Genomic DNA, 57,671 nt, shown 5'->3' on the forward strand with positions numbered 1-57,671 from the left:
GCCCCTCGCCCTCGACCTCGGCGGCCGCACCGCTGTCGTCACCGGCGCCGCCAGCGGCATCGGCCGCGCCTGCGCGCTGCGGCTCGCCGCCGCCGGGGCCGAGGTGCGCGCCGTCGACCGGGACGCGGCCGGCCTGGCCGAGCTGGCCCAGCAGGCGAAGCTGGGCGGAGACCTCGCGGGCACCGTCGTTCCGCACGTCGTGGACCTCACCGATCTCGACGCCGCCGAACGCGCCGCCGCCGGGGCCGACGTGCTGGTCAACAACGCCGGACTGCAACTGGTGCGCCCCATCGAGGAGTTTCCCCCCGAGGTCTTCCACACCGTCCTGACCGTGATGCTGGAGGCGCCGTTCCGTCTCATCCGCGGAGCCCTCCCGCACATGTACGCGCAGGGCTGGGGCCGGATCGTCAATGTGTCCTCCGTCCATGGTCTGCGCGCCTCCGCCTTCAAGTCCGCCTATGTGGCCGCCAAACACGGCCTGGAAGGCCTTTCCAAAACGGCCGCCCTGGAAGGCGCGCCCCATGGTGTGACCTCCAACTGTGTGAACCCGGCCTATGTGCGCACGCCCCTGGTCGAGAAGCAGATCGCCGACCAGGCGCAGGCGCACGGGATCCCCGAGGCGCGTGTGCTGTCCGAGGTCCTGCTGAAGGACAGCGCGCTCCAGCGGCTCATCGAACCGGAGGAGGTCGCCGAGGCCGTGGCCTACCTGTGCACTCCGCAGGCGTCCTTCGTCACCGGCACCTCGCTGGTGCTCGACGGCGGATGGACGGCCCACTGAGCGGCCCGGCGGTCTCGGGCCCGGGAGTTTTCCACAGGCCTGCCGGGCCGGGCCGTCGATGCGGAATCCTGTGACCATGTCTCGCGATCACGTTCAGTCGGCACCCTCTGGCAGCGCGGAGGCCGAGTACCTCGAGCTGCTGGCCCACCACGCCTCCGTGGAGGCCTACGAGCAGCCGGTGCTGCTCGCCCGCGCCGAGGGCCGGCCCGCCGACCGGATCGCCGCGCTGGAGCAGGCGAGGCTGCTCGCCCTGCGTGTCCGCGCGGAGCTGGAAGGCCGCAGGCGACGCGAGGCGGAGCTGTCCGCCCTGTTCGAGACCGCCCACGATCTCGCGGGGCTGAGGGACCTGGACGCCGTCCTCCAGGCCATCGTGCAGCGCGCCCGCTCCCTGCTCGGCACGGACGTCGCCTACCTGACCCTGAACGATCCGGCGCGCGGCGACACCTACATGCGGGTGACGGAGGGCTCCGTGTCCGCCCGCTTCCAGCAACTGCGCCTCGGCATGGGGGAGGGGCTCGGCGGGCTCGTCGCCCAGACGACGCGGCCGTACGTCACCGACGACTACTTCAAGGACGCCCGCTTCCAGCACACCCTCAGCATCGACGACGGCGTCCGCGACGAGGGCCTGGTCGCCATCCTCGGTGTGCCCCTGATGCTCGGCCCGCACGTCATCGGCGTGCTCTTCGCCGCCGACCGCAGGGCCCGCGTCTTCGAACGCGAGCAGATCGCCCTGCTCGGCTCCTTCGCCGCGCTCGCCGCCGCGGCCATCGACACCGCCAACCTGCTCACCGAGACCCGTGCGGCCCTGGCCGGACTCGAGCGCGCCAACGAGATCATCCGGGACCGCAGTGCCGTCATCGAACGCGCCTCGGACGTCCACGACCGGCTCGCCGAACTCGTCCTGCGCGGCGGCGGGGTCCACGACGTGGCGGCGGCCGTCTCCGAAGTCCTCGACGGCACAGTCGAGTTCGCGGAGGCCGACGCCGTACCGACCGAGGCCCTTGAGGCGTCCCGCGCCGACGGGCACGCCGTACCGCACGGCAGCGACTGGATCGCCGCGGTCACCGCGGGCGGCGAACTCCTCGGCGCCCTCGTCCTGCGCGGACACCCGGCCCTGGACCCCGTCGACCAGCGCACGCTGGAACGCGCCGCCATGGTCACCTCGTTGCTCCTGCTCGCCCGCCGCTCCGCCGCCGAGGCCGAACAGCGGGTACGGGGCGAGCTGCTGGACGACCTCCTGGACACCCGTGACCGGGACCCGCGGCTGCTGCGCGAACGCGCCGCCCGGCTCCACGCCGATCTGGACGCCACGCATGCCGTCCTCGCCGCCCGCCTGGACGGCCCGGCGGCCGACGCGGACGAGGAGGCAGCGGCCCGCCGCCGTCTGTGGTCCGCCGCGTCCCACCTCGCCGCCACCCGGCACGGCCTGGCCGCCGCCCGCGACGGGGGTACCGTCCTGCTGCTGCCGCTCGGCACCGGCGACACCGCCACGGACGTGGCCCGCCGCACCGCCCGCCAGCTGGGCACGGCCGTCCATCAACCGGTCACGGTCGGCGCCTCCGCCCCCGTCACCGATCTCGCCGCGCACCCGGAGAAGGTGGCCGCGGCCTACGCCGAGGGCCGCCGCTGCCTGGACGCGCTGCACCTGTTGGGCCGGGCCGGAGACGGCGCCGCGGCCGAGGACTTCGGTTTTCTCGGCCTGCTCCTCGCGGGCGAACGGGACGTCACCGGCTTCGTCGACCGCACCATCGGCCCGGTCGCCTCCTATGACGAACGGCGCGGCACGGAGCTGCTGCGCACCATGGACGCGTACTTCGCCTGCGGGATGAGCCCGGCCCGTACCAAGGACGCGCTTCATGTGCACGTGAACACGGTCGCCCAACGGCTGGAGCGCGTGGGCCGGCTGCTCGGTGAGGACTGGCAGACCCCCGCCCGCACCCTGGAGATCCAACTCGCCCTGCGGCTCCACCGGTTGGCGGTACCGGGCAGACGGTGACACCTCCCGGCGGGTGATCCCCTGTCAGGCGCCGGCCGCCGTACGGGCGGTGGTCCCTTGCAGACCCCGACCCCCGTACGGACGTGCCGTACGGGGACCTGGCGGGTGCGCGCCGCAGAGGCCGCGTCGCTCAGACCGTCCGTGCCTCGGCGGCCGGGCTCGCGTCGGAGGGTTCGCCCTCCTCGCCCTCGACCCGGGCGAGGTCCCGGTGCCGCGTCTCCCGCGCCAGGCCCACCGCGATCAGGGTCAGCACCGCGGCGGCGATCACGTACAGGGCGATCGGGGTGGAACTGCCGTAGTCGGCGAGCAGCGCGGTCGCGATGAGCGGGGCGGGCGCACCGGCCGCCACGGAGGCGAACTGCGCACCGATGGAAGCGCCCGAATAGCGCATCCGCGTCGCGAACATCTCGGCGAAGAACGCTGCCTGGGGCGCGTACATGGCGCCGTGCAGCACGAGCCCGACGGTCACGGCCAGCACCAGGGAGCCGAACGACCCGGTGTCCACGAGCGAGAAGAACGGGAACATCCACAGGCCGACCCCGGCCGCGCCGAACAGGTAGACCGGCCGCCGCCCGACCCGGTCGGACAGCGCGCCCCAGGCCGGGATGACCGCGAAGTGCACGGCGGAGCCGATGAGGACCGCGTTGAGCGCGGTCTGCTTGGAGACGCCCGCCGAGGTGGTGGCGTAGACGAGGATGAAGGCGGTGATGACGTAGTAGCTGATGTTCTCCGCCATACGGGCGCCCATCGCCACGAGCACGTCCCGCCAGTGGTGCCGGAGCACGGAGACGAGCGGCAGCTTCTCCCGCTCACCGGTCCGGCGGGACTCGGCGCGCTCCAGGGCCTCCTTGAACACCGGCGATTCGTCGACGGAGAGCCGAATCCACAGACCGACGAGCACGAGCACCCCGGAGAGCAGGAACGGAACCCGCCAGCCCCAGGTGCCGAAGGCGTCGTCGGACAGTACGGCGGTGAGCAGCGAGAGCACCCCGGTCGCGAGCAGTTGCCCCGCCGGTGCCCCGGTCTGCGGCCACGAGGCCCAGAAGCCGCGCCGTCGCGCGTCCCCGTGCTCCGACACCAGCAGGACGGCACCGCCCCACTCGCCACCGAGGGCGAACCCCTGGACCAGCCGCAGCGTGGTGAGCAGCACGGGCGCGGCGGTGCCGACCGTCGCGTGCGTGGGCAGCAGTCCGATGGCGAAGGTGGCCCCGCCCATCAGCACCAGGCTGAGCACCAGCAGCTTCTTCCGCCCCAGCCGGTCACCGTAGTGCCCGAACACCAGCGCCCCCAACGGGCGGGCCGCGAACCCGACGGCGTACGTGAGGAAGGACAGCAGCGTCCCGACGAGCGGGTCCGAGTCCGGAAAGAACACCTTGTTGAACACGAGAGCGGCGGCGGAGCCGTAGAGGAAGAAGTCGTACCACTCGATGGTGGTGCCGATGAGGCTGGCGGCGACGATTCTGGGGAGGCTGGCGGGGGGTGGGGGAGCGGTGGTTCCGGAGGCCATGTGCGCCACTTCCTCGTGTGCGGTGGGGACGGGTACGTGTCGGCACACGGTAGGAAGCCGCACGTCAGGGGCACATGTGGTGGGGCACCATAGTTCGGGGGTTGGCTATGCGTGCGGCTACCATGCCAGCTCACAGAAGGGTGGTTCAGGGGCTCGAAGGTGGTCGCAAGGGTCTGCTGCAGGTTCGGGTGACAGGTTCGATCACGCGCCCTGGCGGGCCCGTGTGGTCATGACGGTCTCGAATTCGACGGGGGTCAGCCGGCCGAGTGCGGCTTGCCTGCGGCGCCGGTGGTGGGTTTTCTCGATCCAGGACACGATCGCGATCCGCAGTTCGTCACGGATGGCCCAGGTCCGGCGGTCGAGGACGTTCTTCTGCAGCAGGTTGAAGAAGGACTCCATGGCCGCGTTGTCGCCGGCTGCCCCGACTCTCCCTATCGATCCGGTCATCCGGTGGTGGTCGAGGGCTCAGACGAAGTTCCGGGACCGGAACCGTGATCCGCGATCGCTGTGCAGGATGCATCCGTCGACGTGTTCTCGCCGGGCCACGGCGTTGTCCAGGGCGGCTAAGGCGAGGCGGGACTTCATCCGCGCATCGATGGAGTAGCCCACGATCCTGTTGCTGAAGACATCCTTGATCGCGCAGAGGTACAGCTTGCCTTGTCCGGTGGCGTGTTCGGTGATGTCGGCGAGCCACAGCCGGTTCGGGCCGGGCGCGGTGAAGTTGCGGCTCACGAGATCGTCGAGCACCGGCGGGTTGGCCTTCTTGCCCCGGCCACGCCTCTTCCCGAAGACACTCCACCAGCGGTTGTCCCGGCAGATCCGCCACGCGGTGCGCTCGGCCATGTCAAGCCCCAAGCCAGCAATTCATGCACCTTTATGCAACCGACGCGCAACGTGAAGCCGTGCATGCTGGTTGAATCACCAAGGAGACCCAGGATTGCCCGTGTCGATTTCTTCACCGTCTGCTCACATGAGGCGGGATCGAGCGTCACCTCGCACGCTCGATCCCGATGCAGCTGAGCTCATCCCCCGTCGTCCGGATCGACGGCGAAGACCAGGCGGCTCACCGACCTCTCGCCGAAGTCCACCGTGACCCGGTAGAACCCTGGCGCGGGAAAGACGAGCCGGGCCAGCAGCCCCTCACCGTCGGGCAGCGGCCGGCCCAGGGCCGCGACCTCGGCGCCGGCCGAGGAAGGGCCGGTCACCCCGTCGCAGCGCACTCGGGCGTCCCGCGCCTGGGCGCCGCGGACGAGGATCTCGTAGGGCCGCCCTGCCTCCGCCACCTCGGGCAGGGACAGGGAGGTGCCCTCCGCCGACGGCAGCCCGATGCCACCGTCGTCGGGTGAGTACCGTGCCAGGCGTCCTTCCCGGGAGTCCTGCGCGTCCTCCCCCCTCGTCAGGCGCGGCGGCTCCGGACCCGGTTGGGCGGACAACAACACGCCCGCTACGAACGACATGACCGACTCCTCGATCACGAGTGAGCCGCCCCGGACCGGGACGAAGAGATCGTCGTGCCTCGGCGCGTTGGCCGACACGGTGGGGACCGTGCCGTCTCCGCCGGCGTCCCAGCGCAGCAGTGACCCGCGCTCGTTCCGCAGTGGTGATCCGTCGGTGGTCAGACGTGGCGTGGTGTGCCGCAGGCGGACGGCGCCGTCGGTGAGGTCGACGCTCTGCACGGTGCGTTCTCCCACGCCCACGACAGCGCCGACGCGCTGCGGCAGTGATGCCCCTTGGATGCTCGGCCGCCTGCTCATGGCTTCCCGGGCGAGGGCGGTGTCGCCGCCCAGCCGCGCCACGTCGTCGAGTTGCAGGCGCCGTACGCGGCCACGCTCCTCGATGCACCGGTAGTCGGGAAGCAGGTCGTAGAACCCGGGCCAGGTGCGCAGGAGTTCCCGCATGCGGCGGGTGGGCCGGGGCCATGGTCGGGACGTGGCCTGCGAATCCAGCATGCCCACCGTCTGGGGAATGCCCCGGAAGGGTGTGCCGAGGCAGACGATGGCCCTGGTGTTCTCAGCGAGCCAGGTGTCCTGGCCCAGCGCCCCGCAGGCGACCAGCCCGCCCATGGAATGCGCGATCACCACCAGCCGTGGCGGCGCCCCGCCGTTCCTGTCCTCACGCTGCCGGGACACCGCGGGGTGGGCGCGCCAGCGCTCCAGATGCCATGCGGCTGCCTGGGCCAGGAGACGGGCGTTGTGGGTCACCGCCAGTCGCCAGTCGTAGGGGAACTCCAGCACGGCGTCGGGGTGTGCGACGTAGGAGCGGACGCACCGGCGCAGGGGTTCGTACGATTCGAGTCCGCCCAGCATGGGAGCCCAGGAAGGGGTGCGCAGGAGGGAGACGGGGTGAATCCGCCGCTGGTCTCCCCGAAGCTCGTCCTCCGTCAGTTGCAGGTCACGGACGTCGCCCCGCAGCCAGGCGCGCGCGAGGTCCTCGGCGGTCTCGTGACCCCACAGTCGGTCGCCGCTGTGGGTGTCGACCAGAGCGCTGCCCATGAATCCGGGTACGAGGACGACCGCGTCCTGGGGCGCCAGGTCTTCGCCGACCCATGTGCCGCGGCGGCCGGAGCCGGTCCGCGTGAACTCGGGTTGGTCGACCTCGTACTGGTAGGTGTTGACCAACGCGTGGCTCCAGGAGAGCTGGTGCTCGGATCCGCTGTCGATGTACGACCCGACCATGGTGCCCCGGGCGATGTGGTTGTTGTGGACGATCAGATCGGCGGCGTCGGACCCGCCTGCCACGGCGGCCTCTGCGGAGTTCCGTGTCTCCCGCGCGGCGCGTGTCGTTCTCTCCAGATCGCGCACCTCCTCCGCGCTGAGCGACCTGCGCAGGACCTGCCCGGTGGCACCCGTCACATCGACGCCGAGCTGACGCGCCGACTCCGACACCAGATCGGGCACCTGGTCGCCCACCTCGGCGGCCAGTTCGCGCACCAGCGCCGGGTGCCGGGAGCGTTCGCGTGTGCCGAGGCGTGCGACACGCTCCAGGACCTCGGCGCGCAGCCGTCCCGCCTCGGCCGTGTCGATGCTGTCGTCCCGTCGGTGCAGGCGCAGTGCGGCCACGGCGACGGTGAGTAGCGACGCCTCTCCGAGTGCGGCGGCTTCGGCGGCGGCGCGCGCCTGACCGAGCAGGGAGCGTGCGGCGCCGAAGCGTCCGAGGTCCTCCTCGATGCGGGCCCCGCGCACCGCGATGTCGACGAAACCGCGGGGGTCACCGGCCCGTGAGGCGAGTTCGAGGACCGGCTCGACGAGGGCCCGCGCCTCGCTCATCCGGCCCAGCGCGGCGAGCGCCCGGATTCTCAGGGCGCCCAGCCGCTCGTCCTCGCTGACCTGCTCCGCGCGTTCGTCGAGCAGGTCCAGCGCGGCGTCGGCCCGGCCCTCGGTCAACTGCCTGGTGCAGACACGCAGCGCCTGGCGTGCCCATGTTTCGTCGTCGGCCTGACGCAACAGTTCAGGGCGGACGGTGAGGCCCAGCCGTTCGGAGAGGTACACCTGGCTGCGGGCGGGCAGTTCCTCCAGGGCGGAGTCGAGCAGCGGACCGGCCTCCCACAGCCAGCGGCGGTCGAGCGTCTTGGCTCCTTGCCCCAGGCACATCCGGTGGTACAGCTCCTCCGCCCGGTGCTCGGCGGCGTTGGCGGGATCGGTCGCGGCCAGCCTCCGGTAGTAGTCGACGGCTCTGCGGTGGATCCGGTCGACCACCTCGCCCGCGTCGCTGCGGAGCATCGGCAGCATGACGCGGCGTACGTCGGCCCGGTGGACGACGGCTTCCTGCCCCGGCACGTCCGCCACCAGCGCAGCCTCGTCGCGGAGCCGGTGGAACAGGACTCGAGCCCGCCGTCCGCTGACGTGTCCCAGGCCGCATGGCGCGGCGAGCACCTTGTGGATGACGTCGGGTGTCACCCGGCGGACGGTGAGTCCCGGACTGGCGATGCGGCGCAGGTCCTGGTCCTCCAGGTGGTCGAGGATGCGCCGGTAGAGCACGCCCTGGACCTCCTCCGGCTGGAGGCGCAGCTGGACCTGGCGGCGCAGCGCCGGGTCGCTCAGGGCCTGCTCCCCCTCCCTGCGGAAGAGTTCGGCGGCCAGCTTCAGACTGAGCGGGTCCGATCCCGCGGTCCGGGTGATGGCGTCCAGGGCGGTCTCGTACTCGGCGCCGGAGCCGGGCAGCAGTCGGCGCAGGAAGGACCGGGCGGTGGCCGGATCGAACCCTTCCAGCGGCAGTTCCGCGAACCGCCGGTCCGCCACCGGTGCCCGCCCGGCGGCGACGATCCGCAGCCACGGGCACACGTCCTGCAGGACTTCGAGGAAGTCCAGGAGACGGGCGAGGGCGAGCGGGCCCTTGCGCTGAGCCTGCTCGAAGGTGTCGAGGAACAGCAGGACGGGCCGGTTCGTGTTCCCCAACGCCGCCGCCACCAGATGGGAGAACAGCATGGCGAGACTGGTTTCATCGTGGGCGCGTCCCGTCCTCGATCCTCGGCTGCCCTGCTGCTCGCTTTCGGCCCGGTTGTCCGCGTCGAGGGTGGTGCGGACGGCCCGCTCCAGTTCGCTTGTGGCTGGTACGTCGAGTTCGGGTACGAGCACCCGCAGCTGGCACAGGGCCTCGCCGAGTAGGGTGAGTGGCTGCTCCGGCGGCAGGTCCGTGCGGTCGAAGGACAGGTGGACGAAGGGGAGTCCCTGTGCGGCCGGGGTCCTGCCGATGCGGTCGAGGGCGTACCGGGCCACCAGGGTGGATTTCCCGACGCCTCCGGGACCGTGGATCAGCAGCCAGTCGCGTCGGCCGGTGCCGGGCGGGCCGTCCGCGGGCGCCGGCCCGGCGCCCGGTGCCTCGGTGCCGACGTACCTGGCCAGCACGGCCAGTTCCCGCTCGCGCCCGCAGAAGCTCGCGTCGGCGAGTGCCTCCAGCGGCTGCAGCAACCGGGCCCGTTCGATGTGCAGCTCGACGTCGTCCGGCCGGGGCAGGTCCAGGGCGCGCTCGGCAAGGGCCCTGCGGGCTCCGGTCGCGTCGTCGAACCACCGGACGAGGGTGAGGATGGCGTGCAGTTCGTCTCGGGTCCGATCCCCGAGGGGAGGCGCGGTGCCGGTCAGTACCTGCTCCGCGCAGTCGCGGGCGGTGTCGTGCCCGGCCGGGATTCCCGAACGCAGCGCCGACAGCAGCTCGTCCGGGGTGCGCAACCGCTCCAGCGTGGCGGTGCGCACGGACGGTACGAGGCGCCAGCGCCGGCCCTGGCGGGTGTTCACCCGGTCGCAGTCGTGGGTGAGGAACTCCCGCAGGGCAGCGGCCTCGGAGTCGCCGTCGCCGACCCGGCCCTCCAGTTCGGCCGCGTCGAAGGCGCCGAGCAGGGCGGTTCTGGCCCGCAGCTCCCACCGCTGGGGGGAGATGTCGCGGGCCTCCGGCTGGGTCGCCGCGAGCCCGGTGTCGCGCAGCAGGTTCAGGACGTCGTGCGAGGTCAGCTCGCGCGACGGAGAGGATTCAGGCACCGGCTCCCCCGTGCGTCTGATAGAGCTGCCGGCCGCGCAGGGCTGCAACGGCGGAGACCTTCTCCAGGGGCAGGGGCGCGTCGCGGTCGACGTCGCCGCCGACCGCTTCGCGCAGCACGTCCGTGACGAGCACGTCGGCGGCATCCGGGGTCATGCGCGCTCCGGCGCTCACGGCGATGGCGCAGAAGAACTCGTGCAGGTCCGGCACATGGATCGGGCCGAGGCGGGTGCGCCACACATAGGGATCGACCGACGGCCGCAGCTGTCCGGCGTAGGCGATGAGGACGATGCTCAGCCGGCCCCCGGTCTCGCCCCCCGCCACGGCCTCGGCGAGGCTCTCCACCAGGCGCAGGGCCTGCGGGGTCAGCGCCGTCCTGACCAGGCCGTCGAAGACCAGCCAGAGGTCCTGCCGCGCGGCCCGCACCCACTGCTTGGCGCGGTTCACCACCCGTCTGACCCGGGCGTCCTCCGAGGCGAAGGGGTCGTCCTGACCCAGCTCCCAGCCCAGTTGGTCCTCGAGTTCGGCCACGATGTCGCTGACCTCGACGGGTTGCGCGTAGGCCGTCAGGTCGATCTTGTACGGGGTGACCCCGTGCCGGCGGAGGACGTGGCAGAGCAGGTACCAGGTCCAGGTCTTGCCGGACCGCCGGTCGCCGTCGACGATCAGCACGCGGCCCTCCCGCACGTCGAGCATCTCCCGCAGCTTGCCGCGCAGTTCGCGTCGGTTGATGAAGGCTCGCGGCAGTCCGGCGCCGAGCAGGAGGGCGGCGCACGGGTCGGAGGTGCCGACGGGGTCCTCCTGGGTGAGGAGGAGCTTGAAGATGTCGTAGGCGGCGCTGTTCTCGTCATCCGAGACGACCTGGGTCAGCTTTCTCAGCCGGCTTTCGGAGGCGGCGTGTTCGAGCACGCGCGGCCATACGTCGGCCAGGGGGCCCTTCCAGTCGATGCCCACCGGGCTCAGACCGGCGGTCTTCACCAGGCGCCGGACGTCGTCCTCGTGCTCGTAGGCCTTGAGTAGCGCGTCCAGCAGCTCGCGGGCCTGGGGGTCGTCGAGGGTGAAGACCGTGCGGTCGAGCAGATGTACCACGGTCTCACCTCAGCCCCACGTTCGCCATGCCCGCAACGACCCGCTCGATCCTGATGCCCTCGTTGCGGTACTCCACCTGCTCACTCAACCGGCCCGACCAGGTGTAACGGCGGTGTAGTGCGACGAGTCGCCATCGCTCGTCGAAAACGGGCGAGCCCGACGAACCCTTGTCGGTGTCGGTCCAGTACTGCACGACCTGGTCGTCGACGTGGCGGACGACATTGTGCCGTGCGGCGAGCTTCTTCACGCCGCCGTTGGGGTGCTGGATGATGCATACCCGGTCCCCCACCTCCACGGTCGCCCGTTCGTCGAGAGGCACGATGACCGCCTCCTCGGGCATGGGCTCGGCCACTGCGATCACGGCCCAGTCGTCCGTGGCGTCACCGGTGACGGTGGCCGGATCGCAGGCCACCGTCACGTGGTGCAGATCGCGCCCGTCCAGATCCTGTTCGTATCCGAACCACGCCTCGACGCGGGCCATGGGTCTGCCGTCGGGCGTGTGCAGTACGTGATGGTTGGTCAGCAGCAGGTCGTGACTCACCCGGAAGGCGGTGCCGTGGTAGCGGTTCCCCTGCGGGTCCGTGACCCGCAACTGGCAGACTCCTGTGGCCTGTTCCGTACCTCTTCGGAGGAAGGCCACGTCCTGGAAGGTGGCGGTGCCGAAGATCTGCCGTTCCCGGGTGTCCGGGGCGGTGAAGTGCTTCCACGCGCCCGGCGGGGGCTGGGGTTGCGGAGCCTCGACGACCGGGTGTTCCGCGACGAGTTCGCGGACGCGCTGCGCCACGGCGGCATCCGGTCCTTCGTCGATCTGGGCGAGCAGCGATCTCAGCTTGTTCTGGTTGCGTGCGGCGGTGATGAGGTCGAACCAGACCGCGCTGCTCGTCTGCTGCCATTTCACGTATTGGGTCGCGATCCCCGCCTGCCGGGCCATGGCCTTCGCCTCGGCCGGTTCGTCGTAGGAGGAGGAGAGCAGGTCGCGTAGTTCGCGAGCACCGGGCGCGCTCCAGTCGAAGGGAAGGCTGTCCAGGAAATGCGTCATCGGTTTCACCTTGTCGGGCCATGCCGTGCGGCAGGGTCACCTCTGCGGTTGGAAGGACCAGTAGGACCCGTCCGCGTGCGGCACGGACACCAGCCCGAAGCGCTCGGACGGCGGACGGACCTGCCCCAGCAGCCCGTACACGTCGGCGAGGACGGACCGGTGGTCGCCCATGTACGAGTGGCCCATCAACCCGGTGTCGAGGGCGGTGGCATCGACGGTGTCCAGTCCGGCGGCCACCACGATCCCGGGCCCGGCCTGACCGGCCCGCGGGGCGGCAGCCAGCGCCCGGGAGGCGGCGAGCGCCCGGTCGGTGGACGAGGCGTACAGGGTACAGCCGCCCGCCTGGCGGACGATCCGGGGCAGCCGCTGCCGGAACACCTCGGCGTCGACGTCGGGAGCGGCGAAGATCACCTGGCCGAGCCGTCCTGAGCCCTGCGGGAGGCTCCTGGTGTCGAGATCGGCGAGTGCCTCGATGAGCACCCTGTTGCCCATGCTGTGCGCGATGATGTGCAGTTCGTCGACGCCCGTCGCGGTCAGCACATGGCGCAGGAACCGCTGGAAGTGCGGAACTGATCTGCTGACGGAGTTCTCGTCCGCGACATAGCCGCCCACGCTGCCCTTCGACGGCCAGCTGTACAGCAGGGGTACGCCGGTGAAGTTGAGGTCGTAGGCGATCTGGGCCGCGCGGATCGCGGCCTCGGGGAAGGTCACGTTGTAACCGTGGACGAACAGCAGTGCGTGCCGGGGCTCGCACTCGGCGAACCGCCTACCAGCCAGCTGCGCGAAGTCCTGCGCGGTCGAGGTCGTCACGGAGCCGAGTGTCGCCACCTTGGCGGGGTCGGACCGGAAGCACAGCCGCCATGGGCGGGGTTTCTCCGCTGCGCCCATGCGGTGGTCGTCGGGAATCGCGACGCGCAGTTCTCCGAAGGTCAAAGGGCCGCTGTCGGTGCCGAAGCGGACCTCGTCCGGCACGGTCGCCTCGGGCGCCCGGTCCGTGGCGTACAGGACGGGAACGAGAAGGGAACGCTGCCAGGGGATCCAGTGCGGCGGCGCGGGCGCCGGGCCGAACCGTTCCCGGCCTTCGGCCAGGTCTTTGAACTCCGTGGCCAGCAGGGCACCGAGCGGCTCACGGGCTTCGAAGGCCGCGGACACCTCGCGTGCCGCCGCGTCGATCGCCTCGTTCGCCTCCGGGGTGTCCCGTGCGGTGTCCAGCGCACGCAGCGCCACGAGAACACGCGCTTCCAGGCGCTCGAGTTCCGCCTCGCCCATTAATTCGGCTGCTTTGGGCCATACCTGTGCGACCGCGGGCACGAGCGGTCCCCAGTCCTCCACTTGTCCCCCCACAGGACTTCGACGTGCTGCGTGGGACACCATGGCCCCCGCCAGCGCATCATAGGGCGTGCGAGGGCACGCCGGAGTCCGGTGCGCAAGGGCCGGGGGCGCTGCCGGCGCACGACCCGCGCGGGCCACGGCAGGGGGTGTATGCCCGTGGCCGCCGACGGGGCGCGTGTGCGCCCCCTTGTGCGCCTGTCGTGCCCACGTGCTCCAACCGCGCACCACGCGCACCCGCCACCGCGGACAAAGTGGGGCACCATGGCAGAGCGTGACTGCCTCGGGGGGATGGCCATGGGAAACGCGACGACGGGCGGACCACTGCGTCCGGAGATCGGCGGCTGGGTGATCGAGCGCGAGCTCGGCCGGGGCGGCATGGGCGTCGTCCACGCCGTGGTGCACAGCGGGGACGGGCGCCGCCGGGCGCTGAAGCTCATTCGGCCGGACATGACCGCGGGTCTGCCGGAGCCGGCCGACGAGTGGATCGTGCAGTTCGAGCGCGAGATCGCCGTGCACCAGGGGGTGCGGCATCCGCATGTGGTGCGGGTGGAGGAGGTGGGCAACGAGGCCGGAGTTCCCTACCTGGTCATGGAGTTGTGCGAGGACGGCTCGCTGTGGGACCGCGTCAGGGCGGCCGGCCCGCTGCCCGTCGCGGAGGCCGTACCGCTCTTCCTCGACGTGCTGGGGGCGGTGCATCACATCCACACCGCGCGGGGAACGGTGCATCGGGACATCAAGCCGCACAACATCCTGCTGAGCCGGGGACCGGACGGCGCCTTCGTCGCCAAGCTGTCCGACTTCGGGCTGGCCAAGGCGTTCGAGACGGCCGGGCTCAGCGGACTGACCCGCTCAGGGGTGTGCGCGGGCACCATCCAGTTCATGCCGATGGAGCAGGTGGTCCGGTACAAGTACGCCAAGCCTCCGGTTGACGTGTGGGCGTGTGCGGCCTCTCTGTACTTTGTGCTCAGCGGGCGTACCCCACGGGACTCGGACGGCCCCACCCCGCGGAGCAGGGCCGTCCCGGTGCGTGAGCGCGATGCCCGGATCCCGGAACGGCTCGCCCAGGTCCTGGACCAGGCGCTCGACGAGCGCTGCGACGACGCTCCGCGCACGGCCGAGGGGCTCGGCGAGGCGCTGCGGGCAGCCGTGTGAGGCCGCCCCGAGGGCGGCGCGAACGACCGGAGGGGGAGGGGTGACGGAGAATCAGGAGTGGGCGCCGGGGGTGATGCTGCTCGGCGAGTTCACGATGGAGAAGGACCTGGGGGCAGGCAGTTACGGACGGGTCGCTCTGGTCCGGGCCGAGCGGTCGGACGAGCGGTACGCCGTGAAGCGACTGCACTCGGAGGACCCCGCGCACCAGGGGCGGCTGCTGGTCGAGGCCCAGCGCTGGATCGCGCTGCCGGCCCACCCGCACGTCTTGGAATGCCGGTTCACCCGAAGCATCGGCGACCGTGCCGCGATCTTCAGCGAATACGCAGCGGGCGGCTCCCTCCATGACAGGATCCAATCCGGCGCGCTCTACAAGGGAGGCCCGGCACAAGCGCTGCGTCGTGTGCTCACCGTAGGAGTTCAGACCGCCTGGGGACTCGACGCGGCCCATGCGGCCGGGCTGCTGCATCTCGATGTCAAGCCGGCCAACATCCTCTTCGACGATCAAGAGGCCGCCAAAATCGCGGACTTCGGGCTGGCCGCCGTACCCCGGCCCCATACCGAGGAGAGTATCCGTCTGGAGGCCTACCTGGACGGCCTGGTCGGTGACCTGCCGGAGGGCAGCGACGAACGCCGGATCGCTGAGCATGCGCGTGACATCACCCTCGCCAAGTACGCGGCCTCCCGCGACGAACCCGTCATCGCCACCGAGGGGTCCTTCACCGCCGCATACGTCTCTCCGGAGCAGGAGCAGGGCCGGGCCCTCTCCGTCGGCGCGGACCTGTGGAGCTGGGCACTGACCCTGCTGGAGATGCTGGTGCGGGAACGGACCTGGATCTCTGGGCCCTGGGCGGCCGAGGTTCTGGAATTCGCAGAGCTGGGGAAGCTCAGCGAGCAGGCCCTGCCCATTCCGCCGCGCATCATCGAACTGCTGCGGTCCTGCTTCCGGTACGACCCGTCAGCCCGCCCCCGGTCATTGGCCCAGGCGGCCGATGTCCTGCTCGCCGTCGCGATCGAGGAGACCGGAAGCGCCCTGGAGTGCGAGCCGCCGCCGCGCGGCCAGGCGCCGGACCCAGCGTGGTACGGGCGGGAGCTGGTGAGCGGGGGCAACTGGCCGGACCCCCGGCTCAGGCTGCACTGGGCGTACCAGGTCGCGGGACTGGACCTCAGGGATGCCGTCGCGTTCTGGCCGAGCCGCGGGGGCGACAACAGGTCTCGCCTCCTGGAGGACCTCAGGACCCTGCGCGAGGCCCGCCGTGTCCTTGCGGGACTGCCCGCGGCGGTGCTGCTGGGCCCTGACGCGCCGTCCGCCGGCGAACTCTTGGATGCGCGAGCCGGGTGCGCCTATGACATCGGCCAGGTGCAGGAGGCACTCGGGGACTTTCAGGGTGCCGTCGACGGCTTCCGGGAGGCGCGGGACGTGCTGAGGGCGGCGCCGCCCGAGCTGTCCCGCCCTGGGCTGCCGGGGGTCCTGAACGCACTTGCGATCGCACTGCGCAAGGCAGGCGATCCCGAGGGGTCGCTGCGGGTGTGCGACCAGACCGCCGCCGCGGCCCTGCTGGTCGACGATCCGGTACGGGCGAACACCTTGCTGGGCTACAGCCGGATGACCAAGGCCAACGCCGCCGCGGTACTGGGCGGAGGCGGCGAGGACTCCGCCGCGCTGTACCGGGCGGCCCTCGACGCGTTCCGTTCGGCGGGCGACGAGATGGACGCGGCACTGGCGCTTGCCGGTCTGGCGGCGTACCTGGAGGGAACCGGCCGGTCGACGGCCGCCGCGCCGTTGTGGGAGGAGGCGGACGCCGGACTCGCCGCGTTCACCGGCCCGTCCCATCGGGCCGCGGAAGCCGCTCGGGCCACCTTGTGGCACAACCGGGCACTGGCGGCAGCCGCAGGCTCCCCGGAGCAGTGCGACCACGCGGTGCGCGCCGTGGAACTGTGCGCCCCGCTGGTGCGCGACTTCGGCTGGCACCAGTTGTGCGGAGAGCTGGGGGACGCCGTCTTCCTCCGTGGGCGGGGCGAGGAGGGCATGGACCGCAACGTCGAGGCCCTGGCGTCCTACCGGGAGGCGTCCGTGCTGCTCAGGACCGCCGTGCTCCGCGACGGCAGAGCGGAGCTGAGCGAGCGGCTGGCCCAGGCGTACGAACATCAGGCGACGTTGGCCCGCAATCACGAGGATCCTCTGCGCGCCGTGGCACCGGCACAGCGGGCGATCGCGATCTGGGACCGTCTGGTGCTGCTGGAGGGCCTTGCCAGATGGGGCACCTCGCTGGCCGAGGGCCTGCGCAAGCTGGCGGAGACGTTCCGGGAGATCGACCGGCTGGACGAGGCCCAGGAGACCCTCGCGCGGGGGTTCGCTGTCCTGGACGATCCCGCGTGCGGCGCCGACGGAGACACCGACCTGCTCCGCGCCCTGCTGCTCATGGAGCAGGGGATCGTCTACCGGCGCCAGGGCCGCCCGGCCGCGGCGTACAAGGCGTCGGAGGCGGCGATCGCCCGCCTGGACGCTCCATGGGACCGCGGGAGGGCGAGGACCTGGCTGGGCGCGCGACGGAACATGGCCAATGTGTTCATGATGGCCCGGAGGTATGACGCCGCCGCTCTGACCGAGGCGGAGACGGCCGTCCGGACGGCGGAGTGGACCGCTTCCGAGATCCTCACCGACAGCGACCTCGCGGATGTCTTCGGGCGGCTCGCCGAGACGCTGCGGCTGCTCGGCAACGCGGAACGGGCGGCGGAGTCGGCGCGCGTCGCGGTGGACGCGTACGGCCGGCTCGCCGCGGCCGGCCGGACGGATGCCGCGGGCCTCACCGTCAGGATGTGGCGGGTGCTGGGCCTTGCCCTGCTCGGCGCCGGCGACGGCGCGGGCGCGCTCGCGGCATTCGAGGAAGTGCTAGGCGCGGCCGAGGCGGGAAACGATCCTGACGCCGAGTCGGCGCGGATCGCCGATGTCGCCGCGGAGCTGCGGGCGACGCTGGGCGCCCGACCGGACGATGTCCCGCAACGACTGGCCGCAGCCAAGAGGGGGCTGAAAGACGCTGTGGACGTGCTCCGGTCCGGCGATCCCTTCGAGGCGTTGGAGAGACTTGAGTGCACCGCAGCGTCACTCGGCCTGCTGGCGGACGCCCATCCGCACCGGGCGGTCGCCGAGGTCAGTGCCTCGGTCAGTGCGCTGTTGGCCTTCGCGGCGAGGGCGTGCCGGTGCCTCGTCCTGGCGGAGCGGGCCCTACGGCAGTCCGGGGCGGCTTACGGCCTGCTCGTCAACAGCCACTCCAGCCAGGAGGCGTTCGAGGGTTGGCTCCGCAGCAGCCTGCTGCGGGCCTCGATCCTTCGCGTGTGGGGCCAGGAGCAGACTGCCCGCGACCTGCTCGACGAGATGGTGGAGAATGCAAGGCGGATGGGCGGTGAGCAGGCCGCCCGGCAATGGCGCGCGGAAGCCGACTGGGTGCTGCGAGAGAGGCCGGATGCATAGGGGGTTTCCAGGAACGCGGGCGACGGGCTTAAAGCCACGCTCGACACTCCTGGGTGAGCCAACCCTACGAGTGCTCGCTCTGCCCGATCAAGAAGGTAGGACGGTCTCAGGGACCGGGACGGCTGGTCTGGCCGACCGTGGTGATGTCTCCGAGTGACCCGTCGGCAGCTCCTCTGCCACCGAGCCCGCTACGTTGAGTGACGAACTTTTGCGTCCGTTGTCAGGCTCGCAGCCCGCCTGATCGGGCTCCATCTCGTCTCCGACCCAGCACGACGCCATTCTGCGCGGGTTGATGGACCGCAACTCCAACGTGCAGCGCACCGCGCAGGACCTCGGGATCTCCCGCGCCACCATGTACCTGCAAGATGCGCCGTTACGGGATCGTCCCGTCGAGCCTGACCTGACGGGCCGCCGTCGGGCACGGCTGTCCTCACCCTGCGCCCGGCCGTGGACCATCCGCTGCAGCTGTGGACGCCGCGCGCACACGTGGACCGCACGTCCACTCGGCTCACCCGGCAGCGCCACCCTCCGGGAGCATCCGCTCGGTCGGTCCAGTACGAGTCCTGTCGGCCTTGCGGCAGCGAAGGCCATCTGTGGGGAGCTGGCCGAGGACGGGAGCGTCAGGCCGCCGGCTGTGCCGCGCCCATGCGCAGCAGGGGCCCGCCACTGATCGCAGTGAGGGCGAGGATGCCGACACCCGACACCAGGATCGGGACGTTGACCTGCGTGTACTTGGCGACGACGCCGGCGGTGATCGCGCCGAACGGCGAGACGCACACCGACAGCAGACGGAACGCTCCGTTCACGCGGCCCAGGATCTCCGTCGGGATGGTGGTCTGCCGGAACGCGGTGATCAGTGTCTGCCAGGTGGCGATGCCGAATCCGACGGCTCCGAACGCGACGGCGGCGACGATGGACACGCGGGTGCCGCCGAGGAGCAGGCAGGAGACGCCCATGATGGCGAGGGCGGCCACGGCGCCGGGGAGGACGCCGATTCTCCGCCGCACCCAGTCGCTGCCCAGCCCGCCGACGACCCCGCCGAGCGCGTTGGCGGCGAGGAAGAAGCCGTACGCGCTCTCCGGCAGGTGCAGCCACTTGACGACGTAGAGGACCATGAGGACCCCGAGGCTCATGGTGAAGAAGTTCAGCGTGCCGAGCACCAGGGCCAGCCGGATCAGCAGTGGGTCCGCGCGCAGGTAGCTGATGCCCTCGCGGACCATCGGCCACCAGCCGGTCCGCGGCCCGCTCGGATCGGTCCGCAGCGACCGCAGGAACGGGAACAGCAGCAGCATCACCCCGAGCAGGAACGAGGCGCCGTCGAGGAGGAAGGGGGCTGCAGCGGTGAAGGCGAACAGCACACCGCCCAGCGGCTGCCCGATGCTGTCACGCAGCACCACCTGCACCGCGTGCAGCCGGCCGTTGGCCGTAGTCATCCGCTCTGCCGGCACGACCTTCGGCAGAAAGGCCTGGGCCGTGACCAGGAAGACGGACTCGCCCATGCCGAGCACCGCCGCGGCGACGTAGACGAAGACGAGACTGAGCGTGTCGGTCAGGACGCCGAGGGCGATCAGCCCGACGACGGCGAACCGGCACACGTCGATCGCGATGAGCAGGGCCCGCCGGTCGAAGATGTCCGCCCACACCCCGCCGATCGGCGCCATCATCATCCCGAGGGCGGTCATGATGGTGGTCAGCGACAAAAGCACCGGGTTGTCGGTGAACGAGAAGGCCAGCAGGGGTAACGCCGCGTTGCGTACGCCGTCCCCCAGTGCGGAGACGGCGCTCGCCAGCCAGAGGCGGCCGAAGTGGGGCCAGGTCTCGTCGTCCACCGGTGTCGGAGCCGATGACGCGACGTCGGCCCTCGGTACGGCGCGCTCCGGCCCGCCCGTGCTGTTCACTTCCGCCACGCTCGCTCCATGTGTGCTCAGGACTTCTCTTCACACCGGATCTCAGGCTATGCGGCGGCTTCCACGCCCGTGACCAGGCTGAGGAACCGCCCGTCCTCCTCGAACAGGATGCGGTGGCGCTGCAGCAGGTCCAGCATCTCGCTCAGTTCGGTTTCCGACATCCCGTCCGGCGCGGTCAGCTGGTCCGGACGCCTGGGCGCGTTCAGCGCCCGCAGCAGGGACATCATGTGCGCGTCGACGGGAATCCGCTGCGCCGTGCCGAAGCGGGTGTCTTCGACGAAGGTCTTCTCACCATCCTGCACGAGCGCCAGCCGGGGGCGCTCGGCGCCACCCCAGCGGGCCTGCCAGTCGGCCACCACACGCTGGAGGGTGGGGTACCACTTCAGCGCCGTCATGGCGTACGGGGCGGGGCCGTGGTCGGAGAAGAAGTAGGCCAGCTGATCCAGTTGCTGAGGCTCGAAGGGAAAGACCAGCGGGTAGAAGTCCATCGGGCGTAGCTCGAGCCCGTACTCGAGCCGCTGGTTGAAGTAGGGGCTGAACCGGTCGAAGCGGATGAAGAAGGCTCCGGTCGGCGGCGTGAGGTGCACCAGGGCGGGGAAGTCCCGCTCGTATTTGGCGTACATCTCCTCGGGCTCCTGGGGGGCGCCGACCAGCAGGTTCCATTCCGGATGGACCCCGTACTGCAGGCAGAGCTTCATGAACTGCAGACTCTGGAAGGCCGTGGTGCCCTTGCCCAGCTGCTTCAGCATCTGGCTGTTGACGGCCTCGATGCCTGCCTGCACCCGGTTCACCCGGGCCTTGGCGAGCGCCTGCATGTTGGGCACGCTGACCGGAACCTTGATCTCGTAGAAGACGGACGCGTCGTCCGGGGCGTCGATCCTCGGGAAGACCTCGGTCGGGTAGTTGCGCGGCAGGATGTAGTCGGTGCACATGTAGTTCTTGAACTCCGGGTGGAACGAGAAGAGCCACTCGAACTGGCGCACCGCCAGGTCGGGGTCCATCTGCCGGAATCCTATGGTCTCGTCGTTCAGTCCGCAGAACGTGCAGTGGCTGCGCGCACCCCACCAGCAGCCTCGCGAGGTTTCGAAGAACAGCGTGGGTTCGAGCTTCCCCTGTGCCACGACCTCCTGGGCGTTGCGCATGGCGGCGACGAAGCCGTCGTAGTCGAGTGGTACGTAGTCATTGATGTCCCGGTCCCGGCCGACGCCCATGCGGACCTGCGGGAGCATGCAGTTCGCGCGGCTGATGACGCCCTGGATCTGGGGCATGTCGGCCTTCCGGCCGGCCAGCAGGTGGTCGAGGAACTGCCCGAAGCTCACCAGGCTGGGCCCCGAGAAGACGTAGTCCAGGCACGGCACTTCAGCCGCCAGGACGGCACCCATGGTGGTCTCGACGTTCGACCCGCCGAGCAGGATCACCGCCTCGGGGTTCCGGTCCTTGATCATCTTTGCGAGGGCGATGGCCGGCACGGTCTGCGCGAACATCGTGGTGAGTCCGACGACGTCCGCGGAAGCAAGGTCGTAGCGGTCGATGAGCCCGGCCAGGAACGCTTCGATGCCCTCGCGCCGCTGTTTGAGGTCCTCCCGGAAGGAATCCCATGCGGGCTCGCGGTAGAACCGGCCGAAGTAGCTCTCGGAGTTGTCGGGCTCGTCCGGGAAGGCGATGTGCCGGAAGAGCCACTCTCCCACTCCGCTGTAGAGGTGCGTCATGTCACCGGATATCGCCTCGTAGGTGTCGACGCCGAAATACTTGGCGAAGTCGACATTGAGGTAGTGCACCTCGGCGGTGGCCCGTTCCGTGTATTCCTTGCCGATCAGGCCGGCGAGTTGGCTCAGCGCAAACGACGGACGGTTCCAGTCGGCGAAAGGCATGTTGACGAAAGCAACGCGAAGCACAGGGAAACCTCTCGGAAGGGGGGTGGCTCTCGAGTGATGCTCCAGATGAGGTGCGGGGAAGTCGCCCGAATTCGGGTACGCTAAAACCAAGCCACCGGTTGCCCCTTCCCCCGTTCAGCCGAATGCCTGCTTGAGGCTATGCACACCGGCTCGTTCGGGTCAAGGCCCTTAACAAGCAGGATAGTTGGCCGAAAACCGATGTGCCGCAGGAGGGTCCGAACCGGTCTTCGTCCCCGGGCCGCCGAATTCGCTAGTGTGTTCCCGCACGTTGCGACTTCGTGACGTACGATGTGCCTCCGATGCCGACCGTCAGCACCTGCTGTCGAGATTCGACACCGGTCAACTCATGGGGGAGAACGTCTTGCTGAACGCCGAAACGAACGAGCCGACGCCCACCGAGTCTCGCGTGGCGGATATCTGGTCCGAGGTTCTGCAGCACGATCACTTCGGACCGGACGACAACTTTTTCGCCGTCGGCGGCCACTCCATGTTTGCCACGCTGGTCACTTACAAGTTGCGGGACGTGTGGGGCGTCGAGTTCCCTCTCTCGCTCATCTTCGAGCACTCGACGGTCCGTGAACTCGCTTCGGTCATCGACGAGTCCAGGAGCGAATCCGTCGACTCGGGCACCGTCACCGGCTGAGCACCGTCAGGCTTTCGTGGGGTTCGCGCCGCGCCATGCGTGAACCCGCGCTGAACCCTGCGCGAAGGAAGTGGCCAGATGCAACCGGAGATCACCCTCGAAGAACGGCGCGCCCGATTTCTGGAACGGATCCGCGAAGTCGCCGCCCGGTCCGGCCCGCCCCGGACGCACACCGGGCCACAGGTGCTTCCCACAGCGCTGCCCCGCGCAGTCGCCACCGGACCCACTCCACCGCCCGAACGCCGCCGGGTCGTCCGTCACCTCGGTGAGGTGGCGGTCAAGGCCCTGCACGACTGCGTGGCGCACACCGGCGCGTCGGCCGGCTCGGTCCTGGCCGCTGCGGTGCTCGCCTCCGTCGCCCGGTACTGCGCGGAGCCGGATCTGCTGGTCGCCGTCCGGGACGGCAGGGGCCGCGTCCGGCAGCTGTCGCTGACCGTGGATCCGGGCCGGTCGCTGCCCGACCTGGTCCGGGCCGCCGAACGCGCGCTCGCCGAGGCCCGGACGGCGGGCAGCCGGCCGGCGGCCCGCACCGCGCCGCCGATCCTGCTGGAGACGGAGCCCCACGACGCCCCCCGGGCCGGCAGCGCGGACGCCCCCGACGCCGCGGACGTCCACTTCAGGCTCTCTGCGGCGGGCACCCTCACCGCCGCCCACGACCCCGACCGCCACGAGACGCGACTCGTCGAGGGGGTCCTCCGGGGCGCGGAGGAGTTGCTGGAGACCGCGCTCACCACGCCGGACGCTCCGTTGTCCGCACTGCACACCCTGCCCGACTGCGAACTGCGTGCGGTGACCGAGGAGCCCAACCGCACCGCGCGCTCGCGCCGCCCCTCCACACTCACCGCCGCCTTCGACCACGCCCGGCGTCGCTTCGCCGACCGGATCGCGCTGGTGGACGCGGCGGGAACCCTCACCTACGACCAGACCGCCCGGGAGGCCGCCCGGGTCGGCCACCGGCTGCGCACGGCCGCCGGCCTCGCGCCCGAGGACCTGGTCGCGGTCTACGTGACCCGTGACGACAAACGCTGGGTGCTCGCCTGCCTCGGTGCTCTCCACGCCGGCGCCGCCTGGCTCCCGGTCGATCCCGCCGTACCGCCGGGCCGGCTGACCACACTGCTGCGCGACGCGGGCGTTGCGGTGGTCGTCACCGATGCCGCGCTCCGCGACCGGGTTCCGGTCGGCGACTGGTCGGTCGTGGACCTGGACGCGCACGACGCCGAGGCCGCGGACGCAGCCGCCGATGCCGCGCCGGTCGCCCCCGCGTCCACCGATCCGCGGCAGCTCGCCTACGCCATGTACACCTCCGGCAGCACCGGTGCACCCCGGGCGGTGCTCGTCGAGCACGACAGTGCGGTCAACTTCGTCGAATCCCTGCAGCGGCTCTTCGAGCTGACCGCCGAGGACCGCATGCTGCAGTACGCGTCGCCCGGCTTCGATGTATCGGTGTTCGAGATCTTCTGCGCACTGCTCAGCGGCTCCTCGCTGCACATGATCGGCGACGACGACCGGCGTTCGGTGGAGGGGCTGACCCGTGCGCTCACCGAAGGCGGGATCACGGTCGCCGAACTGCCGCCGGCCCTGCTGGAACTGCTGGACCCGGACAGCGTGCCGTCGCTGCGGCTGGTCTCGGTCGGTGGTGAGCCGTTCTCCGGCCGGCTCACCACGCGCTGGTCCCGTGACCACCGGTTCGTCAACGGATATGGGACGACCGAGACCACGATCGGCGTCATCTACAAGGAGTGCACCGGCCGGTGGCGCTCTTCGCCGCCGATCGGTCTCCCGGTCGACAACCATCAGGCGTACATCCTCGACGACGAGCTGCGCCCCGTGCCCCCCGGCGCAGTGGGCGAACTGTTCGTCGGCGGCGCCGGAGTGGCGCGCGGCTATCTGGGCCAGGGCGGCCGCACGGCGGAGCGATTCATCCCCGATCCGTTCCGGCCGGGCGGCCGTATGTACCGCACCGGTGACCTCGCCCGATGGTCGGCGGAGGGTGACATCGTCTTTCTCGGCCGCCGGGACCGGCAGGTCAAGGTCCGCGGACAGCGCGTCGAACTGGGCGAGATCGAAGCGGCGCTCACCGGGACGGCCGAGGTCTCAGCCGCCGTCGTCGCCGACATCGACTCCACGCTCGTCGGGTATCTCGTGCCCGCGGCCGGGCACCGGCCGGACCCGGACCGCATCCGCCGCCACCTCGCCGACCGGCTGCCCGCGTACATGGTGCCGCCGCTGCTGGTCGAAGTGGAGCGGATTCCGATCACCCCCTCGGGCAAGGTCGACCTGGCCGCGCTGGCGGCCCACCACCCCAGCGGCTCCGCCTCCGGCTCCGCCCCGGCACGGCGCCCCGAGCCCGCGGCCGGGCCCGGCGCATTCGCGGAGGGGACGACGGGCCTCGCGCGGCGGATCGCCCAGGAGGGCTATGCCGCCCTCCTGCCCGGCGCGTCAGTCACCGGCGGTACGAACTTCTTCGCGACGGGAGGCGACAGCATCCGGGCGATCCGGCTGCTGTCCTGGGTGCGCGAGACGTTCGGGGTGGAGATCCCGATGAGCCGGTTCTTCCGTAACTCCACCCCGGAGGCGCTCGCAGCGGCGATCGAGCGCCATCGCCAGGCCGGGAACGAGACCACGAGCGGCAACGTGCCGCCCCCTTCCGCTTCCCCGGCGTCCCTGGACGACGAGGGCGGCGCGCCGCTGTCTTCGGCGCAGCACCGGCTGTGGTTCCTCGACCAGTTGCGGCCGGGGGACCCGTCGTACAACGTCATCGAGGTGTTCGGGCTGCACGGGGAACTCGATGCCGCCGCGCTGCGCCGCGCCCTGCACGAGCTCGTTGTGCGCCATGAGATCCTGCGCACCCGCTATGTGGCCACCGACGGCGTTCCCCGCCAGGTGGTGGATCCGGAGCCGACGGCGGAGCTGGCAGTGCGCGACCTGACGGGCGTGCCTCAGGAGGATCTCGACGCGCTGCTCGCCGCCGAGGCGGTGCGGCCGTTCGACCTGTCCACCGGCCCGCTGATCCGGGTCACGCTCGTCCGCCGCGGCCCCCGCGAACACGTCCTCGCCTGGGTCGTCCACCACATGGTCGCCGACGGACGCGCTACCGAAGTGCTCTTCTCGGAACTCAGCGAGCTGTATGGCTCCTTCCGCCGTGGACTGCCCTCCGACCTGCCGCCGGTGCGGCTGCGGTTCTGCGACTACGCGCGCCGGCAGCGCGCAGCCCTCGACGGCGAGGCGCACCGGGACAGCCTGGCCTACTGGCGGGAGCGGCTCGCCGGTGCGCCGGCGCAGCCGGAGTTGCCGACGGACCGGACCCGCCCGGCGCGCCCCACCGGCCGGGGTGGCACCCTCTACTTCGACCTGCCTGCCGGAACCGGGGCCGCGCTCACCGCGTTCGCCGGCCGCAACGGCGTCACGTCGTTCATGACCCTGCTCACCGCCTTCTTCGCCCTGCTGTCCCGCTACGGGCGCGACAAGGACGTGGTCGTCGGCACGCCGTTCGCCAACCGCGGGCGCCGCGAGGTCGAGGACCTGGTCGGCTTTCTGGTCAACACGGTTCCGCTGCGTGCCGACTGCTCCGGCGATCCGGCGTTCACGGCCCTGCTCCGGCAGGTGACCGAGACCACGCTGGAGGCGGGTGACCACTCCGAGGTGCCGTTCGAGGAACTGGTGAGCAGCCTGGGCGTCGCCCGGGACGCCGGAGTCAACCCGCTGGTGCAGGTGCTCTTCCAGGTCATCGACGCCCCGGAGGACCGGCTGTCGCTGGACGGTGTCGACGCGACGAAGATCCCGGTGGAGGAGCGGACGGCCGCCTTCGACCTGGTGCTGGAGCTGCGTACCGGCCGGCAGGGGCGGCTCACCGGACGCATCAACTACAGCGCCGACCTGTTCGACCGCGAGACGGTGGTCCGGATGGCCGGGCATTACCAGAACCTCCTGAGCTCGGCCCTCGAGGCGCCCGAGCGGCGGCTGTCCGAGCTCGGCATGCTGGCTCCGGCCGAGCGGCAGGACCTGCTCGGGACCTTCAACAAGACCGTCTCCACTCCCGTGGACACCATCACCGCGGTCGTGGAGCGGCGGGCCGCGTCGTCGGGTGCGGCGGTGGCGCTGAGCGGCCTCGCAGGAGAGCTGACCTACGCGGAGCTGAACACGGCCGCCAACCGGCTCGCCCACCACCTGACCGGACTCGGCGTCGGCCCTGATGTGGTCGTGGCCCTCTGTCTGCCGCCGAGCGCGGACCTGGTCGTCGCCATGCTCGGGGTGCTGAAGGCCGGCGGAGCCTATCTGCCGCTCGACCCCGCCCACCCCGCCGAACGCATGCGTCAGCTGCTCGCCGACTGTGGAGCGGACATCGCCGTGGGCCACCGGGCCGCACGGGAGAAGCTGCCCCCGGGCCTCGCGCACTTCGTGGACCTGGACGACGACCGTGCCCTCATCGACTCCCGGCCGACGCACAATCCGGCCGGCGCCGACCCCGACCACCTCGCATACGTCATGTACACGTCCGGCTCGACCGGGCGGCCCAAGGGCGTCGCTGTCCCGCATCACGCGCTGGTGCGTCTGGTGCTGGGTTGCGACCAGTCACCGGTCGGCCCGGACGACACGTTCCTGATGGCACAGCCGACCAACTTCGACGCGTCCAACCTGGACATCTGGCTGCCACTGGCGCACGGCGCGAGCATTGCGGTGCCCGGAGAACGGCCCATCGACCCGGCCGAGTTCGGTGCCGCCATCCGTCGCCACCGGGTGACGGTGGTGTGGCTGACCGCAGCACTCGCACAGCTGATCATCGACACCGACCCGTATCTGTTCACGGGGGTACGGCAGTTGGGCATCGGCGGCCAGGCCCCGTCCGTACCGCATCTGCGGCGGCTGATGCAGGCGCTGCCAGGTCTGCGGCTGCTGAACTGCTACGGCCCCACCGAGTCCACGACCAACGCCACCCTGCACCACATCGCGTCCGTGCCGGCCGAGGACGCCGTCTCGATCCCGCTCGGCCGCCCGATCGGCGACACGCGTCTGTACGTCGTCGGTGTGAACGACGAACTGCTGCCCGTCGGCGTGCCCGGCGAGCTGTGGATCGGCGGGCGTGGCCTCGCCCGCGGCTACCTAGGTGCCCCGGGCATGACGGCGGACCGCTTCGTCCCGGACCCGTTCGGCCCTGCCGGGCAGCGCGTCTACCGCACCGGGGACATCGTGCGCCGACTGCCCGACGGCAGCCTCGACTTCCTCGGCCGCAACGACGAACAGGTCAAGATCCGCGGCTACCGGATCGAACTCGAGGAGGTCGCCACGGCGCTGCGCCGGCACCCCGCGGTACGGGACGCCCATGTGCTGCGGCACGGGCGCGGTCCGGCGGCGGAGCTGACGGCGTACGTCGTCGCCGCGGCGGACGCCGTCGACCTCGACGACGTGGTCCGGCACGCACGGCTGCAGCTGCCCGACTTCATGGTGCCTGCGACGGTCACGCCCGTGGACGAGCTGCCGTTGTCAGCCAATGGCAAGGTGGACCGGACCCGGTTGCCCGAGCCGCGCCGGCCCCGTTCCGACCGGCCCGGCCGGTCACCGCGCACCGAGCCGGAGCAGGCGGTGCACGCCGTGTGGGCGGAGGTGCTCGGTCGCGACGACTTCGGCGTCGACGACGACTTCTTCACGGTGGGCGGGAACTCCTACCAGGCCGCGCAGGTCGTCGCACGGCTGCGGACGGCGCTCGGAGTCGACCTCACGGTGCATACGTTCTTCGAGCACCGGCGCATCACCGAACTGGCGTCGGCCCTGGCGGCGGCCCCCGCCCCGGACGACGGCGGGATCGCACCGGTGGTCCCCCGGCCGGCCGGTACCCCGGCACCCTTGTCGGTGGACCAGCAGCGCCTGTGGTTCCTCGACCAGCTGCGCCCGGGCGGCGCCGACTACAACGTGCCGATGAACCTGTGGCTGCACGGTCGTCTCGACACCGGCGCACTGCGCTCGGCGCTGCGCGAGGTGGTGATCCGTCACGAGGTGCTGCGCTCCCGGTTCGTCTTGGGCGAGGACCGCCTGCCGGTGCAGGTGGTGGAGCCCGCCGCGGTCTTCGAGATGTCCGAGACCGATCTGTCCCAGCTGTCCGCCGCCGAGGCCAGGACGCGGGCCGAGGCGGCGGTGGCCGCGGCGGCCCGGGAACCGATCCGGCTGGACCGCGCCCCGCTGATCCGCGCCGAGCTGCTGCGCGTCGGACCCGAGGAGCATCTGCTTTCGCTGGTGCTGCACCACGCGGCGGCCGACGCCGAGTCCTTCCGCCTGCTGTTCGCCGAGGTGAAACAGCTGTACGGCAAGCAGTCCGCCGGGCAGCCGGGTACCCTGGACGCACTGCCCGTCCAGTACGCGGACTACGCCCTCTGGCAGCGACGGCGCACCGCGGCCGTCGAGCGGCTGGACCTGGACCACTGGCGCGGCCGGCTTGCGGACCTGCCTGTCCTGGAGCTGCCCACCGACCGGCCGCGCCCCCGGGTGCGCAGCGGGGCGGGCAGCCGGTACCGGGCCGACCTGCTCGACCCGGCGGACGCCCGGCGGCTGGCCGCACTGGCCCAGGCCCATGGCGTCACCGAGTTCATGGTGCTGCTCGCCGCCCTGCAGGTCACCCTCGGCCGGCTCAGCGGGCAGGAGGACTTCGGCGTCGGCACACCGGTGTCCCTGCGGTCACGCCCCGAACTGACGTCACTGATCGGTTTCTTCGTCAACACGCTGGTCCTGCGTGCCGATCTGTCGGGCACCCCGTCCTTCGCCGAGCTGCTGGAACGCACCCGGGAGACCGCACTGGCCGCGTACGCCCACCGCGAGGTGCCGTTCGACCGGCTCGTGGAGGAACTCCTGCCGAGTCGTTCGCTGGGCCGCACACCGCTGATCGACGTGGTCTTCTCCGTCGACGACACCCCCGGGGCGGCTCCGGAGCTGCCGGGGCTCACCGCCGAGGTGATCGATGTGGACACCGGCACGGCCAAGTTCGACCTGGACGTCGCCGTCATCCGTCGGGGGGACGCACTGGCCTGCGCGGTCGAGTTCAACACGGATGTGTTCATCGAGTCGACCGTGCGGCGGCTGGTGGACGACTTCGGCCGGACGCTGCGGGGCGTACTGGCCGACCCGCGGGCACGGCTCCCGGAACTCCGCGGGGACCGGCCGTGACGACGTATCCGAATCCTGCCGACAACGGAGGTGGAGCATGAGGGCCGATGTCGAACGGGGCAGCGTCCTAAACGACCTGGACCGGTGGTTCCTCGGCGGCCTCGACCGTGCCTGGGGCGACACCCAGCTGCTGTGCCTGCCGCACAGCGGCGGCAACGGATCGAGCTATCGTGCCTGGCTGGCTGCGGCGGAGCCCGATGTCGACGTGGTTCCGGTGCAGTTGCCGGGCCGCGAGACGCGTCTGACGGAACCCCCGTTCACCGACCAGCCGACCCTCATCGCCGAACTCACCGACGTGGTGCGCCGGGCCGGCTTCAACCGGATCGCCCTCTTCGGCCACAGCATGGGCGCCGTGCTCGCGGTCAACCTGTGCCGGGCGCTGGAAAGGGCCGGCGTCCCGGTGGCTCATGTGTTCGTCTCCGGGCACGGTGGGCCGTCCCAGCGGCCGGAGGCATCGTTCCCGACCGACGCGCCCGACGAGACCATTCTGGATGCGCTGGGAGCCACGGGCGCACCCAACTACGAGGCGCTGCTGCAGTATCCGGAGCTGCGGCGGATGGTGCTGCGGGTGATCCGGGCCGACCTGGGACTGGTGCTCACCGGCTTCGTCGCGGGGCCACCGGTACAGGCGCCGATAACCGTCCTGAACGGCAAGGACGACCCCACACCGGCCGGATGGGACCTGAACGAGTGGGCCACCATGACCCACGGCACCTGTACCTCGCACCTGCTGCCCGGAGACCACTTCTACCTGGTCGGGCAGGGCGAGGAGGTGGCCCGCATCATCCGCACCTCCCTGGCCGAGCAGCCGGCGCCGCACGCGCCCGGTCCCCCTACGGAAGACGAGGAATCATCGAGGTGAGGTTGTACACCGTCGTCGTCAACGACGAGGAGCAGTACTCGATCTGGCCGGCGTACCGGGACATCCCGGCCGGCTGGCGGGAGAGCGGCGTGCGAGGCTCGAAGGAAGAGTGCCTGGCTCGTATCGAAGAGGTCTGGACGGACATGCGGCCGTTGAGCCTGCGCCGGCGGATGGAGGCGATGGACGCATGACGTCATCACGTGTGGCGGTCGTCACGGGTGCAGGGCGCGGCATCGGCGCCGCCACAGCGCTGCGCCTGTCCGCCGACGGAGCCGCGGTCGCCGTCCTCGACGTCGACGCCCAGACCGCCGCGGACACCGTCGAGCGCATCCGCACGGCCGGGGGTACCGCCCGTGCGGTCGTCGCCGACATCGGCGATCCCGATCAGATCAAGGATGCGCTGGCCACCGTCGAAGCCGAGCTGGGCCCGCCGGTGATCCTGGTCAACAACGCCGGCGTCATCAGGGACAGGCCGATGGAGGAGCTGTCGCTCGACGACTGGAACACCGTCGTCGACGTGAACCTGCGCGGACCGTTCCTGATGTGCCAGGCGATCCGCCCCTATCTGCTGGAACAGCGCTGGGGACGCATCGTCAACTTCTCCAGCTCCTCGGCGCTGGGCAACCGTGACCAGGCCAACTACGCCGCCGCGAAGGCCGGTATCGACGGCCTGACCCGGACCCTCGCCATCGAGCTGGGCCCCTACGGGGTGACCGTGAACGCGGTGGCCCCCGGCTATATCGTCACCGACATGACGGCGCAGACCGCCGAGCGGTTGGGCATGGACTTCACCCGGCTCCAGCAGATGGTGGCCGCGCAGACGCCGGTGCGCCGCGTGGGTCAGCCCGAGGACGTGGCGAACGCCGTCGCGTTCCTCGTCGGTGAGGACGCCGGGTTCGTCTCCGGGCACACGCTGTACGTCACCGGCGGTCCGATGCGCTGACCGCGCCGGCTTCCAGGGCCGCCGCGAGTTCCGCCACCGTGCGCAGCCGGAAAAGGATCTCCGGCGGCACGGGGGCGCCGTACCGCGGCGCCAGCTCGGCGGCCACCCGCAGCAGGTCCAGCGAGGTGCCGCCGAGCGCGAAGAAGTCCTCGCCCATGTCGTCGGGCGACCGGCCCAGCACCGTGCTCCAGACCTCGGCCACCGTCTTCTCCCACGGCGAGCCGGGAGCCCGGCGCTGCCCCGCAGCCCGGTGGCCGGGCAGCGGGTCCGGCAGGGCCCGGCGGTCGACCTTCCCGTTGGGGGTCAACGGCAGGTGGTCCAGGAACACGAACCGACCCGGGATCAACGGCTCGGGCAGCCGCTCGCGCAGGTGGGCCCGCAGCGCCGCGTCGGCCGCGTCGCCCTGATCCACCGGTACGACGTAGGCGACCAGCCCGGCCGCGAGTCCGTCGCCCTGGACCGTGACGAAGGCGTCGCGCACGCTCGGGTGGCCTGCCAGGACCGCGCGGACCTCGCCCGGTTCGATGCGGAAGCCCCGCAGCTTGACCTGGTCGTCGATCCGGCCCGCGAACTCGATGGACCCGTCCGCGCGCCGGCGAGCCAGGTCTCCCGTGCGGTACAGACGGCCGCCGGGCGGCCCGAACGGGTCGGGGACGAACCGCTCGGCGGTCAGGCCGGGGCGGCGCAGATACCCCCGGGCCACACCCGCTCCTCCGACCAGCAGTTCACCGAGGACGCCCACGGGCACGGGGTGGCCGGCGGCGTCGACGACATAGCAGCGGGTGTCGCCGATCGGACGGCCGATCGGGACTCCGGTCGCCTCGTCGAGCTGTTCCGCGACGACGGGATGCGTGGTGGCGAAGGTGGTCGTCTCGGTCGGTCCATAGCCGTTGACGATGCTCAGCCCGGGATGGGCGTCCAGCAGGACGCGCAGATGCGGCACGGACAGGGCCTCGCCGCCGACGACCAGGGTGCGCAACGGGCGCAGCGCTTGCGGGGACACATCAGCCACCAGGTTCGCCAGCTGAGCGGTCAGCCACAGCACGGTCACCCCCAAGCGCTCCAGTTGCCCCGCGAGTTCGCGCGGTCCGACCGGACCGGGCGGGTAGAGGGCCAGCCGGGCCCCGTTGCACAGGGCGCCCCACACCTCGAACGTCGAAGCGTCGAACGCCGTGGGGGCGAGCATCAGCAGTGTGTCCGTGGGACGGACGTCGACCTGGTCGAGGCCTCGGACCAGGCGTACGACGCAGCGATGGGTGACCGCGACGCCCTTAGGCACGCCCGTGGAGCCCGAGGTGTAGATGACGTAGGCGAGGTTGTCCGGCGAGACGGCCGGCCGCCGCGCCGGAGGCCAGGCCGGTGCGGGCAACGGTGTGTCCACGTGCAGGCGTTCGACGCCCGCAGGCAGCCGTCCGGACAGCTCCTGATCGGTCAGGACCAGCCGGGACTCGCTGTCGCGCAGGACGAACTCGATCCTGTCCAGAGGATGGGTGGGGTCGAGCGGCACGTAGGCGCCGCCCACCTTGAGGACGGCGAGCATCGCCACCACCTGCTCCGGAGCCCGCGGCAGAAGGATGGCGACGCGGTCGTCCGGGCGGATGCCGAGGCCGACCAGGTGGTCGGCCAACTCATCGGAAGCTGCTCCCAGTTCGGCGAAGGAGCGCCGATACGGCGGGTTCCACAGGGCCGTCGTGTCGCCGGCGGCGGCCACCTGCTCCTCGAAGAGGTCCAGGAGGGTGGCCGTGCGGGTGGGCCGGGTGCGGTCGGCGGCGCCGACGACTGCGTGCCACTCGGCCGGGCCGAGCATGGCCAGTCGGGACACAGGACGGTCGCGATGCGTGAGCCCGCCGGTCAGCAGCCGCAGGAAGTGGCCGGCCATGCGCTCCTGGGCGTCGGCGGTGAACAGATCCGCGTTGCAAGCGAATCCCACCGTGTAGGCGTCCCCCGTGCACAGGACGGTCACCGAGAGGTCGAACGGGGAGCGGGGAGAAGCGACGAGCTCGGGCCGCAGCAGCCCCACTGCGGTTTCCGAGCCAGGCTCCGCGGCGTTGTGCCGCGCGTGCGGCCGTACGTCCAGGGCCACTTGCACGAGGGGATGCCGGCCCGGTTCGCGGTCCGGGGCGAGCTGGGCGACCAACTGCTGGAAGGGGACGGCGGAGTGCTCGACCGCGGACCTCGCGGCTTCGCGGACCCGCTCGGCCAGGGTCCGCAGGGAGGGGTCGTCGGAGCCGTCGATCCGCAGGGGGAGCAGATCGGCCAGACAGCCTACGACTTCCTCGCCTCCCGGCGGTCGGGCACCGGGGGTCTGTGTGGCGAACACGATGTCGCGGGAGCTTCCGTACCGGATCAGGAGCGCGGCGAGAGCGGCTCCGAAGGCGGTGAAGGCCGCCGCCTCGGTGGACTCCTCCTTGCCCGGACGGTGCACCAGCTCGTAGGGGACGTCGAGGAGGACGGTGCGGGCGCGCTGACTGTGCACCGTCGGCCGGGGCTTGTCGGCCGGCAGCTCCGCCGAGGGCGGCAGCTGCGCCAATCGGCTCCGCCAGAAGTCGAGTTGTGCTTCCCGCTGATCGGGTGTGGACCGCTGTGCCGGTAACCGTCGCGCCTGTTCCCCGGGCAGGGGTGCACCCGACAGGGCTGTGCGGTACAGGGCCGCCAGATCGGACTGCAGCACCCCGGCGGAATGCGGATCGCAGACGAGGCGGGGGACGGCCAGGGTCAGCGTCGTGTCGCCGTCGGACGTGCTCACGACCGCGCGCACCAGCGGGCCGGCCGTCAGGTCGAACGGCTGCCGCAGCACTGCGTCGACGGCCTGCCTCGGTGCGCCGGCTGCCGACCCGGGCAGCGACAGATCGTACGCCGGGTCGGCGGAGGTCGTCCGGCGCGGCACGGCCTCGTTCGTGGTCAGCCGGGTGCGCAGCGCGGGGTGCCGTTCCACCAGGGCGGTCATCGCCGAGCGCAGCGCTGTCGTGTCGAGAGGGCCGTGGACGCGCCACCGCAGTACCACGTGGTCGGGCGGGCCGGTGACCAACTGGTCGGCGATCCACTGCCGTTGCTGAGCGGCAGACAGCGTGCTCGCACCGTCATGAGCCGTCTGGTCACGTCGCGGCATTCGCCCACCGTATCACTCTGGTCGAACTCCAGGACGCGTCTCGATCATATGCACTAGGCTTGTCGTCGATACCGGCCAACTGCCGGGAAAGGTGGGCCACATGTGATCCACACACGGGGGAGACATATGGACTTCGGCCACAGTGCCGACGAGTCGCACTTCCGCGAGCGGGTCCAGGCGGAGCTCCGATCCGTCCCCGTCGTCGCCGAGTTGGCGCGCTTACGGACCAGCGGCGAGCGCGAGCCCGACGAACGTGACCTGTACCGGCTGCTCGGGGAACGGGGACTGCTCGGGGTGGACTGGCCGCGCCGGTACGGCGGACAGGGCCGCACCGCCGCCCATGCGGCCGTCGCCGTCGAGGAGATGATGCGAGCAGGTGTACCCGACACGCTGTTCGTCAACGGCATCCAGACCGTGGGCAAGCTGGTGCTGCTCGCCGGAACCGAGGAACAGAAGCAGCGGGTGCTGCCGGAGCTGGCGGCCGGCCGGCGTTTCGCCAGCGTCCTGTACACCGAGCCCGAGGTCGGTTCCGACCTGAGCGCGCTGACGACGCGGGCCGTCGCGGAGGACGGCGGTTACCGGATCGACGGCGTCAAGATCTTCAACCTCAAGAGCGGCATCACCGACTTCGGGCTGTGCGCGGCGCGCACCTCCCTCGAAGGCTCACGTTACGAAGGTCTCACACTGTTCCTCGTCGACCTGCACGCACCGGGCGTCCACGTGGAAAGCCTGGACACCATGGCCGACGAGCAGTTCCACCGAGTGGAGCTGGACGGCGTACGCGTCCCCACGACCGCGGTCGTGGGCGAGGTGGGCGACGGCTGGGCGATCCTGGCCGAGGCGCTGCCGCTGGAGCGCACCGGCTTCGATTTCGCCCTGCGCGCCGAGCGGTGGTTCGAGGCCGGGTGCCGCGACCTTGCGATGCCGGACGGCACAGATCCCGGACCGGCAGCGGACTGGCTGGCCGACGTCGGCCGGCACGGAGCCGCCACGCGCGCGGCGGCTCTGCTGGCCTGGCGCTGCGCCGGCTCGGCCGACCGGGGACGGCTCGACGAACTCCAGACGTCCACGGCCAAGTGGTATGCCAGCGAGCAGGCGGCCGCGGCCGCCCGGTGGGCCCTGACCCGCCACGGCCTGGACGCCCCCGACGATCTGGCCGAGTCACTGGACAGCGCGTACCGGGAGGCGCCGGGGCTGACGCTGGCCGGCGGCACGTCCGAGATGATGCTGCAGACGATCTCCGGCTTCCTGTTCGCCGGCGAACCGGCCGGCCTGGCCGCCCCGGAGGTGGACTGACATGCGGCTCGAACGTGGCGAGGTGCAGCGGGACCTGGCACGGGCCGTGCGCTGCGAACTAGGTCCGCTGGCGGGTCCCGGCGGGCGGATGGAATCGGCCGAGGTCCACGCAACTCTCGCCGACCTCGACCTGTTCGCTCTGGAACTGCCGGACGCCGTTGGGGGTCTGGCGCTCGGTCTGGCCTGTGCCGTGCCGGTGTGCGAGGAGTTGGGCCGCTGGGCGGCACCCGACTCCTACCGGGCCCATGCGCTGCTCGCCGAACTCGCCCAGGCCGCCGAAGGCGAGCGGTCCGGCTCTCGCACGACCGCCCTGACCGACGTGCTCCCCCTCCTCGCCACCGGCAAGGTCTCCGCCGGCCTGGCCGCCGGCACCGGCCTCCTGGCGGCGCGGACCGCCGACGGCTGGGTGCTCGACGGCGACTGCGCACTGCCCGAGCCACCGCCGGACGTCGCGTTCCACGTCGTACCGGCCCGGACCGCCGACGGCACGGTGCTCGCAGCGGTGGCCGCCGACTCCTGCGGAGTGGTCTGCGCGGCCACTCGGCGCGAAGGCATCAGGCGGCTGTCGCTGCAGGGTGTCGTGGCGCAGGCCGTGTCGGCGCCCTTGCACCACGCCGACGGCGCGCCCGCGCCGCTGCTCGTGCGTGCCCGTGTCCGGCAGGCGGCCTATCTGCTGGGCCTGGCCTCCGGCGCGCACCGGCTCGCGGTCCAACGGGCGGCGAGTCGACGTCAGTTCGACCGTCCCCTCGGGGAGAACCAGGCCGTCGCCTTCCCGCTGGCCGAGCAGTTCGCTCACCTCGAGGCGGTGCGGCTGCTGGTGCACGAGGCGGCCTGGGACGCCGACGGCGGCCGGCCGGGGGCCGTCGGTGCCACCCAGTCGCTCGCCTATGCGGCGGAACTGGCCCTCCAGGTCACCGCGCACGCCGTGCACGTGCACGGCGCCGCCGGGATCAGCAACGACTTCGCGGTCCAAGGGCATTACCGGGTCGCAGCCGTCGAGGCGACCCGGTGGGGCGCCCCGGCCTCGCTCTGGCGCGAGGCGGGAGCGCTGCGCCTACGGTGACGGCGAGGTGGCCGACGGCGGCCCGGGCAACGCGAGACGGGTGCCCGGGCCGTCGCCGGACACCGCCTTCAGTGGATGGGCTGCCCCTCCGTCCGTGATCCACACCCGTGGCACCCCGCCGAGCAGCGCTTCACGGGCCGCCACCAGCTTGACGGTCATGCCGCCGGTCACCCACGGGGGCGCCGGTTCCCCCGCCTCGGGCAGCCGGTAGGTGTCCAGCACGCTGGCCGGATCCTCGGGGTCCGTGAGCACCCCCGGTGCCCCCGTGAGGAAGACGAGCGTGCGCGCCCGCAGCGCCACGGCGACGGCCGCCGCGGCCCGGTCGGCATTGGTGTTGACCGGTTCGCCGTCGTCGGCGATCGCCGGCGGCGACACCACCGGTACGACGCCCGCGGCGAGCAGGCCGAGCAGCAGCCGCTCGTTCACCTCGACGATACGGCCGCTGCGGTCGTCCCGGACGATGGTGAGGCGTCCGTCGACGACCGCCCGTATCGCCTTCTTGCGGCGTGCCCGCAGCAGCCCGGCGTCGAGTCCGGTCAGACCCACGGCACGGACGTCGTGCCGGTCGAGAGCGGCGACGAGCGCGGGCTTTAGCCGGCCGGCCAGAGCCAGGGTGAGCACGTCGAGGGTGGCCGCGTCGGTGTAACGGGTCACCACGCCGTCGGGTGCGGTGAGGTGGCGCAGCCGTACCCCGAGCTGCTCCGCGAGGCGGCTCATCTCGGCGGAGCCGCCGTGCACCAGGACCACGTCCCGGCCGGCCGCGGTCAGTTCGGCGACGTCCTCGCAGAGCCGGTCCACGTCGAGCGCACCGCTGCCCCCGCACTTGACCACCACGATGTCCCGCGTGCCGCCGGACGGGCCGGGCCTCACAGCGGATGCAGCCCGGGGAACTCCAGCCCCAGGCGCTCCGGCCAGCCCTGCCTGATGTTGAGGCACTGCACGGCGTTGCCGGCCGCCCCCTTCACCAGGTTGTCGAGCGCCGCGACGGCGATGACCTCACCGCGGTCGGCGTCCAGGGCGAAGCCCACGTCGCAGAAGTTTGACCCGCTGAGGATCTTCGGCTCGGGCAGCCGGTACAGCCCGCGCCGCTGGGCGACCACGCGGACGAACGGCTCCTCGCCGTAGCAGTCGCGGTAGACGCGCCGCAGGTCTGCCTCGCGGACCTCGGTCGTGAGGGCGGCCCGACACAGCACCTGTGCCCCGCGCACGGCCTCCACGCCGGTGGCGCTCATGCGTACGGTCAGGCCGGTCGCCTGCGCCACCTCCGCTTCGTGGCGGTGTCCCGTGGGCGCGAACACCCGCATGGCACCGCTGCGTTCGGAGTGCAGGTTCATCGGTCCGGCTCCGGAACCGGAACCGCTGGAGCCGATACGGCCGTCCACCGTCGCGGTGTCTTCGACCAGCCCCGCGGCCGCCAGCGGATACAGCGCCAGGACGGCGGCGTTCGCCATGCAGCCGGGCACGCTGATCCGGTCGGCTTCGGCGAGCTCCTTGCGATGCCGCTCGGGCCAGCCGGTGACGAAGTCCGGCAACAACTCCGGGGCGGTGTGCGGAGCACCGTAGTAGCGCTCGTACACCTGCGGGTCGCGCAGGCGGAAGTCGGCGCTGAGGTCGATCAGGTAACCGGCCCGGCCGGCCCAGTGCGCCACCATGCCCATGGTGTCGCGGTGCGGTGTCGCGAGGAACACCACATCGCAGTCCGGCGCGTCGTCGGGGGCCTTGAAGGTCAGGTCGGTCAGGCCGCGCAGATTGGGGTGCGCTCCGTCGACGCGCCGGCCCGCCAGGCTGCGCGAGACCGGCGCGACCAGCTCCATGCGGGGGTGGCCGAGCACGATCCGGCACAGCTCCCCTCCGATGTAGCCGCTCGCGCCGACGATGCTCGCCCGGATCATGCGGCCCCGCGTCTCATTCACCCCAGTCCTCTTCGACCTCGGGCGCGAGCGCCAGCAGGACCGGGTCGAGGCTGAGGATCTCCAGCTCGCTGCGGCAGTCCGCGCACTCGACGATCTCGTGCTGCCGGGATGCGGTGTCGAGCGTGACGTCGCTCTCGCAGCTCGGGCAGGTGGCTGTGGCCATGTCACCTTCTCCTAGTGTTGTGGTTGTCGGTCCGTGCGGGGTCGAGCAGGGTCAGTGCCTCCGCCACGATGTGGTCGACCGTGACACCGGCGTCCGCCAGCAGTTCCTGTTCGTTGCCGACGGTGTCGAGGTAGCGGTCCGCGACCCCCACCCGGCGCACCCGGCAGGGATGTTCGGTGCTCACCACCTCGCTCACGGCACCGCCGAGTCCGGCGACGACGACGTGGTCCTCGACGGTGACGATGCCTGCGGTCTCCTGTGCCGCGCGCAGCAGCGCGGACCGGTCGAGGGGCTTGACGGTGTGCATGTTCACCACCCGGGCGCCGATACCCCGCGCCGCGAGCTGCTCCCTTGCCCCGAGCGCGTAGTGGACCGGCAGGGGTCCGGTCGCGACCACGGTCAGGTCGTCGCCGTCCGCCAGTTGCACGGAGGTGCCGATACGGAAGTCGTACGGTTCGCGGTGGACCTGCGGGGTGGCGTTGCGGCCGAGCCGGATGTACACCGGGCCGGGATGGTGGGCGGCGGCCCGCACGGCGAGGGCCGTCTCGCCGGCGTCGGCCGGGACGAGGACGGTCAGGTGGGGCAGCGTCCGCAGGATGGCGAGGTCCTGGAGGGCGTGGTGCGAGGGGCCGTAGTGGCCGGCGGAGAGACCGCCGTGGGTGGCGACGATCCGCACGGGCAGGTTGTTGCCCGCCACGTCCAGTTTCAGCTGCTCGCACGCGCGGGTGGTGGCGAAGGTGCTCATCGTGTGGGCGAAGGGGATCAGCCCGGACGCCGCGAGCCCGGCGGACATGCCGAACAGGTTCGCCTCGGCTATGCCGACGTTGACGTACTGGCCGGGCAGTTCGGCCGCGAAGCCGTCCTCGAATCCTCCGGTGTCGGAGTCGACGCAGAAGATCCGCTCGTCGTTCCGGGCCAGTTCGAGGAGCGTACGGCGGTGGACGTCCCGGGCCGAGCACGTGTAGAGCTCCGCCCAGGCGTCCTGGACGGACTCCGGGCTCTCCTGGGCCGCCGTCACCCCTGGTTCCTTCGCCGGGCGCGCAGCCCCGCCAGCGCCCGCTCGTGCAGCCGCGGGGTGAGCCGTACGTAGTGGCTCTTCTTGCGGTCTTCGAAGATCGGCACTCCACGGCCTTTCGTGGTCCTGGCGATGACGACGGTGGGCCGGCCCGGCGCGGCCGGCAGCGCCCCGAACACGGACCGCAGGGCATCCAGATCGTGTCCGTCCGTCTCGACCACCGACCAGCCGAAGCTGCGCCAGCGGTCGGCGAGCGGCTCCAGGCCCACGGAATCCTCCGTACGGCCGCTGATCTGCCAGCCGTTGCGGTCGACCAGGGCGGTCAGGTTGTCCAGGCCGAGCTGGGCGGCGGCCATGATCGCTTCCCAGTTGGAGCCCTCCTGCAGCTCGCCGTCGCCGAGCAGGACGAACGCCCGGTTGCTCCGGCCCGTGCGGGCCGCGGCCAGGGCGACTCCGGCGGCGAGCGACAGACCGTGGCCCAGTGAGCCGGTGGGGAACTCCACGCCGGGCAGCCGGCGCAGCGGGTGTCCGGCCAGCCGGCTGTGCCGCTGTGCGTACGTACGGCACTCCTCGGGCGGGAAATAGCCATGCTCGGCGAGCACCGCGTACAGCGCGGCGGCGGCGTGGCCCTTGCTCAGCACGAACCAGTCCCGGTCGGCCCAGTCCGGCTCGTCCGGCCGCACCCGCAGCACCGCTCCGTAGAGCACCGTGAGCAGGTCGACGGCCGACAGGCTACCGCCGACGTGAGTGCCGTGTTCACTCGCGCCCATCGCCAGTACGGCCTCACGGGCCCGGTGGGCGCGGTCGGCCAGCTGCTCGGTACTGACGGCGAGGCGGGTCATGCCCGTACCCCCACCGCGTCGGCCTGCCGCCACAGCGGCTCGTACGTCATCGACCGGGCAGCGGGCAGCAGCAGGTCCAGCTGTCCCCACACCTTCTCGAAAGCGTCGGCGCAACGCTCCAGGAGCGGACCCGCGGCCGGGTTGAGGTGCCAGCGCTGGATCGTCACGGAGTCCTCGATCAGGGCCAGCGTGGCGGGGTGGTCGTCGGGTCGGTAGGGCCGGTCCTGCGGAAGGGAGGAGTGCAGCGCCGGCTGGGCGGGCAAGGGCAGCGACTGGTACGGCCGCACCGGCACGCCTTCCGCTCGCAGCGCGCGCTGCAGCAGGGTACGCACCGCTCCCGGAGCGATGTCCGGGCAGCCCATGGCGTGATGGTCGAAGCGCAACCGCAGCTGGAACCAGGCGTGGGTGCGGTCGTCCGGGCAGTGGGGGATCACGATCCCGTCGAGTTCCGCCAGCCGCCGCAGGAACCGGCGCACGTTGCGGTCACGCTGCTCGTGCCGCTCGGAAAGCCGGGCGAGCTGGCTGCGGGTGAACGCGGCCTGGATGCTGCTGAGTTTCTCGTTGCCGGCGATCACACGTGACAGGTAGGCGCGTTCGCCGCGACCCGTCAGGTCCTCGCCGAACTGCCGGTGCAGCACGACACGTTCGTACACTGCCTCGTCGTCGGTGGTGAGGAGACCGCCCTCTCCGCTCGTGGGCAGGTTCTTGGAGGCGTTGAGGCTGAACGCCGCCACGTCCCCGAGCGCCCCGGCCTGCCGTCCGCGGTAGGTCGCGCCGTGCGCCTGGGCCGCGTCCTCTATGAGGACCAGCCCGTGGCGGTCGGCCAGGGCGCGCAGTGCGTCCATGTCACAGGGCAGCCCGTGCAGGTGCACCGCGAGAATCGCCTGCGTGCGCGGCGTGATCGCGGCGGCCGCGGCGACGGGGTCGACGGTGTACGTGACGGGGTCGATGTCCACGAACACCGGGACCAGCCCGCGCAGCACGGGGGCCGATGCCGTGGCAATGAAGGAGAAGGCGGGCACGAGGACTTCGGCGCCCGGTTCCAGTTCCGAGGCGACGAGCGCGAGCTCGATGGCCGCGGTTCCTGACGACAGCGCGGCGCAGTGGCGTACGCCGACGTAGGACGCCCACTGCTGTTCGAGCAGCTGCACCTCGCCGCGTTCCACCGAGGTGAAGCGGCCGCTGTCGAGAACCCCCAGCACCGCCTCTCGTTCGGCGTCCGTGACGATCGGCCAGGCCGTTTCGGGAGAGGCGCCGGCCCCGGCCTCCACGGTACGGGGACCGCCAAACATCGCCAGCCGTGAGTCGGTCATCAGTTCCTCACCATTTGCTGTACCAGGTAGTCCACGTAACGGCTGGCCAGGTTCACATCGAGGGCCTCGGCGGCGCCGCGGAACTGAGGTGTGTGGTTGACCTCGTTGACCAGGAGCCGGCCGTCGCGGTCCTCCAGGACGTCGACTCCGTAGGCTCCGGGCCCGATCGCGGCCGCGGTGGCCGTCACGAGGCTCTCGAGCTCCGGGGTGAGCGGACACGGCAGAGTGCGTGCGTCGCGGGCGGTGTTGGTGCGCCAGGAATCGGAGACGCGGTAGACGGCGCCGATCACCTCGGTGCCGAAGACGAGTGCTCTGATGTCCCGTCCGGGCTTGTCCACGTACTCCTGCACGTAGGTGATCCGCTGGTGCGGGTCGGGCAGTGCCTCGCGCAGTTCGAGGACCGCGTCGGCGGCGTCCCGGTCCGTCAGCCGCGCCACCTGCCGGCCCCATGATCCTGTCAGGGGCTTGACGACCGCCGGGTAGCCGAAGTCCTCGAGAGCATCGACGGCCGCCTGCGGGGTGGCGGTGACCAGGCAACGCGGGACGGGCAGTCCGGCGGCCTGGAGGGTGAGTGTGGTGAGCAGCTTGTCGCCGCACAGGGCGATCGCCGCAGCGCTGTTGACCACCGTCACGCCCGCGTGCTCGAGGACGCGGGCCACCGTGAGATTCCGGTGATGCGACACCTCCCGGGCGAGCGCCACCGACCAGGGCGCCTTCGGCCGGTCCAGGCGGAACACCGCCGTGCGCGGATCGAGCACGTGGTAAGGGACGCGGCGCCGGTCGAGTTCGTCGAGGATGCGCTTCTCCTCCACGGCGATCCGGGACGCGATCACGGCCAGGCGCGGCGGAAGGTCGCGCACGACGTCCTCCGCGGAGCGTACGCCGTCGTCCCGGGTCACAGGGCCTTCTCCTGCTCGGCACCGGCAGCGGCGCGCTGCGCCGGCCCACGGACGGTCAGCCCGTCGGCCAGCTCCTGGACGGCCGTGGTCAGCACGTCGATCGCGGTCAGGTATTCGGCCAGGTCCAGGTGTTCCTCGTCCGTGTGGTCCAGACGGGAGTCGCCGGGGCCGTAGGCGGCGATGGGCACGTTCCACCCCGGGCCGACGACGTTCATGTCGGAGGTGCCGAGTTTGACCTTGGCGGTCGGCACCCCGGCATGCTGCCGGATCCCGGCCCGCAGCGCGGCCACCACCGGGTCGGTGCGCTGCGAACGGACCGCCGGGAGGCTCTCGGCGACGGTGAGCCGGTCGGGGCCGGCCAGTTCGCGCAGCCAGTCCAGGAATCCGTCCCGGTCGAAGCCGACCGGTACCCGGCAGGAGATCTCCAGCCTGGCGCGCCGCAGGTCGCCGTGGAGCGCGACCAGCGCGGGGATCGCACGGTCGAAGGCGGGTTGCGCACCGCCGTCCACCGCGAGCCGCCGGCGTACCCTCTCCCAGTACTCGGCCGCGACCTCCACCGCTCTCGGCCCGGGTGAGCTGGTGTGCGAGCCGGGGCGGGAGATGTCGACCGCGCAGCGCACGATGCCCTTGTAACCGAGCACCACGGTGCCCACGCCGCTCGGCTCGCCGATGACTACCGCGTCCGGCCGTATCGCGCTGCGCAGATGGTGTGCGCCGGGCGAGGAGCCCTCCTCACCTACGGCACCGACCACCATGATGCGGGCGTCGCAAAGCGCCGAGGCGCGCAGTGCCGCCCAGACCATGGTCGCGAGCGGGCCCTTGGCGTCCACCGTGCCGCGGCCGTACAGCTTGCCGTCGCGTTCGTGGACGGGCAGGTCACCGGGCACCGTGTCGAGGTGGCCGAGAAGCAGGATCAGCGGCCGGTCGTGGCTGCCCAGCACGCCGACGGCGTTGCCGGCGACGTCACGGTGGGCACGGAAGCCCAGCGCGGCCATGTCGTCGACCAGTTGCCGGGCGAGCCGGTCCTCGTGGCCGGTGACCGACGCGGTTTCCACCATGCGCCGCAGCAGTGCCGTCTCGTCGAGTCCGCCCACGTCTCAGACCCGCACCGTGAGCGTACCGGGCCCCTGGAGGGTGCAGGCGGGCGTGTCATGTGGACACCCGAGTCTCAGCGGTGTCCGCTGTCCGTGGCCGCGCCGGCAGGGTATGCGCCCTGCAGCGACCGGCCGATACCACACCGGACGGTCGTTCATTGGATTCTTCCCCCGTGTTGTCTGCACCCGGTTTCAGCACCTACGCATGCCCCGAGCCCCCGTCTGCCGTGACGCTAAATGGGGACCACCGAATCGGTCAAGGCGTGATCGCCTGTGCCAATTTCTGATCAACTCCTTTGAGATTGGCGGAATTTAATCGGTGATCGCCGTGGGTTGAAAATGGCCGACAAACGCCTTGCGATCGATCGCATACGGTCATGGCGACGCCCCTCTGCCGTTAGGCCCCAGACATGCGGATCTCCCTCTCTCCGACATGGACGAACCCGTGGCCCGCCTGCTCGTGGCGGAGCTGCGGCGGCGCGGTCACGAGGTTCGCGAGCACGGCGCGTTGCGGCCCGGGGCCGATGCGCAGTGGGCGGCCTGCTCGGAGGCCGCGGCCCGGGACGTGGCCGAGGGCGCGTCCGACCAGGCGGTCGTGTGCTGCTGGACCGGCACGGGCGCCGCCATCGCCGCCAACAAGATCCCGGGCGTACGGGCGGTGCTGTGCGCCGACGCCCGCACGGCGGACGGCGCGCGCCGCCGGAACGACGCCGACGTCCTCGCGCTGAGCCTGCGGCTCACCTACGAGCCGGGCCTCAAGGCGCCTTGAGGGGCGTTAGTCATCACCGTCGACTCCCGGTGCTGGTTCCGTGCTGGCTTCCGTGGCCAGAATTGCAGAAAACCGCAGGTCCTAGCTCCGAGCGGACGAGTTGTCGTACCACTCGATGGTGGTGCCGATGAGGCTGGCGGCGACGATTCTGGGGAGGCTGGCGGGGGGTGGGGGAGCGGTGGTTCCGGAGGCCATGTGCGCCACTTCCTCGTGTGCGGTGGGGACGGGTACGTGTCGGCACACGGTAGGAAGATGCAGGTCAGGAGCACATGTGGTGGAGCAACATAGTTCGGTGGTCGGCTATGCGCGCAGCCACCATGCCGGCCTGAGGAAAGGCGGTTCAGGGGCTCGAAAGTGGTGGAAACGAGCGCCGTCCGGGACGCGTAGTTCGGGGTGATTTGAGGGAGCGGTGCGGGCTCCCGTGCTGGTTTGGTGCCGACTACGCTGCGTTGAACTCGGACATCTGGGGTTGATCGACTCAGAGGAGTCGCGTGGTGGGTGACCGGACCAAGAGGCCGGGTTTCGGACGGGAGATCCCCGCACTGGTCCTGACCCCGGACGATCTGCAGCGCATGATCGATTCCGGTCTGGACACCGCACCCGCCAACGTGGACGCCGCGTACGCGGCCAGCACACTGATCTGGGCGCGACAGACCTACGAAGGCCGCTTCGACTACTCCGCGGTCACCACGAGCACGGTCGAGGACCTTCTCGGCCGAGAGCCCATCCACCTCGGCTCATGGGCCACCACACACCGTCAGGAACTGCTCGACCAGCTCCCCTGACAGCCACGGCACAGCTCGTGCGACGCGGGCGTCGTTGTGGCCCCCATTACCGCGCGGCGGGCTTCTTCGGCCGCTTACGGTGCGCGGGCCAGTCGCGTGGCCGATCAGCGAAGGTGAAGACCGGCCAGCAGCCCGGCGAGTGCCGGCCGCCGTCTCGGCCAGCACCCCGACCACTCGCGCGAGCTGTCCCGAACACCACGATGTCGAGCTGCTCTACGGTCTGCGCGCCGCCGCAGCACATCATGTAGATCACCAACGTCAGGTGCGGCACAGGGGAACTCAGGGAAATACGGCAGAACCGCCGCCGGCTCAGCGAGTCCGCGACCTCCCGGCACAGCACTGGTAGCGAGCGTGAGATACAGCAGTCGCAGCAGTGTCTCGACCGGCACCGGAAGTCGGCCCAGCCGCTCGGCGAACACAGCCCGCCACGGGGCGATGCACCGCTCGTCGTCCAAGAACCGACCATGGCCAGGTGCGCGGGGTGCGGGACACCCGGAGGGAGATGCCCGGCTGATGCCGTCGGACAGCTTGCCGCTGATGTCGCGGTACAGATCCTCGGAGACTTCCGAGTCGCTGCTCCCGCCGTACGTGAAGGTGACCTTCGCGCGACGGGGCGGTTCCAGTGGAGCATCAGCCGCGTCCACCGAGCATGATCTTCCACACTCGGGTTGCCACCTGGAGGCTGAGCCGGTCCTCTACGTTCGCGAGGTCGTTGCCGCTGATGTCGCGGATGCGCTGAAGCCGATAGCGCAGCGTGCTGCGGTGGATCGCGAGGGATGAGGCGGTCTCGTCGTAGTTGCCGCCGCAGTCGAAGTACCGGGACAGGGTCTCCACCATGGCCGCTTGGTGCCGGGAGTCGTAGTCGATGAGCTGCCCGAGCCACTCGTCGACGAACGTCTCCAGTGCCCGGTAATCGTTGCCAGGTCCCAGGATGCGGTAGAGGCCGAGCTCGTCGAAGAACGTCGTGCCGTAGCGCTCGCGGGAGTGGCGGCGCACTTCGAGGGCGCGCTGCGCCTCCTGGTAGCGGTGGGGGATGTCGTCCAGGGAGTCGGAAGGGGCGCTCACCCCGATCGTCCCCGACCGTGTCCCGGTCTCCCGGGCGAGCGCCTCGTACAGCGCGCGGGCGTGCGGCCTGTCGTCGGCTACCAGGACCACGTGGTCGGAACGTCGGGTCAGCAGCGAACGCATGCCCACGGCAGCGGCCGCCCGGCCCACGGTCTGCGCGAAGGAATCGTCCGCGGTCCGATTCGACCACTGCACCACGACGACGTAGTGGCTGCGGTGCAGGTCGTGTCCGACTGCCTCGGACCGGGCGTAGGCGCTCGCCTCGTCCGTCCCCGCCAGGAGGTCGTCGACCAGCTCGCGGTGCAGCCTCAGCTCCACTTCGGCCAGATTACGCAGGTGCGCCAGTTCCAGGGCGAGTGACGTGGCGGCGTGTTCCAGCGCGAGCACGGTGTGCTCGTCGGCCTCGCCCCGGGCATCGACCAGCGCCAGCACGCCCAGGATCTCGCCCTGCGGGCGGACCAGGGTGATCAGCCGGTCCTTTATCCGCACCGGTCCGACCTCCCGGGCGACGGCGTGCAGCATTTCGTCCTGGCGCACGGGGTCCGGTTCCGGATAGGGGTCGGGGCGGCTGGGGCCGGTCCAGGACCTCAGCCGACCGAAGCGGTCCTCGACCAGCGCGGGGAGCCCGGTGAGCCCATTCAGTGCGCGGGTGACGGCTTCCTCGCTGCCGCCCGAGGTAGCGACGTCGGCCATGAGCGCGTGAACGGCCCGCTGGTACCCCAGCTCAGCCGCGACGGAGATCAGTTGCCGCTGGAGGGCTGTGCGTTCCTCCCTCAGCCGGTGCAGCTCCAGCGTGTCCTCGCGTTCTCGGCCGTGTGCGAAGGCGACGGACAGAGCAGCGGCGGTGTGCCGGACGAGCGTGGCAAGCAGGGATCGCTCGGCCTCGGTGGGCCGGGAGCGGGACGTCACCACGAGGTAACCGTGGAGTGTCCCACGTCCACGCAGCCCCAGGGCCCGGCCCCAGGGCCTGCCGGGTACGGTCACAGGGCCGTCCTGTCCGGCCAGCTCCCGCACCCTCCGGTCCACGGCCGAGGCATGGATCTGCCCGTTCCTCGGGCTGGGTACCAGGTCGCCGTCCGCCGTGAGGTATCCGGCCTCGGCGCGGTATGGCCCTGCGGCGGCTACGTGGTCCATGGCCAGGCGCAGGATCTCGCCCTCGTCCGGGGTGTCGAACAGGGCGCGGCAGAGCACCATCAGTTCGCGCAGGGCATGGTCGGCCGGGGCTGGAGCGGGTGGGCGGGGCCCTCTCCGCGTGGCAATGGGGTGTCGCCCGGCGTCGCCCCGCGGAAGGCTGCCCTCCCGGTCGGAGCGGCGCCGGTACAGGTCGTGCACCCAGCTGCCGGCCATGGGATCACTCCGTATCTCCCGAGCCCTCAGGGAGGCGAGCGGTGTCCCGGGTACCCCGCTCGCGGCCGGCTCATCCGAGATGTTCGGATTCTTCCTCTCGTACTCGTGGGGCGACCGGGCCCGTACTTTTCTGACTCGCCAGGCGCAGGCGTGGAGCCACTCGGCTCGCCACCCTGGGGAGTGTTCGAGACCCTCCGTGCGCACCGGCAGGAAAGGGCGGCGAGCGGTGCGTTCCCCGGTGTCCTGACGGGCGCGCTGCAGACCACCGGCGGAGTCCCACCCGTACCTGAACGAACGTGATCCGGAGAGTCGGCGCAGGCTGCCGGACCGGGAGGAGTCCCTCATGGCCAAGGCAGTGGGCATCGACCTGGGCACCACCAACTCGGTGATCGCCGTGTGGGAGGGCGGCGAGCCGTCCGTCGTGCCCAACAGCGAGGGCAACCGCACGACCCCGTCCGTGGTGGCCTTCACCGACACCGGCGAGCGCCTGGTGGGCCAGCTGGCCCGGCGCCAGGCGATCCTCAACCCGAAGGGCACCATCTATTCGGCCAAGCGGTTCATCGGCCGGCACTTCGACGAGATCTCCGACGAGGCCAGAGCGGTGACGTACGACGTCGTCGAGGGCGACGGCGGGGCGGCCCGCTTCAAGGTGCGCGACAAGCTGTACGCGCCTGAGGAGATCAGCGCACAGGTGCTGCGCAAACTCGCCGCCGACGCCTCCAAGCAGCTGGGGGAACGGGTCACGGAGGCGGTCATCACGGTACCCGCCTACTTCAACGACGCTCAGCGCACCGCCACCAAGGACGCCGGACGGATCGCGGGACTGGAGGTGCTGCGGATCATCAACGAGCCGACGGCGGCCGCCCTCGCGTACGGCATGGACAAGAAGCAGCACGAGACCGTCCTCGTCTTCGACCTGGGTGGCGGCACCTTCGACGTGAGCATCCTCGACGTCGGCGACGGCGTGGTGGAGGTGCGCTCCACCGCCGGCGACAGCCACCTGGGCGGTGACGACTTCGACCGCCGCCTGGTCGACTACCTCGCGGACGACTTCCAGAAGGAGAACGGCATCGATCTGCGCAACGACCCGCAGGCACTGCAACGACTGTTCGAGGCGGCGGAGAAAGCCAAGACCGAGCTGAGTTCGGTGACGCAGACGCAGGTCAGCCTGCCGTTCATCACCGCCGACGCTGCCGGCCCCAAGCACCTCACCGACTCGATCATGCGGTCCACGTTCGAGCAGATCACCGGCGACCTGGTGGAGCGTTGCCTGGGACCGGTCCAGCAGGCGATGGCCGACGCCAAGGTCGGCGAGAGCGACATCGACGAGGTCATCCTCGTAGGCGGCTCCACCCGTATCCCGGCGGTCCAGGCCCTGGTCCGCCGGCTGACCGGCGGCAAGGAACCCAACATGAGCGTCAACCCCGACGAGGTCGTGGCCCTGGGCGCCGCGATCCAGGCCGGGGTGCTCAAGGGCGAGGTCAAGGACGTCCTGCTGCTCGACGTCACCCCGCTGTCGCTGGGCGTGGAGACGCGCGGCGGAGTGATGACGAAGATCATCGAGCGGAACACCACCATCCCGGTGCGCCGCAGCGAGACCTTCTCCACCGCCGAGGACAACCAGCCGGCCGTCGATGTGGTGGTCCTCCAGGGCGAGCGCGAGCTGGCCGCCGACAACCGGGTGCTCGGCCGGTTCCAGCTCACCGACATCCGGCCGGCGCCGCGGGGCGAACCACAGATCGAGGTCACCTTCGACATCGACGCCAACGGCATCCTCAACGTCAGGGCCCGTGACAAGGACACCGGCAAGGAACAGGGCATCACCATCAGCGAGAGCTCCAACCTCGACCGCAGCGAGGTCGAACGCATGGTCCAGGAGGCCGAGCGCAACCAGGGCCAGGACCAGGCACTCCGCGAGGCCGTCGACGCACGCAACGAGCTGGACGCCGTCGCGTACCAGGTCGAGAAACGCCTCGCAGAACTGGGCGACGCGGCGCCCGCGCACGAGAAGGCACGCGCCGAGATGCTCGTGTCCGACGCCCGGGCGGCGGTCAAGGAAGAGGCGGGCGTGGAGCGTGTACGGCCCCTGACCTCCGAACTCCAGCAGGTGCTCGCCGGGCTGGTGGCCCATCAGGGCGCCGCCGCCACGGGCGGCCCCGGCCAGGACACCGCCACCGGTGGTCCCACGAGCGGCGGTGGCGGTGGCGGTGACGACGATGTCATCGACGCCGAGTTCGACAAGGACTGAGGCGCGCCATGCCCAGCCACCCCCAGGAATCCGACCGGGCCGCGTCGGATCCGGTCGAACCGGTCCCGGAAGGCGCCGTACGCCCTCCTCGCGGGGACCTGCCGCAACCGGGTCCGCCGTCCCGGCCGCAAGCGGCGGACGACGAACCGGGACCCGACGCCGCCGGTCCCGCGCCTGCCGAGGACGAGTACACGACCGCGCTCCAGGAACTGGAGGACCGCTGGCGGCGCGCGCTCGCCGACCTCGACAACCTGCGCAAGCGCCACGCCAGGGAACTGGAGCGGGAACGGACGGTCGAGCGTTCCCGTACGGCCGCCGCCTTCCTACCCGTCCTCGACAACCTCGAACTCGCCCTGACCCATGCCGGCGCCGAACCCGACGCGATCGTGGAGGGCGTTCGGGCGGTCCGCGACCAGGCGGTGAACGTCCTCGAACTGCTCGGCTACCCGCGGCATGCGGAGACCGGCGTCGCCTTCGACCCGGCCCGACACGAGGTGGTCGGCGTCGTCCAGGACCCCGACGCCCCACCGGGCACCGTCGTCGAGGTGCTGCGCCCGGGCTACGGGGACGGCGAACGGCAGCTCAGGCCCGCCGCCGTGACGGTCGCGAAGCGGGAGTGACCGGTCATGGCACGGGACTTCTACGAGGTGCTGGGCGTGTCGCGGACCGCGAGCCAGGACGAGATCCAGCAGGCATATCGCAAGCTCGCCCGCAAGTACCACCCCGACGTCAACAAGGACCCGGATGCGGAGGAACGCTTCAAGGACCTCAACGAGGCGTACAGCGTCCTGTCGGACCCGAAGACCCGGGCCCGTTACGACCGCTTCGGCGAGGACTTCCGCCAGATCCCCGAGGACTTCGACGAACGGGTCGCGGCCGGAGCGGGCGGCGGCTTCCGCGCTCGGAGGACCGCGGGCGCGGGCGGCCCCCGTGGCCGGTACACCACCGGCTTCGGCGACGGTTTCGGAGCGGAGGGCATCGACATCGAGGACCTGTTCGGTTCCATGTTCCGGGGCGGCGCCACCCCGGGCGGTGTCCCCGGAGCGGACCAGGAGGCCGAACTGCCGCTCACCGTCGAGGAGGCGTACCGAGGTGGCCGTCGCACCGTCACGCTCGCCGGTCCCACCGGGCAGCCGCGGCGGTACGAGGTCGACGTGCCGCCGGGCGTCACCGACGGGCAGCGCATCCGGCTGGCGGGCGAGGGCGGCCGGGGCAGTGGCGAGGCCCCCGCGGGCGACCTGTACCTGCGGGTGTGTGTCCAGCCCCACCCCCGGTTCCGGTTGGACGGCCGCGACGTGCACGTCCAGGTTCCGGTCGCCCCCTGGGAGGCGGCCCTGGGTGCGACCGTGCCGGTGCCCACCCCCGGCGGTGGTACGGCCAAGGTCACGGTGCCCGCGGGCTCGTCCAGCGGCCGGCGGCTGCGGCTGCGCGGCGAGGGCATGCCGAACCCGCGCGGCGCGAACGGCGACCTGTACGCCGAGCTCCGCGTCATGGTGCCGCCCACCCTCAGCGACCGAGAACGCGAACTGTTCGAGGAGCTCGCCGCCACCTCCTCGTTCGACCCCAGGAGGACGCGATGAACGACCGACCCGCGGGAGCGGCAGGCACCGGCCGGGCCGACGTGGGCGCCCGTCCGGTACGCACGGGCGCCGACGTCACCGCCTCGACGGCCGTCCGGTACGCGCTCGTGCCCGTCCCCAGGCTCTCCCTGGCCGGCGTGGCCCGTCGCTCGGGCCTCCACCCCGATCTGATCCGCCGGTTCGTCGCCCTCGGCCTGGTCGACGCCGAACGCGACACCGCGGGACAGCTGGTGTTCGACCCCACGGCCCCGGCGGTTCTCGCCCGCATCCAGCGGCTGCGCTCCGGACTCTGCCTCAACTACGCATCCATCGGCCTGGTGCTCGACCTGCTCGATCGCATCAGCCTGCTCGAAGCCGCCCTGCGAGGCCGCGGCACGAGGAGTGAAACACCCCCATGGACATGAACCGTCTCACCCAGAAGTCCCAGGAAGCCCTCCAGGAGGCCCAGACCGCGGCCGTCCGCATGGGGCAGACCGAGGTCGACGGGGAACACCTGCTGCTCGCACTTCTCGATCAGGAGGACGGTCTGATCCCGCGGTTGCTGCAACAGGCGGGCACCGAGCCCAAGGAAGTGCGCGCGGCCGTGCGCGAGGAACTCTCCCGCCGCCCGAAGGTCACCGGCCCCGGCGCGGCCCCCGGCCAGGTCTTCGTCACTCAGCGCCTGTCCCGCCTGCTCGATGCCGCCGAACGGGAGGCCAAACGCCTCAAGGACGAGTACGTGTCCGTGGAGCACCTCCTGCTCGCCCTGGCCGAGGAGGGCTCGGCGACCGCCGCCGGACGGCTGCTCAAGGAGCACGGGGTGACCCGGGAGTCGTTCCTGAGCGCGCTCACCCAGGTCCGCGGCAACCAGCGCGTCACCTCCGCCAACCCCGAAGTGGCCTACGAGGCCCTGGAGAAGTACGGCCGCGACCTGGTCCTCGAGGCCCGGTCCGGGCGGCTGGACCCCGTCATCGGCCGTGATGCGGAGATCCGCCGCGTCACCCAGATCCTCAGCCGGAAGACCAAGAACAACCCCGTCCTCATCGGTGACCCCGGCGTCGGCAAGACCGCCATCGTCGAGGGTCTCGCCCAGCGCATCGTCCGCGGCGACGTGCCCGAAGGACTCCGCGACAAGGTCGTGTTCGCCCTCGACATGGGCTCCCTGGTCGCCGGCGCCAAGTACCGCGGTGAGTTCGAGGAACGCCTCAAGGCCGTGCTCAGCGAGGTCAAGGCGGCACAGGGGCGCATCCTGCTCTTCGTCGACGAACTGCACACCGTCGTAGGGGCGGGCGCCGCCGAAGGGGCCATGGACGCGGGCAACATGCTCAAGCCGATGCTCGCCCGCGGCGAACTCCACATGATCGGCGCGACCACCCTCGACGAGTACCGTAAGCACATCGAGAAGGACGCCGCCCTCGAACGCCGCTTCCAGCAGGTCCTGGTCGACGAGCCGAGCGTGGAGGACACCATCTCCATCCTGCGCGGACTGCGCGAACGCCTGGAGGTCTTCCACGGCGTGAAGATCCAGGACACCGCGCTGGTCTCCGCGGCCACCCTCAGCCACCGCTACATCACCGACCGGTTCCTGCCCGACAAGGCCATCGACCTCGTCGACGAGGCGTGCGCCCGGCTGCGTACCGAGATCGACTCGATGCCCGCCGAACTCGACGAGATCACCCGCCGCGTCACCCGCCTGGAGATCGAGGAGGCGGCCCTGTCCAAGGAGACCGACCCCGCCAGCAGAACCCGCCTGGAGGAACTGCGCAGGGAACTGGCAGACCTGCGCGGCGAGGCCGACGCCAAACACGCCCAGTGGGAGGCCGAACGGCAGGCGATCCGCCGCGTGCAGGAACTGCGCCAGGAACTGGAGCAGGTCCGCCACGATGCGGAGGAGGCCGAACGCGCCTACGACCTCAACCGCGCCGCCGAACTCCGCTACGGCCGCCTCCGGGACCTGGAGCGCCGACTCGCCGCGGAGGAGGAGCAACTGGCCGCCAAACAAGGGCAGGACCGGCTGCTGCGCGAGGTCGTCACCGAGGAGGAGATCGCCGAGATCGTCGCCGCCTGGACCGGCGTCCCCGTCGCCCGCCTCCAGGAGGGCGAACGCGAGAAGCTGCTGCGCCTCGACGAGATCCTGCGCGAGCGCGTCATCGGCCAGGACGAGGCCGTCAAGCTCGTCGCCGACGCCATCATCCGCGCCCGCTCCGGCATCCGCGACCCACGCCGCCCCATCGGCTCGTTCGTCTTCCTCGGCCCCACCGGCGTCGGGAAGACCGAGCTGGCCAAGACCCTCGCCCGGGCCCTGTTCGACTCCGAGGAGAACATGGTCCGCCTCGACATGAGTGAGTACCAGGAGCGGCACACCGTCAGCCGGCTCATGGGCGCACCGCCCGGATACGTCGGCTACGAGGAAGGCGGCCAGCTCACCGAGGCCGTACGCCGCAAGCCGTACTCGGTCGTGCTGTTCGACGAGGTCGAGAAGGCGCACACCGATGTCTTCAACACCCTGCTGCAGGTCCTCGACGACGGCCGCATCACCGACTCCCAGGGCCGCACGGTCGACTTCCGCAACACCGTGATCATCATGACGTCCAACATCGGCTCCGAGTACCTCCTCGACGGCGCCACCGCCGAGGGTGAGATCAAGCCGGACGCCCGCACCCTGGTGATGGGCGAGCTGCGCGGGCACTTCCGCCCGGAGTTCCTCAACCGCGTCGATGACATCGTGCTGTTCAAGCCGCTCGGTGAGCGGCAGATCGAGCGGATCGTGGAGCTGCAGTTCGACGAGCTGCGACAGCGGCTCGCCGAACGCCGCATCACCGTCGAACTCACAGAGGCAGCCCGGGAGTTGATCGCCCACCAGGGCTACGACCCGGTGTACGGGGCCCGGCCGCTGCGGCGTTACATCTCCCACGAGGTCGAGACACTGGTCGGGCGCGCCCTGCTGCGCGGCGACGTCCAGGACGGCGCGACGGTCCGCGTCGACGCCGAGCACGGAGAGCTGGTGGTGACCTACGACCAGCAGGCGGGGGCCCGGGAGGTGAGGGCGGCGTGAACACCACCCGGACGACGACGGTGACCTGCCCGAACTGCGGGCGCGCCAACCGGATTCCCGTGGCCGCAGAGGGACGCCCCACATGCGGCCACTGCAAGCAGTTCCTGCCCTGGATCGTCGACGCGGGCGACGACGACTTCGCCGAGGTCGTCGAGCAGGCCACTGTGCCCGTCGTCGTCGACCTCTGGGCCACCTGGTGCGGCCCCTGCCGCATGGTCAGCCCCGCCCTGGAACAGGTCGCCCGCGACCTCGCCGGGCGGATCAAGCTCGTCAAGGTCGACGTCGACAAGAACCCACGGCTCAGCCGGCGGTTCGAGGTGCAGGCGGTGCCGAGCCTGCTCGTCCTGGACCGGGGCGAGACGGTCGCCCGGCAGGCCGGCGCGGCACCCGCACACGTCCTGCGCTCGTGGGTCGAGCAGGCGATGGCGGGCCGGCAGACCACTGCGGGAGGGTGAACACGATGGACCGGCCACCGCGGGAGCCGCACGAAACCGCAGCCCCGACATCGACCGGTGCCGCCCTCGCGCAGCGGTTCCAGGTCATGGCCGGCTGAGCAGTCCCGTCCACGGAGGGAGAACCCTCATGGCCACGATTCCCGACCCGCACCTGGCGATGGTGCGCCCAGTGACGCCGCGTACCCCGGAGGGCTGCGAGGAGTGCCTCAGGGAGCATTCCCCGTGGGTGCACCTGCGGCTCTGCCTCTCCTGCGGGCACGTCGGCTGCTGCGACTCCTCGCCCCTCAAGCACGCCAGGCGGCACGCGGGCAGCGTCGGTCACCCCGTCGTGCAGTCCTTCCAGCCGGGAGAGGACTGGCGCTGGTGCTACGTCCACGAGGCCCTGGTCTGATGAGCACGGCCGAGCACAAGCATGGTGCGGCCCGCGAGACACCGGACCGGTACGGGGCGTTCCCGCGCCTGACACCGGAACAGCTCGAGGACCTGGCAGCGCACGGTGAGCGCCGCAGGACCGCCGAGGACGAGGTGCTGTACCGCGAGGGCGAGCCGTTCCGGGAGTTCCTGGCGATCCTCAGCGGGACCGTCGAGATCCTCCAGGATTACGGCGGCCCCGAGGAGCGCACGGTGGCGGTGCACGGCCCCGGCAGGTTCCTGGGTGAACTCGGGCTGCTGGAGGGCGAGGCGGCGTTCGACACCGCCGTGGTGCGCGAGGCGGGCGAGATCCTGGCCGTACCGGTGGAGCGGCAACGCGCCCTGGTGGGCCGCGACCCCGTCCTTGGCGACCTCATCCTCCGCGCTTACCTGGGCCGCCGGTATCTGCTCATCGGCCTCGGCGCCGGCTTCCGGATCCTGGGGTCCTGCTATTCACCGGACACGCTGCGGCTGCGTGAGTTCGCCGCCCGCAACCGGCTGCCCCACCGCTGGTTGGATCTGGAGAAGGACAAGGAGGCCGAGGCGCTGCTGCGCCGGTTCTCCATCCGTCCCGAGGAGACTCCGGTGGTCCTCTGGAAGGGCGAGCGGGTGCTGCGCAATCCGAGCAACGCCGAACTCGCCCGGCTCATCGGGCTGCCCGCCCCCTCGCCGGAGGCCGGGCGGTGCGACGTGATGGTGGTCGGTGCGGGCCCCGCGGGACTCGCCGCCGCCGTGTACGGTGCCTCCGACGGCCTCACCACGGTCACCGTCGACGCCGTGGCCACCGGAGGCCAGGCCGGAACCTCGTCTCGCATCGAGAACTACCTTGGCTTCCCGTCGGGCATCTCCGGGGGCGAGCTCATCGAACGCGCGGTGCTCCAGGCCCACAAGTTCGGTGCTCGCCTCACGGTGCCGGCCCAGGTCAGCGGGCTCACCCCGCAGGACGACGAGTACGTGGTCACCTTCACGGACGGGTCCCGGGCGCGGGCGGCCGCCGTGGTGCTCGCCTCGGGCGTGTGGTACCGCAGGCTCGAGGTGCCCGGCATCGACCGTCTGGAGGGCATCAGCGTCTACTACGCGGCGACGGTACATGAGGCCAGTCTCTGCCAGGCGGATCCGGTCGCCGTGGTCGGCGGTGGGAACTCCGCCGGGCAGGCGGCGCTGTTCCTCGCGAACCACGCGTCCAGGGTCCACCTCCTCGTCCGGGGCGGCGACCTCAACGCGGACATGTCGCGCTACCTGGTGGACCAGGTGGAACGGCACCCGAAGATCGAGGTACTGCTCCACACCGAAGTCCGGGGCGTCTCCGGGGAGGAGAAGCTGGAGTCGCTGACCGTGGAGGACAACGCAAGCGGTCAGCGCCGCGAGCTGCGGGCCGCGGCGCTGTTCGTGTTCATCGGGGCCCGGCCGCGCACGGATTGGCTCAGGGGCGTGCTGGCCCTGGACGAGAAGGGCTTCGTCCTCACCGGCGCCGACGCCCAGGCGGCGGCCGACGCGACCCGGTGGGACTCGCTCGGCCGTGGTCCGTTGCTGCTGGAGACCACCCTTCCCGGGGTCTTCGCCGCCGGCGACGTCAGGAGCGGCTCGGTCAAACGGGTGGCCTCGGCGGCCGGTGAGGGTGCCATGGCGATCCGCCTCGTGCACGAGCACCGGGAAAGGGCGGGCAACCTGGTCCGCACCGCGGGCCCTGAGGGGCCTCGGCCGGTGGCGGGCCAGTCCGTGTCCTGGCGTTGACCCTCCCTCTGAAGGACCCCGTAGGCGGCCCGACCCCCACACGGTCGTCCTCCCAGCGGGCGCCCAGCACACCGCCGACGGTTCCCCTGGACGGGATGGACCGGGCGGGGGAGAGGTAGTACCCGGGCTGGTGCCCGACGTCGAGCCGTTGCTCCCGGGCTGGACACCGAAGCGAGGTGGCCGGTGGCGCTGCGTGCGGTGCGGTGCGGTGCGGGCCGGGGTGGCGCAGCGGGTGTTCGCGGTGGCGCACGTGGCTGTGACCCGGTGGTGGGAGCAGGCCCTGTACCGGGAGGACGAGGAGAT

Annotated in this window: 37 protein-coding genes and 3 pseudogenes (1 of these 40 running past the window's edge); 21 read left to right on the forward strand and 19 right to left on the reverse strand. The window is 71.4% G+C overall.

Features of this window, described 5'->3' with window-relative positions; genetic code table 11:
• A protein-coding gene (locus AC07C1_RS01100; protein ID WP_478936067.1) for a 3-hydroxybutyrate dehydrogenase crosses the window boundary here: on the forward strand, positions 1–778 show its 3' portion. It extends 44 nt beyond the left edge of the window; the window shows 778 of its 822 coding nt (coding positions 45–822); the start codon falls outside the window, past its left edge; its stop codon occupies positions 776–778.
• A gap of 76 nt (positions 779–854) precedes the next feature.
• Complete coding sequence (locus AC07C1_RS01105) at positions 855–2,774, forward strand: helix-turn-helix domain-containing protein (RefSeq protein ID WP_478936068.1); 1,920 nt, start codon at positions 855–857, stop codon at positions 2,772–2,774.
• A 130-nt stretch (positions 2,775–2,904) separates the two neighbouring features.
• Here AC07C1_RS01105 and AC07C1_RS01110 read toward each other — a convergent pair whose 3' ends face one another.
• From AC07C1_RS01110 to AC07C1_RS01135, 6 genes and pseudogenes are all read right to left on the reverse strand, one after another.
• Entirely contained in the window at positions 2,905–4,281 is a 1,377-nt protein-coding gene (locus AC07C1_RS01110; RefSeq protein WP_478936069.1) for an MFS transporter, read from the reverse strand.
• A 201-nt stretch (positions 4,282–4,482) separates the two neighbouring features.
• Positions 4,483–5,133: pseudogene (locus AC07C1_RS01115) on the reverse strand (IS3 family transposase); the annotation flags it as partial.
• A gap of 170 nt (positions 5,134–5,303) precedes the next feature.
• Positions 5,304–9,752: an AAA family ATPase gene (locus tag AC07C1_RS01120; RefSeq protein WP_478936070.1), complete on the reverse strand. Its 4,449-nt coding sequence runs from the start codon at positions 9,750–9,752 to the stop codon at positions 5,304–5,306.
• Positions 9,745–10,839, reverse strand: a complete 1,095-nt coding sequence (locus tag AC07C1_RS01125) for an effector-associated domain EAD1-containing protein (protein WP_478936071.1) — start codon at positions 10,837–10,839, stop codon at positions 9,745–9,747. Before AC07C1_RS01125 ends, AC07C1_RS01120 begins: the two co-directional genes overlap by 8 nt.
• 4 nt (positions 10,840–10,843) lie before the next feature.
• A complete protein-coding gene (locus AC07C1_RS01130; protein ID WP_478936073.1) occupies positions 10,844–11,878 on the reverse strand; it encodes a trypsin-like peptidase domain-containing protein in 1,035 nt (344 codons plus the stop codon).
• A gap of 36 nt (positions 11,879–11,914) precedes the next feature.
• Positions 11,915–13,147 (reverse strand): alpha/beta hydrolase, encoded by a 1,233-nt coding sequence (locus tag AC07C1_RS01135; protein WP_478936074.1) that lies wholly within the window; start codon positions 13,145–13,147, stop codon positions 11,915–11,917.
• Positions 13,148–13,471: 324 nt separating this feature from the next.
• Here AC07C1_RS01135 and AC07C1_RS01140 point away from each other — a divergent pair, with 324 nt between their 5' ends.
• Together AC07C1_RS01140 and AC07C1_RS01145 are read left to right on the forward strand one after the other, a co-directional pair.
• Positions 13,472–14,362: a serine/threonine-protein kinase gene (locus AC07C1_RS01140; RefSeq protein ID WP_478936075.1), complete on the forward strand. Its 891-nt coding sequence runs from the start codon at positions 13,472–13,474 to the stop codon at positions 14,360–14,362.
• A 40-nt stretch (positions 14,363–14,402) separates the two neighbouring features.
• Entirely contained in the window at positions 14,403–17,831 is a 3,429-nt protein-coding gene (locus tag AC07C1_RS01145; RefSeq protein ID WP_478936076.1) for a protein kinase domain-containing protein, read from the forward strand.
• Between the two features lie 620 nt (positions 17,832–18,451).
• On the opposite strand, the gene AC07C1_RS01150 is transcribed toward AC07C1_RS01145, so the two are convergent.
• Together AC07C1_RS01150 and AC07C1_RS01155 are read right to left on the reverse strand one after the other, a co-directional pair.
• Positions 18,452–19,738: an MFS transporter gene (locus AC07C1_RS01150; protein ID WP_478936077.1), complete on the reverse strand. Its 1,287-nt coding sequence runs from the start codon at positions 19,736–19,738 to the stop codon at positions 18,452–18,454.
• 47 nt (positions 19,739–19,785) lie between these two features.
• A complete protein-coding gene (locus AC07C1_RS01155; RefSeq protein ID WP_478936078.1) occupies positions 19,786–21,633 on the reverse strand; it encodes a RiPP maturation radical SAM C-methyltransferase in 1,848 nt (615 codons plus the stop codon).
• A gap of 346 nt (positions 21,634–21,979) precedes the next feature.
• Here AC07C1_RS01155 and AC07C1_RS01160 point away from each other — a divergent pair, with 346 nt between their 5' ends.
• The 5 genes from AC07C1_RS01160 (at position 21,980) to AC07C1_RS01180 (ending at position 31,233) form a co-directional block, all read left to right on the forward strand.
• Complete coding sequence (locus AC07C1_RS01160; protein WP_478936079.1) at positions 21,980–22,276, forward strand: phosphopantetheine-binding protein; 297 nt, start codon at positions 21,980–21,982, stop codon at positions 22,274–22,276.
• Between the two features lie 78 nt (positions 22,277–22,354).
• Positions 22,355–29,428, forward strand: coding sequence for an amino acid adenylation domain-containing protein (locus AC07C1_RS01165; protein WP_478936080.1), 7,074 nt, complete (start codon positions 22,355–22,357; stop codon positions 29,426–29,428).
• A 37-nt stretch (positions 29,429–29,465) separates the two neighbouring features.
• Positions 29,466–30,290 carry a thioesterase II family protein gene (locus AC07C1_RS01170; RefSeq protein WP_478936081.1) on the forward strand — a complete coding sequence of 275 codons (825 nt, stop codon included), beginning with the start codon at positions 29,466–29,468 and terminating at the stop codon, positions 30,288–30,290.
• Complete coding sequence (locus tag AC07C1_RS01175; protein WP_478936082.1) at positions 30,287–30,481, forward strand: MbtH family protein; 195 nt, start codon at positions 30,287–30,289, stop codon at positions 30,479–30,481. Before AC07C1_RS01170 ends, AC07C1_RS01175 begins: the two co-directional genes overlap by 4 nt.
• Positions 30,478–31,233, forward strand: coding sequence for an SDR family NAD(P)-dependent oxidoreductase (locus AC07C1_RS01180; RefSeq protein ID WP_478936083.1), 756 nt, complete (start codon positions 30,478–30,480; stop codon positions 31,231–31,233). Before AC07C1_RS01175 ends, AC07C1_RS01180 begins: the two co-directional genes overlap by 4 nt.
• On the opposite strand, the gene AC07C1_RS01185 is transcribed toward AC07C1_RS01180, so the two are convergent.
• The gene (locus tag AC07C1_RS01185) at positions 31,211–34,342 is read right to left on the reverse strand and encodes a non-ribosomal peptide synthetase (protein WP_478936085.1); all 3,132 of its coding nucleotides are present in this window, start codon (positions 34,340–34,342) and stop codon (positions 31,211–31,213) included. The genes AC07C1_RS01180 and AC07C1_RS01185 overlap by 23 nt on opposite strands.
• A 126-nt stretch (positions 34,343–34,468) precedes the next feature.
• Here AC07C1_RS01185 and AC07C1_RS01190 point away from each other — a divergent pair, with 126 nt between their 5' ends.
• Both AC07C1_RS01190 and AC07C1_RS01195 read left to right on the forward strand, forming a co-directional pair.
• Positions 34,469–35,638, forward strand: a complete 1,170-nt coding sequence (locus tag AC07C1_RS01190; protein ID WP_478936086.1) for an acyl-CoA dehydrogenase family protein — start codon at positions 34,469–34,471, stop codon at positions 35,636–35,638.
• A gap of 1 nt (position 35,639) precedes the next feature.
• Positions 35,640–36,701 (forward strand): acyl-CoA dehydrogenase family protein, encoded by a 1,062-nt coding sequence (locus AC07C1_RS01195; RefSeq protein WP_478936087.1) that lies wholly within the window; start codon positions 35,640–35,642, stop codon positions 36,699–36,701.
• Here AC07C1_RS01195 and AC07C1_RS01200 read toward each other — a convergent pair.
• Genes AC07C1_RS01200 through AC07C1_RS01235 form a run of 8 tightly spaced genes read right to left on the reverse strand, consistent with a single transcriptional unit; the run spans position 36,693 to position 43,940 of the window.
• Positions 36,693–37,535: a [LysW]-aminoadipate kinase gene (locus AC07C1_RS01200; protein WP_478936088.1), complete on the reverse strand. Its 843-nt coding sequence runs from the start codon at positions 37,533–37,535 to the stop codon at positions 36,693–36,695. The genes AC07C1_RS01195 and AC07C1_RS01200 overlap by 9 nt on opposite strands.
• A 32-nt stretch (positions 37,536–37,567) precedes the next feature.
• Positions 37,568–38,593, reverse strand: a complete 1,026-nt coding sequence (argC, locus tag AC07C1_RS01205; protein WP_478936090.1) for an N-acetyl-gamma-glutamyl-phosphate reductase — start codon at positions 38,591–38,593, stop codon at positions 37,568–37,570.
• 13 nt (positions 38,594–38,606) lie between these two features.
• Positions 38,607–38,777 (reverse strand): lysine biosynthesis protein LysW, encoded by a 171-nt coding sequence (gene lysW, locus AC07C1_RS01210; protein ID WP_478936091.1) that lies wholly within the window; start codon positions 38,775–38,777, stop codon positions 38,607–38,609.
• A gap of 1 nt (position 38,778) precedes the next feature.
• Positions 38,779–39,795 carry a transketolase family protein gene (locus AC07C1_RS01215; RefSeq protein WP_478936092.1) on the reverse strand — a complete coding sequence of 339 codons (1,017 nt, stop codon included), beginning with the start codon at positions 39,793–39,795 and terminating at the stop codon, positions 38,779–38,781.
• A complete protein-coding gene (locus AC07C1_RS01220) occupies positions 39,792–40,634 on the reverse strand; it encodes a transketolase (RefSeq protein WP_478936093.1) in 843 nt (280 codons plus the stop codon). Before AC07C1_RS01220 ends, AC07C1_RS01215 begins: the two co-directional genes overlap by 4 nt.
• The gene (locus AC07C1_RS01225; RefSeq protein WP_478936094.1) at positions 40,631–41,947 is read right to left on the reverse strand and encodes a DegT/DnrJ/EryC1/StrS family aminotransferase; all 1,317 of its coding nucleotides are present in this window, start codon (positions 41,945–41,947) and stop codon (positions 40,631–40,633) included. Before AC07C1_RS01225 ends, AC07C1_RS01220 begins: the two co-directional genes overlap by 4 nt.
• Positions 41,947–42,846 (reverse strand): lysine biosynthesis protein LysX, encoded by a 900-nt coding sequence (gene lysX, locus AC07C1_RS01230; protein WP_478936096.1) that lies wholly within the window; start codon positions 42,844–42,846, stop codon positions 41,947–41,949. The genes AC07C1_RS01225 and lysX overlap by 1 nt, the downstream gene beginning before the upstream one ends.
• Entirely contained in the window at positions 42,843–43,940 is a 1,098-nt protein-coding gene (locus AC07C1_RS01235) for a M20/M25/M40 family metallo-hydrolase (RefSeq protein ID WP_478936097.1), read from the reverse strand. Before AC07C1_RS01235 ends, lysX begins: the two co-directional genes overlap by 4 nt.
• Positions 43,941–44,350: 410 nt before the next feature.
• Here AC07C1_RS01235 and AC07C1_RS01240 point away from each other — a divergent pair.
• Together AC07C1_RS01240 and AC07C1_RS01245 are read left to right on the forward strand one after the other, a co-directional pair.
• Positions 44,351–44,700 (forward strand): annotated as a pseudogene (locus AC07C1_RS01240) (RpiB/LacA/LacB family sugar-phosphate isomerase); the annotation flags it as partial.
• A 503-nt stretch (positions 44,701–45,203) separates the two neighbouring features.
• Positions 45,204–45,494, forward strand: a complete 291-nt coding sequence (locus AC07C1_RS01245; protein WP_478936099.1) for a hypothetical protein — start codon at positions 45,204–45,206, stop codon at positions 45,492–45,494.
• A gap of 187 nt (positions 45,495–45,681) precedes the next feature.
• Here the strand turns inward: AC07C1_RS01245 and AC07C1_RS01250 are convergent.
• Positions 45,682–45,952, reverse strand: a pseudogene (locus AC07C1_RS01250) (transposase); the annotation flags it as partial.
• A 172-nt stretch (positions 45,953–46,124) separates the two neighbouring features.
• Entirely contained in the window at positions 46,125–47,906 is a 1,782-nt protein-coding gene (locus AC07C1_RS01255) for a PucR family transcriptional regulator (RefSeq protein ID WP_478936101.1), read from the reverse strand.
• Between the two features lie 343 nt (positions 47,907–48,249).
• Here AC07C1_RS01255 and dnaK point away from each other — a divergent pair, with 343 nt between their 5' ends.
• The 8 genes from dnaK to AC07C1_RS01295 all read left to right on the forward strand — a co-directional run bounded on the left by dnaK (position 48,250) and on the right by AC07C1_RS01295 (position 57,368).
• Entirely contained in the window at positions 48,250–50,154 is a 1,905-nt protein-coding gene (dnaK, locus tag AC07C1_RS01260; protein WP_478936103.1) for a molecular chaperone DnaK, read from the forward strand.
• 8 nt (positions 50,155–50,162) lie between these two features.
• Complete coding sequence (locus AC07C1_RS01265; protein WP_478936104.1) at positions 50,163–50,774, forward strand: nucleotide exchange factor GrpE; 612 nt, start codon at positions 50,163–50,165, stop codon at positions 50,772–50,774.
• Between the two features lie 6 nt (positions 50,775–50,780).
• Positions 50,781–51,734, forward strand: a complete 954-nt coding sequence (locus AC07C1_RS01270; RefSeq protein WP_478936106.1) for a DnaJ C-terminal domain-containing protein — start codon at positions 50,781–50,783, stop codon at positions 51,732–51,734.
• Complete coding sequence (locus tag AC07C1_RS01275; RefSeq protein ID WP_478936107.1) at positions 51,731–52,138, forward strand: chaperone modulator CbpM; 408 nt, start codon at positions 51,731–51,733, stop codon at positions 52,136–52,138. The genes AC07C1_RS01270 and AC07C1_RS01275 overlap by 4 nt, the downstream gene beginning before the upstream one ends.
• Complete coding sequence (clpB, locus tag AC07C1_RS01280) at positions 52,129–54,768, forward strand: ATP-dependent chaperone ClpB (protein WP_478936108.1); 2,640 nt, start codon at positions 52,129–52,131, stop codon at positions 54,766–54,768. Before AC07C1_RS01275 ends, clpB begins: the two co-directional genes overlap by 10 nt.
• Positions 54,765–55,223 carry a thioredoxin gene (gene trxA / locus AC07C1_RS01285; RefSeq protein WP_478936109.1) on the forward strand — a complete coding sequence of 153 codons (459 nt, stop codon included), beginning with the start codon at positions 54,765–54,767 and terminating at the stop codon, positions 55,221–55,223. Before clpB ends, trxA begins: the two co-directional genes overlap by 4 nt.
• A 127-nt stretch (positions 55,224–55,350) precedes the next feature.
• Positions 55,351–55,614 (forward strand): UBP-type zinc finger domain-containing protein, encoded by a 264-nt coding sequence (locus AC07C1_RS01290; RefSeq protein ID WP_478936111.1) that lies wholly within the window; start codon positions 55,351–55,353, stop codon positions 55,612–55,614.
• Positions 55,614–57,368 carry an FAD-dependent oxidoreductase gene (locus AC07C1_RS01295; protein ID WP_478936112.1) on the forward strand — a complete coding sequence of 585 codons (1,755 nt, stop codon included), beginning with the start codon at positions 55,614–55,616 and terminating at the stop codon, positions 57,366–57,368. Before AC07C1_RS01290 ends, AC07C1_RS01295 begins: the two co-directional genes overlap by 1 nt.
• Positions 57,369–57,671: the final 303 nt, after the last annotated feature.

Source organism: Streptomyces sp. NPDC045022 (assembly GCF_056432605.1).

Excerpts from the sequence above, each read along its gene's own strand:
- AC07C1_RS01220 (WP_478936093.1), bottom strand. The coding sequence starts at position 40,634 with ATGACCCGCCTCGCCGTCAGTACCGAGCAGCTGGCCGACCGCGCCCAC.
- AC07C1_RS01270 (WP_478936106.1), top strand. The coding sequence starts at position 50,781 with ATGGCACGGGACTTCTACGAGGTGCTGGGCGTGTCGCGGACCGCGAGC.
- AC07C1_RS01290 (WP_478936111.1), top strand. The coding sequence starts at position 55,351 with ATGGCCACGATTCCCGACCCGCACCTGGCGATGGTGCGCCCAGTGACG.
- AC07C1_RS01140 (WP_478936075.1), top strand. The coding sequence starts at position 13,472 with ATGGCAGAGCGTGACTGCCTCGGGGGGATGGCCATGGGAAACGCGACG.
- AC07C1_RS01160 (WP_478936079.1), top strand. The coding sequence starts at position 21,980 with ATGGGGGAGAACGTCTTGCTGAACGCCGAAACGAACGAGCCGACGCCC.
- AC07C1_RS01275 (WP_478936107.1), top strand. The coding sequence starts at position 51,731 with ATGAACGACCGACCCGCGGGAGCGGCAGGCACCGGCCGGGCCGACGTG.
- AC07C1_RS01105 (WP_478936068.1), top strand. The coding sequence starts at position 855 with ATGTCTCGCGATCACGTTCAGTCGGCACCCTCTGGCAGCGCGGAGGCC.
- AC07C1_RS01195 (WP_478936087.1), top strand. The coding sequence starts at position 35,640 with ATGCGGCTCGAACGTGGCGAGGTGCAGCGGGACCTGGCACGGGCCGTG.
- lysW (WP_478936091.1), bottom strand. The coding sequence starts at position 38,777 with ATGGCCACAGCCACCTGCCCGAGCTGCGAGAGCGACGTCACGCTCGAC.
- AC07C1_RS01265 (WP_478936104.1), top strand. The coding sequence starts at position 50,163 with ATGCCCAGCCACCCCCAGGAATCCGACCGGGCCGCGTCGGATCCGGTC.
- argC (WP_478936090.1), bottom strand. The coding sequence starts at position 38,593 with ATGATCCGGGCGAGCATCGTCGGCGCGAGCGGCTACATCGGAGGGGAG.
- AC07C1_RS01135 (WP_478936074.1), bottom strand. The coding sequence starts at position 13,147 with ATGGGCGAGGCGGAACTCGAGCGCCTGGAAGCGCGTGTTCTCGTGGCG.
- clpB (WP_478936108.1), top strand. The coding sequence starts at position 52,129 with ATGGACATGAACCGTCTCACCCAGAAGTCCCAGGAAGCCCTCCAGGAG.
- AC07C1_RS01225 (WP_478936094.1), bottom strand. The coding sequence starts at position 41,947 with ATGACCGACTCACGGCTGGCGATGTTTGGCGGTCCCCGTACCGTGGAG.
- AC07C1_RS01180 (WP_478936083.1), top strand. The coding sequence starts at position 30,478 with ATGACGTCATCACGTGTGGCGGTCGTCACGGGTGCAGGGCGCGGCATC.
- AC07C1_RS01190 (WP_478936086.1), top strand. The coding sequence starts at position 34,469 with ATGGACTTCGGCCACAGTGCCGACGAGTCGCACTTCCGCGAGCGGGTC.
- dnaK (WP_478936103.1), top strand. The coding sequence starts at position 48,250 with ATGGCCAAGGCAGTGGGCATCGACCTGGGCACCACCAACTCGGTGATC.
- AC07C1_RS01255 (WP_478936101.1), bottom strand. The coding sequence starts at position 47,906 with ATGGCCGGCAGCTGGGTGCACGACCTGTACCGGCGCCGCTCCGACCGG.
- AC07C1_RS01130 (WP_478936073.1), bottom strand. The coding sequence starts at position 11,878 with ATGACGCATTTCCTGGACAGCCTTCCCTTCGACTGGAGCGCGCCCGGT.
- AC07C1_RS01170 (WP_478936081.1), top strand. The coding sequence starts at position 29,466 with ATGAGGGCCGATGTCGAACGGGGCAGCGTCCTAAACGACCTGGACCGG.
- AC07C1_RS01185 (WP_478936085.1), bottom strand. The coding sequence starts at position 34,342 with ATGCCGCGACGTGACCAGACGGCTCATGACGGTGCGAGCACGCTGTCT.
- AC07C1_RS01165 (WP_478936080.1), top strand. The coding sequence starts at position 22,355 with ATGCAACCGGAGATCACCCTCGAAGAACGGCGCGCCCGATTTCTGGAA.
- AC07C1_RS01295 (WP_478936112.1), top strand. The coding sequence starts at position 55,614 with ATGAGCACGGCCGAGCACAAGCATGGTGCGGCCCGCGAGACACCGGAC.
- AC07C1_RS01110 (WP_478936069.1), bottom strand. The coding sequence starts at position 4,281 with ATGGCCTCCGGAACCACCGCTCCCCCACCCCCCGCCAGCCTCCCCAGA.